Source organism: Citrobacter sp. wls714 (assembly GCF_005281025.1).
GTDB lineage: Bacteria > Pseudomonadota > Gammaproteobacteria > Enterobacterales > Enterobacteriaceae > Citrobacter > Citrobacter werkmanii.
On the sequence record NZ_SZWZ01000075.1, the window covers coordinates 1 to 57,671 of the forward strand.

The 57,671-nt window shown below is 51.2% G+C and carries 49 protein-coding genes (1 of these 49 running past the window's edge); 29 read left to right on the plus strand and 20 right to left on the minus strand.

From position 1 onward, the window contains the following. On the plus strand, nt 1-107 hold a 107-nt coding region (locus FDX11_RS25520; RefSeq protein WP_249360746.1), incomplete at its 5' end, for a hypothetical protein. A gap of 119 nt (nt 108-226) precedes the next feature. Here FDX11_RS25520 and FDX11_RS15845 read toward each other — a convergent pair. From FDX11_RS15845 to FDX11_RS15865, 4 genes are read right to left on the minus strand one after another with little or no spacing between them, the layout of a single operon-like run. Then, entirely contained in the window at nt 227-2,716 is a 2,490-nt protein-coding gene (locus tag FDX11_RS15845) for a CFI-box-CTERM domain-containing protein (RefSeq protein WP_137398209.1), read from the minus strand. After that, nucleotides 2,709-3,926: a dynamin family protein gene (locus FDX11_RS15850; protein ID WP_137398210.1), complete on the minus strand. Its 1,218-nt coding sequence runs from the start codon at nt 3,924-3,926 to the stop codon at nt 2,709-2,711. The genes FDX11_RS15845 and FDX11_RS15850 overlap by 8 nt, the downstream gene beginning before the upstream one ends. A 1-nt stretch (nt 3,927) precedes the next feature. Further along, on the minus strand, nt 3,928-6,102 hold the full coding sequence (locus FDX11_RS15855) for a dynamin family protein (protein WP_061383028.1): 2,175 nt from the start codon (nt 6,100-6,102) through the stop codon (nt 3,928-3,930). Nucleotides 6,103-6,123: 21 nt separating this feature from the next. After that, nucleotides 6,124-7,815, minus strand: coding sequence for a dynamin family protein (locus FDX11_RS15865; protein WP_249360744.1), 1,692 nt, complete (start codon nt 7,813-7,815; stop codon nt 6,124-6,126). Between the two features lie 615 nt (nt 7,816-8,430). Between FDX11_RS15865 and FDX11_RS15870 the strand changes: the two genes are divergently transcribed. Next, nucleotides 8,431-9,006 carry a DJ-1/PfpI family protein gene (locus FDX11_RS15870; protein WP_042310300.1) on the plus strand — a complete coding sequence of 192 codons (576 nt, stop codon included), beginning with the start codon at nt 8,431-8,433 and terminating at the stop codon, nt 9,004-9,006. Nucleotides 9,007-9,049: 43 nt separating this feature from the next. Here the strand turns inward: FDX11_RS15870 and FDX11_RS15875 are convergent, their stop codons facing one another. Both FDX11_RS15875 and FDX11_RS15880 read right to left on the minus strand, forming a co-directional pair. Beyond that, nucleotides 9,050-9,796 (minus strand): cyclopropane-fatty-acyl-phospholipid synthase family protein, encoded by a 747-nt coding sequence (locus FDX11_RS15875; RefSeq protein WP_042310298.1) that lies wholly within the window; start codon nt 9,794-9,796, stop codon nt 9,050-9,052. A 10-nt stretch (nt 9,797-9,806) separates the two neighbouring features. Then, nucleotides 9,807-10,064 carry a YjhX family toxin gene (locus FDX11_RS15880; protein WP_042310296.1) on the minus strand — a complete coding sequence of 86 codons (258 nt, stop codon included), beginning with the start codon at nt 10,062-10,064 and terminating at the stop codon, nt 9,807-9,809. A gap of 1,267 nt (nt 10,065-11,331) precedes the next feature. Between FDX11_RS15880 and pepT the strand changes: the two genes are divergently transcribed. From pepT to foxA, 8 genes are all read left to right on the plus strand, one after another. Continuing rightward, nucleotides 11,332-12,588, plus strand: a complete 1,257-nt coding sequence (gene pepT / locus FDX11_RS15885; protein WP_042310294.1) for a peptidase T — start codon at nt 11,332-11,334, stop codon at nt 12,586-12,588. Further along, nucleotides 12,585-13,946, plus strand: a complete 1,362-nt coding sequence (gene dcuC, locus FDX11_RS15890) for a C4-dicarboxylate transporter DcuC (RefSeq protein WP_137398211.1) — start codon at nt 12,585-12,587, stop codon at nt 13,944-13,946. The genes pepT and dcuC overlap by 4 nt, the downstream gene beginning before the upstream one ends. 300 nt (nt 13,947-14,246) lie before the next feature. Then, the gene (locus FDX11_RS25650) at nt 14,247-14,504 is read left to right on the plus strand and encodes a DUF2913 family protein (RefSeq protein ID WP_256372633.1); all 258 of its coding nucleotides are present in this window, start codon (nt 14,247-14,249) and stop codon (nt 14,502-14,504) included. Between the two features lie 41 nt (nt 14,505-14,545). After that, the gene (locus FDX11_RS25655; protein WP_256372634.1) at nt 14,546-14,875 is read left to right on the plus strand and encodes a DUF2913 family protein; all 330 of its coding nucleotides are present in this window, start codon (nt 14,546-14,548) and stop codon (nt 14,873-14,875) included. A 15-nt stretch (nt 14,876-14,890) separates the two neighbouring features. Continuing rightward, complete coding sequence (locus tag FDX11_RS15900; protein ID WP_061383023.1) at nt 14,891-15,139, plus strand: hypothetical protein; 249 nt, start codon at nt 14,891-14,893, stop codon at nt 15,137-15,139. A 316-nt stretch (nt 15,140-15,455) separates the two neighbouring features. Further along, nucleotides 15,456-17,039, plus strand: a complete 1,584-nt coding sequence (locus tag FDX11_RS15905) for a methyl-accepting chemotaxis protein (protein WP_137349054.1) — start codon at nt 15,456-15,458, stop codon at nt 17,037-17,039. 172 nt (nt 17,040-17,211) lie between these two features. Further along, nucleotides 17,212-18,192: an AraC family transcriptional regulator gene (locus tag FDX11_RS15910; RefSeq protein WP_042310285.1), complete on the plus strand. Its 981-nt coding sequence runs from the start codon at nt 17,212-17,214 to the stop codon at nt 18,190-18,192. Nucleotides 18,193-18,313: 121 nt separating this feature from the next. Further along, complete coding sequence (gene foxA, locus FDX11_RS15915) at nt 18,314-20,422, plus strand: ferrioxamine B receptor FoxA (protein ID WP_137398212.1); 2,109 nt, start codon at nt 18,314-18,316, stop codon at nt 20,420-20,422. 94 nt (nt 20,423-20,516) lie between these two features. Here the strand turns inward: foxA and FDX11_RS15920 are convergent, their stop codons facing one another. The 4 genes from FDX11_RS15920 to FDX11_RS15935 all read right to left on the minus strand — a co-directional run bounded on the left by FDX11_RS15920 (nt 20,517) and on the right by FDX11_RS15935 (nt 24,614). Beyond that, nucleotides 20,517-21,026, minus strand: a complete 510-nt coding sequence (locus FDX11_RS15920) for a hypothetical protein (RefSeq protein ID WP_061383018.1) — start codon at nt 21,024-21,026, stop codon at nt 20,517-20,519. Between the two features lie 171 nt (nt 21,027-21,197). Continuing rightward, complete coding sequence (locus FDX11_RS15925) at nt 21,198-22,292, minus strand: 4Fe-4S binding protein (protein ID WP_079225319.1); 1,095 nt, start codon at nt 22,290-22,292, stop codon at nt 21,198-21,200. 220 nt (nt 22,293-22,512) lie between these two features. Beyond that, nucleotides 22,513-23,901, minus strand: coding sequence for a diguanylate cyclase (locus tag FDX11_RS15930; RefSeq protein WP_137398213.1), 1,389 nt, complete (start codon nt 23,899-23,901; stop codon nt 22,513-22,515). 80 nt (nt 23,902-23,981) lie between these two features. After that, entirely contained in the window at nt 23,982-24,614 is a 633-nt protein-coding gene (locus tag FDX11_RS15935; RefSeq protein ID WP_042310278.1) for a LysE family transporter, read from the minus strand. A gap of 338 nt (nt 24,615-24,952) precedes the next feature. Here FDX11_RS15935 and yahO point away from each other — a divergent pair, with 338 nt between their 5' ends. Beyond that, the gene (gene yahO / locus FDX11_RS15940; protein ID WP_042310520.1) at nt 24,953-25,228 is read left to right on the plus strand and encodes a DUF1471 family periplasmic protein YahO; all 276 of its coding nucleotides are present in this window, start codon (nt 24,953-24,955) and stop codon (nt 25,226-25,228) included. A gap of 55 nt (nt 25,229-25,283) precedes the next feature. Here the strand turns inward: yahO and prpR are convergent, their stop codons facing one another. Continuing rightward, the gene (prpR, locus tag FDX11_RS15945; protein WP_137398214.1) at nt 25,284-26,858 is read right to left on the minus strand and encodes a propionate catabolism operon regulatory protein PrpR; all 1,575 of its coding nucleotides are present in this window, start codon (nt 26,856-26,858) and stop codon (nt 25,284-25,286) included. A gap of 251 nt (nt 26,859-27,109) precedes the next feature. Between prpR and prpB the strand changes: the two genes are divergently transcribed. The 4 genes from prpB to prpE all read left to right on the plus strand — a co-directional run bounded on the left by prpB (nt 27,110) and on the right by prpE (nt 32,657). Beyond that, nucleotides 27,110-27,991, plus strand: a complete 882-nt coding sequence (gene prpB / locus FDX11_RS15950) for a methylisocitrate lyase (protein WP_038637980.1) — start codon at nt 27,110-27,112, stop codon at nt 27,989-27,991. A gap of 80 nt (nt 27,992-28,071) precedes the next feature. Further along, nucleotides 28,072-29,241: a 2-methylcitrate synthase gene (prpC, locus tag FDX11_RS15955; RefSeq protein ID WP_042310274.1), complete on the plus strand. Its 1,170-nt coding sequence runs from the start codon at nt 28,072-28,074 to the stop codon at nt 29,239-29,241. 37 nt (nt 29,242-29,278) lie between these two features. Beyond that, nucleotides 29,279-30,730 (plus strand): bifunctional 2-methylcitrate dehydratase/aconitate hydratase, encoded by a 1,452-nt coding sequence (locus FDX11_RS15960; RefSeq protein ID WP_042310272.1) that lies wholly within the window; start codon nt 29,279-29,281, stop codon nt 30,728-30,730. 40 nt (nt 30,731-30,770) lie between these two features. Next, nucleotides 30,771-32,657 carry a propionate--CoA ligase gene (prpE, locus tag FDX11_RS15965; protein ID WP_079225313.1) on the plus strand — a complete coding sequence of 629 codons (1,887 nt, stop codon included), beginning with the start codon at nt 30,771-30,773 and terminating at the stop codon, nt 32,655-32,657. Between the two features lie 46 nt (nt 32,658-32,703). Here prpE and FDX11_RS15970 read toward each other — a convergent pair whose 3' ends face one another. The 3 genes from FDX11_RS15970 to FDX11_RS15980 all read right to left on the minus strand — a co-directional run bounded on the left by FDX11_RS15970 (nt 32,704) and on the right by FDX11_RS15980 (nt 37,500). Further along, nucleotides 32,704-32,976 carry a YceK/YidQ family lipoprotein gene (locus FDX11_RS15970; RefSeq protein WP_137366104.1) on the minus strand — a complete coding sequence of 91 codons (273 nt, stop codon included), beginning with the start codon at nt 32,974-32,976 and terminating at the stop codon, nt 32,704-32,706. Nucleotides 32,977-33,209: 233 nt separating this feature from the next. After that, complete coding sequence (locus FDX11_RS15975) at nt 33,210-36,287, minus strand: beta-galactosidase (protein ID WP_137398215.1); 3,078 nt, start codon at nt 36,285-36,287, stop codon at nt 33,210-33,212. 121 nt (nt 36,288-36,408) lie between these two features. Further along, entirely contained in the window at nt 36,409-37,500 is a 1,092-nt protein-coding gene (locus FDX11_RS15980; protein WP_137398278.1) for a LacI family DNA-binding transcriptional regulator, read from the minus strand. 152 nt (nt 37,501-37,652) lie between these two features. Between FDX11_RS15980 and FDX11_RS15985 the strand changes: the two genes are divergently transcribed. Further along, nucleotides 37,653-38,261 (plus strand): class I SAM-dependent methyltransferase, encoded by a 609-nt coding sequence (locus tag FDX11_RS15985; protein WP_137398216.1) that lies wholly within the window; start codon nt 37,653-37,655, stop codon nt 38,259-38,261. On the opposite strand, the gene FDX11_RS15990 is transcribed toward FDX11_RS15985, so the two are convergent. Both FDX11_RS15990 and FDX11_RS15995 read right to left on the minus strand, forming a co-directional pair. Then, on the minus strand, nt 38,258-39,208 hold the full coding sequence (locus FDX11_RS15990; protein WP_137398217.1) for a GlxA family transcriptional regulator: 951 nt from the start codon (nt 39,206-39,208) through the stop codon (nt 38,258-38,260). The two genes, FDX11_RS15985 and FDX11_RS15990, sit on opposite strands and share 4 nt — an antisense overlap. An 18-nt stretch (nt 39,209-39,226) precedes the next feature. After that, nucleotides 39,227-40,003, minus strand: a complete 777-nt coding sequence (locus FDX11_RS15995; protein WP_042310261.1) for an MBL fold metallo-hydrolase — start codon at nt 40,001-40,003, stop codon at nt 39,227-39,229. A gap of 495 nt (nt 40,004-40,498) precedes the next feature. Here FDX11_RS15995 and FDX11_RS16000 point away from each other — a divergent pair, with 495 nt between their 5' ends. The 3 genes from FDX11_RS16000 to FDX11_RS16010 all read left to right on the plus strand — a co-directional run bounded on the left by FDX11_RS16000 (nt 40,499) and on the right by FDX11_RS16010 (nt 42,406). Further along, a complete protein-coding gene (locus FDX11_RS16000; RefSeq protein ID WP_042310259.1) occupies nt 40,499-40,744 on the plus strand; it encodes a YmjA family protein in 246 nt (81 codons plus the stop codon). Nucleotides 40,745-40,830: 86 nt separating this feature from the next. Then, nucleotides 40,831-41,307, plus strand: a complete 477-nt coding sequence (locus FDX11_RS16005; RefSeq protein WP_042310257.1) for a cold-shock protein — start codon at nt 40,831-40,833, stop codon at nt 41,305-41,307. A gap of 382 nt (nt 41,308-41,689) precedes the next feature. Then, nucleotides 41,690-42,406, plus strand: a complete 717-nt coding sequence (locus FDX11_RS16010; protein WP_042310255.1) for a YebC/PmpR family DNA-binding transcriptional regulator — start codon at nt 41,690-41,692, stop codon at nt 42,404-42,406. A 111-nt stretch (nt 42,407-42,517) separates the two neighbouring features. On the opposite strand, the gene FDX11_RS16015 is transcribed toward FDX11_RS16010, so the two are convergent. Next, a complete protein-coding gene (locus FDX11_RS16015) occupies nt 42,518-43,375 on the minus strand; it encodes an alpha/beta fold hydrolase (RefSeq protein WP_137398218.1) in 858 nt (285 codons plus the stop codon). A gap of 526 nt (nt 43,376-43,901) precedes the next feature. Between FDX11_RS16015 and FDX11_RS16020 the strand changes: the two genes are divergently transcribed. Continuing rightward, nucleotides 43,902-44,624, plus strand: coding sequence for a hypothetical protein (locus FDX11_RS16020; RefSeq protein WP_137398219.1), 723 nt, complete (start codon nt 43,902-43,904; stop codon nt 44,622-44,624). A gap of 114 nt (nt 44,625-44,738) precedes the next feature. Then, on the plus strand, nt 44,739-45,755 hold the full coding sequence (locus FDX11_RS16025; RefSeq protein ID WP_137398220.1) for a hypothetical protein: 1,017 nt from the start codon (nt 44,739-44,741) through the stop codon (nt 45,753-45,755). A gap of 166 nt (nt 45,756-45,921) precedes the next feature. Here FDX11_RS16025 and FDX11_RS16030 read toward each other — a convergent pair whose 3' ends face one another. Continuing rightward, complete coding sequence (locus FDX11_RS16030) at nt 45,922-46,734, minus strand: DNA-binding transcriptional regulator (protein WP_212734569.1); 813 nt, start codon at nt 46,732-46,734, stop codon at nt 45,922-45,924. A 190-nt stretch (nt 46,735-46,924) separates the two neighbouring features. Here FDX11_RS16030 and FDX11_RS16035 point away from each other — a divergent pair, with 190 nt between their 5' ends. The 8 genes from FDX11_RS16035 (at nt 46,925) to mmuM (ending at nt 55,571) form a co-directional block, all read left to right on the plus strand. After that, nucleotides 46,925-48,589, plus strand: a complete 1,665-nt coding sequence (locus tag FDX11_RS16035; RefSeq protein ID WP_137349043.1) for a bifunctional 3-(3-hydroxy-phenyl)propionate/3-hydroxycinnamic acid hydroxylase — start codon at nt 46,925-46,927, stop codon at nt 48,587-48,589. A gap of 1 nt (nt 48,590) precedes the next feature. Next, the gene (mhpB, locus tag FDX11_RS16040; RefSeq protein ID WP_137398222.1) at nt 48,591-49,535 is read left to right on the plus strand and encodes a 2,3-dihydroxyphenylpropionate/2,3-dihydroxicinnamic acid 1,2-dioxygenase; all 945 of its coding nucleotides are present in this window, start codon (nt 48,591-48,593) and stop codon (nt 49,533-49,535) included. Between the two features lie 28 nt (nt 49,536-49,563). Beyond that, nucleotides 49,564-50,430, plus strand: coding sequence for a 2-hydroxy-6-oxonona-2,4-dienedioate hydrolase (mhpC, locus tag FDX11_RS16045; protein ID WP_079225288.1), 867 nt, complete (start codon nt 49,564-49,566; stop codon nt 50,428-50,430). A 9-nt stretch (nt 50,431-50,439) separates the two neighbouring features. Next, nucleotides 50,440-51,249, plus strand: a complete 810-nt coding sequence (mhpD, locus tag FDX11_RS16050) for a 2-keto-4-pentenoate hydratase (protein WP_137360360.1) — start codon at nt 50,440-50,442, stop codon at nt 51,247-51,249. Next, entirely contained in the window at nt 51,246-52,196 is a 951-nt protein-coding gene (gene mhpF, locus FDX11_RS16055) for an acetaldehyde dehydrogenase (protein ID WP_042310236.1), read from the plus strand. The genes mhpD and mhpF overlap by 4 nt, the downstream gene beginning before the upstream one ends. Beyond that, a complete protein-coding gene (gene mhpE / locus FDX11_RS16060) occupies nt 52,193-53,206 on the plus strand; it encodes a 4-hydroxy-2-oxovalerate aldolase (RefSeq protein ID WP_137398223.1) in 1,014 nt (337 codons plus the stop codon). Before mhpF ends, mhpE begins: the two co-directional genes overlap by 4 nt. Nucleotides 53,207-53,274: 68 nt before the next feature. After that, nucleotides 53,275-54,486 (plus strand): 3-(3-hydroxy-phenyl)propionate transporter MhpT, encoded by a 1,212-nt coding sequence (gene mhpT / locus FDX11_RS16065; RefSeq protein ID WP_137398224.1) that lies wholly within the window; start codon nt 53,275-53,277, stop codon nt 54,484-54,486. Between the two features lie 152 nt (nt 54,487-54,638). Further along, nucleotides 54,639-55,571: a homocysteine S-methyltransferase gene (gene mmuM, locus FDX11_RS16070; protein ID WP_137366113.1), complete on the plus strand. Its 933-nt coding sequence runs from the start codon at nt 54,639-54,641 to the stop codon at nt 55,569-55,571. A gap of 108 nt (nt 55,572-55,679) precedes the next feature. Here mmuM and fbpC read toward each other — a convergent pair whose 3' ends face one another. Both fbpC and FDX11_RS16080 read right to left on the minus strand, forming a co-directional pair. Further along, a complete protein-coding gene (fbpC, locus tag FDX11_RS16075; protein ID WP_042310230.1) occupies nt 55,680-56,726 on the minus strand; it encodes a ferric ABC transporter ATP-binding protein in 1,047 nt (348 codons plus the stop codon). 11 nt (nt 56,727-56,737) lie between these two features. Beyond that, on the minus strand, nt 56,738-57,671 hold the 3' end of the coding sequence (locus FDX11_RS16080; protein ID WP_137398225.1) for an iron ABC transporter permease. 1,145 nt of this gene lie beyond the right edge of the window; 934 of the gene's 2,079 nt are visible here — the last part of the coding sequence; the start codon falls outside the window, past its right edge; the stop codon is at nt 56,738-56,740.

Consider the following 57,671-nt stretch of genomic DNA (forward strand, 5'->3'; position numbering starts at 1 on the left):
TGTTGTATCTAATCGTGGGGGCAGGTCATCTCGCCTGGCTGACCGGACGTTTTCGTAAGCCGCCGCCGCAGTTTGACGCGGCGAAAACTGAGCGGGCCTGGGAGTAATGGTAATGTCGTTTTAAGTAGTACCAACGGGGGCGCATCATCAGAATGCGCCCCCGTTCTGAACGTTGACAGCTGTTAACGAGGCTCTAAACACAGGGTTTACATAGTCTTAACCTTAACTAAAGGTAGGTTTTCATTAATGTTGTAACGAGTTTTATATAAAGTTCTTTTGCTTCCTGGTGACGCCCAGCCTGCAAGAGGTCATAGCCCGGTTTGATATAGTCATCCCACATTGATTGGTAGATCGCTTGAGGATTGGCTCTTGCGTCAATTTTTTCAAGGAGCCTGGGGGCAATTTGATAATACTCACCAACCAATTTTTCGCCCTCAGACTGCGTAAGCAGTACGTGGTCACGAAAATGGCGGAAGGATTGCAAAACTTCGCAATCGTCCTCATAACCCATTACGCGACAGGTTGCGGTGGTAAGAAAACAGCTGCTGTCACTGGAGGAGCTGGAATAAGAAGTATGTTCCGTACGCTGGTAAGTCGTGTTGTAGGTATTTTCTCTGCGGGCTTTCGCTTTTGCGGTCTCTTCCAGGCGCATTAGCATTTTTGTTGCACTTTTATCACCAGCACTGACGCTTTTTTGATAATAGGCTCTCGCCAAATCGAGATTTACCGGCTTACCGTCGCCATAGTGGTTCATCCTGCCTAATAAAGTCCAGGCTCTGGCCTGATGGCATTTTTCAAGGATCGCATATGCTTCGGTAAATGATTTTTGTAAGTGCAGCAAACTGCCGTAAATATAGCGATCATCGTCATCCAGAAATACCTCATTATTATCTTGAGTCCCGCGTGTAGTGTGCCAGAGATAATGATAAATACTGAGCGCATTTTTTCTCGCAGGGGTCATTTCCTGTGACGGCGCATATTTGTTGTACTCCATCCTGGCGATCATTTTAAGCGCATCCAGATGCCCTAAGGCTGCAGCAATACGTAAATGAAGATGAGCGTTATCATGGCGATTATCTTTTATAAATTGGCATCCGAAGCGATAATTAGCGCCGGGATGTAGGGCATTAGCCAGATAACGCAGGGTAGTTTCAGCTTCGGCGGGGGATTTTTTATCTATGCAGCGTAATAAAAGGTCGCCGGCAAGGGGCTCGCCCAGCATATAAGCGCGACGAAGGTTTTTTTCGCCTTCGCTGGCGCGGGTTGTGAGTTTCCAGCAGCCAAGCGTATAAAATTCTTCACCTGTCCGGCATGTAATATTTGCGGCATAGCGCTGACCTGCTTCAGCATCGCTTACCTTCAGCGCGGAGCGAAAATGCAGACAGGCACGATAAATAAATTCGTTTTTGCAGCCACTCAGCACACTCAGCTCTGCCAGATGTGCGCTATTCAATGGCATGTTGTTGAGTTCATTAATAAAGAGCTCAAGGATGTTCACATAAGGATAACCAGCGAGACGCATATCGCTGGCAAGACGCGTGGCCTTGCTTATTTGCTTCGCGTAACACAAAGAAATAAAACGCTGCTGTGCATATTTCCACTTTCGATCTCGCAGAGTGGAATGAGCATCTTTTCCGGGCAGGGCTGGGGCTTGTTGTTGTTCTACAAGCGTTTCAACTTCTCTGCACTGGCTTAACAGTTGATCCAGATTCTGGCGATAGCGTTGAGCCGCTTCTTCAAGCGCATCACATTGTGTTTTCATTTGTAGCATCATCGTTTCGATAACATCACTGACCTGCGGGTCGGTGTCGTTTTGCACCAGATCAGCATTCGCGTTAACGATAATTTGTTTACTGCGTTTTATCTCGCCTTCCAGCCAAAGCAGTGGTTCGTCGAAAATAGCTTCAAGCTCGCGATAAATGCCGCTGTTAACCGTAGGACGTAGAGAGGTTCGTTCAGGCGGTAGCGTTTCCTGAATGGCTAATTTTGGAAACATGCTTTTTAGTTCAGCGGATTGCCCATCACCAATCGATACCAGATGAATTTGCGCCGTACTTCCGGTTTGTTCAAGTATATTCAGCGTACGTTTTATCAGATATTGCGATCTGGCCGGTAAGACAATAGTGTCAGCAACGTCCAAAAATCCATTGAAATAGAGCGAGTCTGGCGAAGCCCGGTACGGAATGTCGACCAGCGTAACTGCGGGTCCTGCGCCGGGTACTGCGAGTGCAAATGCGGAAATAAAATGATGTAATTCCCCTTTATGCTGTCGTGTTTTTTCGAAGGCATCAAGGATGGCTGATTCGTTCATTGGGCAACGCTTTTGATAAAGCGTGATACCGCCGTGACAGGCATGCGCGTATGTGCGGCTCATCAATGTCGGAATTGTATCATTCGCCCGGTGGAAACGTCGGGATTGAGTAAAAGCAGGCAGCAATGTGTCGCGTTCATGTCCTCTGAAGCCGATGTAACAGATTACATGATGATTAATTAGCTGGGGAAAGCGCAGCAAGACCTGGAGACGATCAAGGGCTTGTTGTTGCGCTAACTGAAGTGCGGCTTTTTCCGGGTAGTTACTGGGTAATAAATGCTGTTCGATAAGTGTATCGCAGGCGGTTTTTAACAGCTTCCATGGGGTGGACCAGGTATCATGTTGCGGATCATCCTGTAGCAAGCTGACAAGCTCATCAAGAAAATGTGGCATCGCTTTATTCATATTTTAATAATTTTTCAATCTGAAGGTTAAAGGCTTTATTCTGACGAGCGAGATCGGCGATCTGCGAGTGGTTCAGGCTGTAGGCTTCGACCAACGATCGGATATATTGTGGCGATTCACTTTTCACAATACCGCGCTTGATTGGTGCGTTGATCTGGTTTAGTGCATCGCGTTTATGTCGATTCATCCGCTGCCATTCGGCCTGCAGACTCAGTAATTCTTGCCTCATATCCTGACGTGCCTGTTGGTCATTACTGGCTTGGATAATAAAATCATGCAGCAGGGTTGCGCCTAAATACTCAGTGTTAAGCGTTGATGAAAAGGCCGTCACGCCGCAATACGCAATTCCGGCATTATCCAGTTGGTCTTTAAATGTACTGATGATGCTGTGTAGATCGTCTGTGGTTTTCCCATCTGCTTTGTTTAATACTACCAGGCAAGGATGGCTTAAATGCAGGGAATGAAGAAAAGTAATGTCACTCTGACCTAATGAACCATTATCGGCTGTCGCCAGCCAAATAACATAGTCACAATTGCTCAGGTGCTCCCTGGCAATTTTTTCATCAAACAACCGATCTCCCCGGTTTTCTTCATCATCATTGTTATATCCTGGGGTATCAAGCAGCGCGATATTCGGCCACGGGAAATCTGGCTGCCCAATGACTATTTTTTTGAGAATATCGGAGAAACCCAGCCCGTAGCTATCAAAAAAAACATGGGCAATGCTTTCCAACTCTTCCGCTTCGAGGGGAACTCGCGTTTCATTCGCTGTATAAGCCGTGATGGATGGGCATTCCTGTCTAACCAAATAGGTTGCTACCGCCGTCGTTGGGCGCTGGCCTGTTGGAAGGTGGCGTCGACCGGTCAGCGTGTTGATAAATTGCGATTTGCCTGCGCTAAAACGTCCTCCCACGCCGACCAGACACTTGTTTTTAAGCTGCGGAAGTTGCGCTTGTTCGACGAATTTCACGCTTAAGGTACGAAATGCATTGACCAGGTTACGTTCACGTTCATCAGTCAGCGCATCTCGGCTGATAATTTCTGGCAGATACTCTTGTAGGCTGCGTCGTAAATGCGCGAAATGCTTCTGATTTTGCGTGTTGTTAGCATACAGGCGTAGTAGTAGCGCCAATGCGCTATCTTTCTCCAGTATGCTATCGCCTGCAATGTCTGGAGGTATTTCATCTGTGAATAAATCATCAAAATCCACCTCACACCTCCAGATGTGATAATTCGGCACGTAATTCTCGTAGTCGTGTTATCGTTTCGTCATAGTGAGCAATATTACTTTGCTTATCATTGTATTGGGCTGAGAGCTTATCGAGATTACTTTGGATAGACTTGCTGATATCGCCAACAAACATGTCATTTTGCTGATGAAGAGTTCTGATAAAACTAGCCTGTTGTTCATCAAGCGTATGTCTGATTTTCTTGCTTATGCTGTCTAATGCCTTTTCCAGGGCCACTTTTAGCTCGGCAATATCTTCATTCTTAACGCTGGCACCGAATTTATTCACAATACTGTCGATCTCGGCTTGTGGCTCGTAATGGGGAGGAGTGATACGCAGCTTATCAAGGCTTATTTGTAATGGCCCAAGAATAGTTTCTTTACTGAAGGTGACATCTGCCTCGTGGAAGGCTTCAAGTACATGTTTTTTCAACTGCGCCTTTAAGGTATCCAGCGGCGTAAAATGTTCATAGGCGGTAATGATTTCCGCTCCGACGTTGTTAGTATATCGCCGTAACGTATTGATAATATCTGAAATTTCTGCCTGATACTCAGTTACAGACACAATTCGGGTATGGGTTTTCTTCCAGAAGAACATACCGCTGGTTGTGGAGCGATCTTCATCATGGCTCCTACTACTGACATTCAGTTCACGATAATTATCAATAAGTCCAATAATACGTAATTTAAGACGTTCAAACTCCCGGTGCATCTGCAACTCGGCTGTACTGAAATGGACATGAATATCAGCGTCAATTTTCTTAACACTCTGATTTAGCGCATTCATCCCTGACTGTAGGGTTTCCAGATCAACTGACGAAAGCGTCTCTTTATCGCTCAGGGCAGAGGTTTCGAGATTTTTAAGACAGTTGCGAAGTTCGCTTTTTTTACCACGGATCAAATCAATCTGATGTGAGTATTTGATCTGATCTTTTTTCTCCCGACACTGCTCCAGTTCCTGGCGAACTCTTTTTAATCCCGCGACGGAGCGAAAATCCTTCGCTTCATGTGGGGCGTTAGTAAAGCTTGCCAGGTTATCTCGGGTGAGTTGCTCTTCCTCGCTTAAAGGTAACTGTTGTTCCATTTTCCATGCGATACCTTCCAGCAAAGCCGAAACCAGGACCGGTTCCTGAGAGTCAAACCGACCTTTCATGGTGCTGACGACGTTTTGTCGTGTCGCCATAAAGGCATCCTTAAAAAAGGTTTTCTGGCCGCGATGATCCTGAATCGCCAAATCCATTTTACTGGCGATAATGGTGTGATGAAGAATGCCATCATTGACTAACTTATGTTTAATAAGATCCATATCCTGCTTGGATAGAAATTCTCCCGCATAAGAGAGAATCATGACGCAATCACATTGGCAGAGGAAATTAATCGTTTCCCGACTACGGGATACCACAGGATCGTTCAAGCCTGGGGTATCGATAATTTCGATATCGCGGAGTACGTCATGATTAAGGTTTAACTCAACATGGCGAACGAGTGGGGTTAAACGCCCATGAGATCCGATGTATTCACTGAGTTTTGCCTGGATTTCGCTCAGGTTGTCAAAAGGGATAATCTGCTCTCCCTTTTCCAGTTCGCTGTAAACATCCAGCCCTTCTTTTTCAGCGGTTTTTTTGAGTTCGCGACAAGCGGCTAATTCGGGGGGAAGCTCGTGGATAATACTTTTGCGAACTCTTTCTTCGTTGAAGTGAATGGAGCTGTTTCGCAGATTATTGGCGTGATGAGCACGCGCTTCTGCCAACTTTTTGGCAATCATACTCTCAGCAGTTTCGGCGTCGCTTTCAATATCTTGCCAGTCCTCTGGGGAGTAGAAAACCAGCTTTGCGCATTGTTCCTGGGCATAGCGTAGACGGGTAAGTGAAGCCGTCATCGGTGTCGCTGCTTTCGGTAAAATATTCTGTCCATTGAACAGAAGAGCATTAAGAAATGTAGATTTCCCTGCTTTTACCGAACCCACAATACCGATACGCAATAGTTTACTGGCTTCGTCTTCAGCAGCGAGGCTGCGGCGCATGTTCGCGAGTATTTGGTTTAGCTGAAAAAGCCCCTCTTCACGCAGAAAGCCTTTGTGAAGTGACAACTGGGTGTAGACGTTTTCCAGCGTTTGCATAAACGCGTGAATATTTTCGCGTGGGGTGAGTTGGTTCATGATTCATCTTCCCTGAAGATATTATGAATGTACAGTTGGTGAGTTTTGCAGTTGTTCTATTTCCCGCATGATATTTCGTACGCCATCAATTTGAGCGGACCAGCTATCTTGCCGGGCAAGCCACTCAGCTTCGTGCTGGCGCTTTTCTTCACGGCAACACTCAAGCGCCCTGCGGCTCTCTTCTATCCGGGTACGCCACTCTTCCTCAAGACTGGCGATCAGTTCCAGCTCAATTTCTGGCAATATATCGGCGAGCGCTTCACGTGCCCGGTGCCGGATTTCAGGGAAGACTTTCTCCAATAAGTTTTGCTTAACAAGTTCTCGCTTACGTTCTTCCGGATCGGAAAAAAACTTAATAATATCCGGTAAGAAAATGATCAATAACTCGACAATAGGGTTGATAACGGAAGTGGTTACTGCAAGGGCTGTGGAGATAAGTTTATACCAGCGACTTCCCTTACTGACGGTTGCCAGGGTTTCCAGAACCAGTACTGCCGTCTGCGAACCATTTTGCAGAATACTGCCAATATCAATGTTGTCACCACCGGTCTCATTTTGCATATTCATGATGATGTCTGAGAGATTGACTCGCAGAGCTTGGTTCAGGGAAGTGCGATAGACATCGCTTATAATCGCTGCCGTACGGGTCTGGAAAATATCCTCTCCTTGGGCAAGGCAGTCATATAATACGTCAAGATTTCTCACCAATGCGTTATGTACATCTCCGCTGACTTTATCCATCGTTTCCTGACGAAGAGTCCCGGAAAGACGGCGTTTCTGGCGAGCCAGAGAGTCGTTCAACTCCTGATAAGCTCGCTCGTACTGATAAATTTGTGCGTCCAGGGCGCTGGGATCCAGCGTGCTGCTTTTGCGCAGCATAACGATATGATCTTTTAGACGAGATGCTGACGACAGAATCTGTCCAGCGAAATGGGTTATTTTAAGATCCTGAACATTTAACTGGAGTAAAGCGTTCTGCAGACGTTCGGCTGTATCTTGATCGTTACGACTTGCTCGCATGACGATCTGCGGCGGACATCCCATGTCGCTAAGTCTGCCTGCTATTTCTTCTTCTACGTTTTCCAACGATTCTGGCGTTGACTTATCGCACTTGGTCAAGATAAGGATTACAGGAACAGGCTGGAGAGCAATTTCATGGAGAACAGCCGCAAGGCTGGCGTGCAGCGTTCCGCTTTCTGCAGAAACGACCACAACGAATGCGGCGCCACGCTCTGCATAGCGATAAAAGGCATCAACGTGACGTTTTATTCCGGAATCGACTCCCGGCATATCTACCGGAATAAGCCCTTGCAAATCACGAAGACGATAGGAAGGAAAGGTTAAGCAGGCAAACTGATCCTCCTGAGTTGCGTCATTATTTACCTCCTGCGCATTTTGCGGTGCATAGTGTACTTCTCTGACAGTGCCATCAGCCAAAGTAATAATCAAAGACTGCTGTTCGCCATACCGCAGTTCAGTTGCTAATGCAGTGGTCGGTGCCTGGTCAACGGGTAATATATTCTGCCCCAGCCAGAGATTGAGGAGAGATGATTTTCCCGCGCTAAAGATTCCAATTAGCGGCACATAGGCGGAAAAATTCTTGAGTTGATGTAATTGTGAGCATAAATCATTGGGAATTTGAGGTGCGGTAGATTCAAATTCTTTACTTATGCCGATAAGGCGCGTTAACGGTCCTGTCAATGCATCAGACATGTTCAACCTTTCCATTTATCAATAAGCTATAAGCATATTAAAACGAGAATCACCCACTGTCTTCTAATTATAATTATTTCTTTATAATGTCTGTGGCGGCGGGATACTGCAGAAAAATGGATACGAAATTTATAGAAAATTCTGCTAACCAGGTAGCAAAAATATATTTTATCTGGAAAATTTTATGTGTTGCCTTGAAAGCCAGAAATTATCAGTGTAAACGCGGACTGGTGGTATGGATGATATTTTAATGATTGATACTGTTTTACAGACAGGGAAGGCGAGTGGCGTACGTCTTTGCCGCCCCCTATGAAGCCTGACGAACGTACATTTTTTCATCACAGAAATAGCTTTCGCATACTTTACCTGACATAAGCGAAATAACATAAATAACCCACTTAATATTATTGAGGTTAATGTTAAAATTACTTTGCTATATATTTACTAGCTGAATTATGTCATGCCATTTATGCTAAGGTCGTCATCTGACGGACTTGCAGTAGATTGTGATCTGACCGAATGTTCTGCTGTATTTATTAATGTCGGGATACGCGTGGGCTATAGTAAAGATGGCCGCTATTTCTCATCATTAATCACTGTGAGTGGGGGACGTGAATGAAGAAGATACTGATGTTGGTTGGCGATTATGTCGAAGATTATGAAACGATGGTTCCTTTCCAGGCGTTGCAAATGCTGGGCCATCGTGTTGATGCAGTCTGTCCGGATAAGAGCCAGGGTGACTACGTTCAAACCGCGATTCATGATTTTGATGGGGCGCAAACCTATAGCGAAAAACCGGGACACCGTTTTACGTTGAATGCGAATTTTGCCGAAGCGCGGGCCGTCGATTATGACGCGTTGGTGATCCCCGGCGGGCGTGCTCCGGAATATCTCCGGCTGAACCCGGATGTCATTCAACTGGTACAGGATTTTAACTCGGCGGGTAAACCTATCGCCGCCGTCTGTCATGGTCCTCAATTATTGGCGGCAGCAGGAATATTAGAAAATCGTACCTGTAGCGCCTATCCGGCCTGCGCGCCTGAAGTGCGTTTGAGCGGCGGACATTATGCGGATATCGGCATTGATCAAGCCCACGTCGACGGTAATCTGGTGACTGCGCCAGCCTGGCCCGCGCATCCGCAGTGGCTGGCTAAATTTGTTGAAGTATTAATGCAGTCAGCGGCAAAGTGATGAGAAAGTCGGTATAACCTTCCGGTTATACCGACCGCACAGCTTACCTCTTCATGAGTGCGAACACGCCCCAACCAATGTATTCTCGGGTGAAGGTGACGTGGCGTCCGGGTGAACTTCTCAGTTGTTCCCTGACTTCCGGTGCAAACTCATCGTTTTGATTAGCTTCCAGCCAGCGGCGCATCGTCAACCATTTTGCCGCCTCGTACCTGTCCCAACCTTCCTGGTCAGCCAGAACCATTTCAACCACGTCATAGCCGAGCGGGTCAAAAGAAGAAATGAGTTCCGCCAGGGAAAGAAAATCGGCGACAGCGGTCGCGCCGCAGGACTGGGCGATTTCCTCCGTTGCGGGCATCTGGCGCCAGTACGGTTCACCGATGAGTATGATTCCACCAGGCTTAAGACTCTGCTCCAGTTGTCTGACCGTTCCGGTGACGCCGCCTGCAATCCAGGTTGCGCCCACGCAGGCGGCAATATCGCATTTTTCTTCAGCGACATAGCCCGTTGCATCGGCGTGGACAAAACTCACCTGCTGACTGACGCCCAGTTCTGCTGCACGCAGCGTTGCTTGTTCGCTAAACAGCTGGCTCATATCGATACCGATGCCGAAAATACCATGATCGCGCGCCCAGGTGCACAACATCTCTCCTGAGCCGCTACCGAGATCCAGAATGCGGGTGCCCGGTTCCATGCGCAGCACCTGGCCTAACGTGGCATATTTCTGCGCGGTGAACGGGTTATGGATGCGATGAGCGCTTTCGCTGATAGTAAAAATTTTGGGGATATCCATCTCTCTCTCCTTAGCGATTATCCAGTTGGGCGCGAACGTTGTTCAGCCCGGTAGTATTGATGCGATAGGGCTGACCATTGACAGATTTGATCAGCTTTTTGGTTCTGAGTTTTTTGAACACGGCGAGGGTGCAGTCGCAGAGCAGTAGTCCTTCGCGGCTGTAGCATTCGACGGAGGTGACACGGCCTGAGGCGTCGCGGACGTGAACGATACGGCCACCTTTGGCGAGAACGTGTAAGGTACGTTGTTCCTGACGGGATAAATTCATACTGGAAAACCTGTTTAATCATCATGTGCAAAACGTGCAAACACACTGCGGTGTCCGCATTCGATTTCGGCGCATTGATAACCAGTCCGGCCTGAAAAGGTCGGTAAGCTGATTATCTGATGATTACATTCTCCAGCATCAAAGCCTCGGGTTGAGTTGAAAGGTATTTACCTGATGAATCATACCAGCCAGAATCTCCAGAGAAAACTCCTTGTACATAAAATGTGATCTATAACGAGTTATTGCGTTTAGTGACTTTATTAACTGCAAATTTTCGTTATGTGAGACATTTATTAAAGTATTAAATTAATTTGATATTCTGTCTGTGCATAGAGTGATATCTATGGTAACTCAGCATATTGAGCGCATTCAGTACCATGTAATTGATTAGTATGGGTTAATATTCGCGAGGTTTTATTTGCCTTTTTGATAAGGTATTTTTTATTATTTTAATAATTTTCTACCGAGTTTGCGATTAATCAATTTTAAGAATTTTCTTAATGTTGCGAGTTGTGTATACTCGGTTCCGCAAGAAGCTCTTCCGTTATCACTAAAACTATAAATCTGTCCTTAACACCCGTATTACCTCTGCCCTGAATCTCTTCTCAGGGCAGAGGTTTTTTTTGCCGGTGCAGGATTTTATTAATCACCAATATATACAAATATTATAGTGGGTAATGTTTAAAATTAATGGTTAGGGAAGTATTATCCATCGATAATAAGGTAATGTCGAATAGTATCATAATGAATCTATTTACCAAGGGACTATATAGTATTTCTTATAATTCACGATTTTTCAGTATGATAGAAATTTTTGCTATTGATATAATTGTGAGTTTGCTCACGGATTTTAGTGCGCTAAGTGGCTATTTCTAGAGAAGTGCAAACGGTTGCATGTTGCAGTTACAGTATTCGTTCATTAAAAAAATATAGCGATGGTATATCTTAGGCCGGTATGGATGAGTGGAGTCTAAATGATTTCTATTATCTCTTAGGCTTACGAGTACCGTTTATGATTTCTGTTAGCTAAACACCATGGGAAATAGCAGTAAACACGGACAGGGAGTATGATTTTACCCATCAGTAAGGCGTTTTATCACAGGCATAATTTATATTCATTTATATAAATCAACGTCGTAATGTTCATAAAACCAGCGTTCCGGGATGAACGCTGGTTTTATCCAGTTCCCTGTTTTATATCACTCGCGCTGTACGCGAGCCTCCTCTCACAGTATTTCGTCAATAAAATATTAAAGGACCTCCTGGAATGGATATTGTTGAACGTTTTATCAACTACACCAAAATTAATACCACGACTTCAAGAGAAAACGGCGCCAATGGGATAATGCCTTCTTCTGCTGGTCAAATGGTACTGGCAAAACTGCTTGCAGCAGAACTTGAAGCATTAGGAATGGAAAACATTGAGGTCAGGGATACCGCTATCGTAACGGCAACACTTCCCGGGAATACTGATGACACGGTTCCTGTCGTTTCATTCTTTGGACATCTGGATACCAGCGCGGAACAGACTGCGGACACAAATGCACAACGTCTTCACTATAGCGGTGGGGATTTGTGTCTGAACAAAGAGCTGAATATTTTTCTGCGCGAAAGCGAATTCCCGGAACTGAAAAATTATATCGGTGATGATCTGCTCGTCACTGACGGAACCAGTCTGTTAGGGGCTGATGATAAAGCAGCCATCGCCGCAATTATGAACGCATTACAGTATCTGGTGGCACATCCGGAAATCAAACATGGGCCGGTGAAGGTGGGTTTTGTGCCTGATGAAGAGCAAGGATTACGTGGCGCAAAAGCGTTTGATGTTGCGAGCTTCGGTGCTGATTTTGGTTACACCCTGGATTGTTGCGGTATCGGGGAGTTTGTTTATGAGAACTGGAATGCGGGCGATGCGGAAATCATCTTTACCGGCCAGTCTGCGCACCCCATGTCAGCCAAAGGTAAGCTGAAGAACTCGCTGCTGATGGCGCATAAGTTTATTGCGATGCTGCCTGGCGGAGAAGCGCCTGAATATACGGAAGGGCGCGAAGGTTATTACTGGGTTAAGCAGTTGCAGGGTAACAGCGCCCGCACGGTGCTTAAGCTGGATATCCGCGACTTTAGTGAAGAAGGCTATAAGGCACGTATGGCATTTATCCGTCAGCTTGCCGTCAGTACCTGCGCTCTATGGGGCGAAAATAGCGTGGTCTGTCATTTAGCCGATCGCTATGCGAACGTGTTCAATAGTTTGCAGGGTGATGCTCACTATCCGATTGATATTGCATTACGCGCCTATCAGAAATGTGGGATTACCCCGGCTCCTGTCGCCATGCGCGGCGGATATGATGGTGCGGTTTTATCGCAGAAAGGATTGCCATGCCCGAATATTTTTACCGGTGCTCATAATTTTCACTCAATCTATGAATATCTGCCGGTGCGTTCACTGCGGGCCGCCAGCGATGTCGTGGTTGCGGTCATTGAGGAAACCTTTGCTGAGTTCACGCAGCGGAGAGCTCAGTCATGATTCAGGTGTTAATTGCCCTGCTGGTTATCGTGGTAGTCGCGCGTCTGATCCTGAAAGGTTATCGTGCCGAGCCCGTGCTATTTATTGCGGGTTTGGTGCTGATGATTTGCACCGCACTCACCGGGTGGGGTTCCGTACTACCGAAAGGCGTTGCTGGCACGGGGATTTCCTTTCTCGATCCGTTCGAGGTTATGCGCGATCTTTTCAGCACGCGAGCTGCCGATCTTGGCCTGATGATCATGGCGCTGATGGGATTTGCGCACTACATGGATCATATCGGTGCAAATGAGGCGGTGGTGCGTGTCGACACAAAACCCCTGCGTGCGCTGCGTTCGCCCTATATTCTGCTTTTTTTCTCATACCTGCTCGCCAGTCTCCTGCAGTTAGCTATTCCTTCCGCCACTGGACTCGCCGTACTGCTGATGGGAACAATGTTCCCCATTATGCTGGGATTAGGGCTTTCCGCTGCCTCTGCTGCCGGGGTAATTGCCACCTCGCTTGGTGTGGCGTACACCCCAACGGCAATCGATGCTATCAGGGGATCGAAAGCGGTCAATATGGATGTGGTGGAATACGTTGTCTACCACCAGGGACCGGCAGCTCTGGCTACCGTTTTGGTCGTGGGAGTCTGCCATTTTTTCTGGCAGCGCTATTGCGACCGTAAAGCGGGGACCTTACCACGGGAAATCGGTAGCACTGAAGTGACTGACTCAGGGAAAGCGCCTGCTTTTTATGCGCTGCTTCCCATGCTTCCGATACTGATGGCAGTGGGATCCTCCGAAATGTTCGTCAGTGGTATTAACCTGAATATCATTACCATTGTGCTTATTTCAATGGCTATCTGTATGTTGATTGAATGGCTACGGGTGCGAGATTTAAAGGCGGTGTGCGAAGGGTTTAGCCATTTTCTGAAAGGAATGGGTACTGCCTTTACCGGTGTAGTAGGACTGCTGGTAGCGGCGGGTGTTTTTGCTCATGGTATTAAAGTCATTGGTGCGATTGATCAATTAATCCTGATGGCCGAACATGTGGGATTACCGCCATTCGCCATGGCGGTGGTGTTTGCGCTGGTGACGCTTGCGGCGGCTATCATTATGGGATCGGGTAACGCGCCATTTCTGGCATTCGTTGAGCTTATCCCGCAAATCGCTGCCAGTATGGGGGCGAACGCTGTTGCCATGATTCTGCCGATGCAGCAGGCATCGCATATGGGACGGGCCATTTCACCGGTATCTGGCGTGGTGATCGCCGTTTCCAGCGGGGCAAAAATAACCCCATTCGATGTGGTTAAACGCACCGCCGTACCGTTGATTGTCGGCTTTGTTACCCATACGCTAATCATCGGTATTTTCTACTAACAATTGCAGGCACAGACAAACCTCTGGTTCATTGAATCTGGAGGTTTTCTGGTTTGATACGTTGGTGTATTGATTACGGGGGATAATTATTAGTTTTCATCTTTATCGAGCTATTCTTATTATTTGTGGTCAATCTTGTTAACTATAAATGGTTAATAAAAATAATGTGTTCCATGGCTCTTTTTTTACATTGAGATAAATTAATCTGGATCATATTATGCTGATTTTAGTTGTAGTAGGTTTTTAAATTGAGCAGTAACAAATTAAATACAATAATGATTTTTTCTGGGTGGGTTTTAAGTGGTAAAAAATTTAGGAAAAGTGAGTAAATCGAGGCATCATTATCAGGATGAGCTGGAAGCGTTTACCTGGAGCGCATTAGTGGCAATTGGTATCGCAATACAGGATCACAAGATCCACTCTAAAATGTCAGAGCATATTTTTATTATGCATTGGTTGGCTATCGCAAAAAAAAGAAAACTCTTCTCACGAAGTGTTGCCAATGAGCTTCAATGGTTAATTGATGAAGGCAAGAAAAAAACATTAATGCACAACTAAAATTTAAAATTGAATACTTGTACGCCACCTCAAGTGGTGATGTGACAATGCAAAATGATTATTTTAAATTCACCCACACGATTGAAATATTGAGAAATAATGGATGGCAGAACTTTCTACTCACACCAGAGAAGTGGCGTAACCTGCATGATAAGATTAAAGTGAGAAAGGGTAACTTTATTTTTATGGATGATACCCGACTCCAGGAGTGCTTTGGTGCTCAGGGCGAGATAGTCAAGCCTTTCTGTATCCGGGTGTATGGTGATGTTGAGTTCGCAAAATTAACCTTCATCAAACACCACCTGCCGGTAGAGTTTGTGAAGGATATTTCAAATGAATTTCATCACTTCCAGTTTCTTACTGATAAGTAATGATTAGCACAAGTTATGAACAGAGAATTGTTAAAGCAAAAGTTAGAGATCGCGACCGAATGGATTAGGTTGTCTGATGCCGCTGACAATTTATCTATAACTTTTCGGGGCATTCTCGAGATTGGCGAAAGTTCTTCTGCGCCAGATGACAGCACGCCGCTACTTCGGTTAGAAAATGAAATGGCGACAATTGCTGTTGATTCAATGTCATGGGTAAGGGTGCCGGCAGATCTTCAGGAAAAAGTTACCGTCTATATTCTCTGACGTTTGGCTGCTGCTTTGTTCGTTTTATGCCGGTCAGATACGGCTATCGTGCCCATTCTCAGTGGCGCATGATGTTTAATATAACTGTTTTTTTTCATCCATAAATAATATTAATGTTGGTTTTTTTATAGTGTGATTGTTCCCGGTAATAAAACGGCGATTTGCCGCCATGTATACGACGGTGTACGTAATTTATTATGCTATGTTGAGCCGGGAAACTTTCTCATAATTAACCATTTTTAGGTTAAGGTATTACGTGGTGTGTCGATAACAATTTAGTCAGAGATGATTGTCTAATTGTTATGGAGATGTTCAAATGTTAAAGAATATGAAGGTTAAAACCAGTCTGTTATTATTGCTTTTGGTATTTACCTTTATGCAGTTCCTTTCTAATGGGTTTGAGTTAGTCGATCTCAAAGGAAATCAAAAAAGTACCCTTCTACTGCATAATATAGTAAAGGAACAGGATTCGCTGCATAACGTCGTTGGGGCTGTTTATAAAGTAAGAAGCGTTCTTGATAATATTCAACTGCAAGATATGGCTGCTACCCAACAAACATTGCGACAGGTGCAGGATGAGATCGCTTATGCCAGAAAGCAGTTCGCTATTTTTTGGGATATACCTGGACTGACAGCGGATGATCCCCAGATTGGTAAAATCGTCAGAACTGCTTTTGAGCAACAAATGAATGCTGAACAAAAGTATGTTGATAAATTAAATGAGGCTATTTCTAACGGTAGTCTTGTCGGTACACAAGCAAATGCCAACACTGAGTTGCTGGCTTTGCGAAAAAAGTTTGATAAGGAGATTGAGAACTACTACAAATCAACCATGTTGGTCGGTAAAAATATCGTAGAGCAGACACACGTTCAGTTTAATGCCTCAATACTTAAAATATCCTTACTGCTGGCCGTTACAGTTCTTATCTTTATTCTCTGTAATATCTGGATAAACCGAACAATCATTCGGCCATTAAATATCGTGTCTGAGCATTTTTCACGGATTGGTAAAGGCGATCTGAGTCATCCCGTTAAGGTGCCGGGTAACAATGAAATTGGCTTACTGTGTTTAAATTTACAACACATGCAAAACGGCCTGCGGGAGACTGTCAGTACAATTCGCGATGGCGTTGAGTCTATTAATATCGGAATGCAGGAAATTGCTTCGGGTAATTCAGACTTATCAACCCGAACGGAGCAACAGGCTGCGGCAGTGGTTGAAACGGCGGCCAGTATGGAACAGATTTCCGTAACAACCAAAAATAACACCGATAAATCACATCAGGCTTCTGCCATGACGAGTGAAAGCACGGAAATGGCATTGCGTGGCGAGCGCTTAATGAGCGACATGGTTGAGAAAATTCACCTGATCAGCCGCAACGCGCAAAGCGTGAATGAAATCTCTCATGTGATTGATAGTATTGCTTTCCAGACCAACATTCTCGCTTTAAACGCCGCGGTAGAAGCGGCGCGCGCTGGCGAATCCGGGCGTGGATTTGCCGTTGTAGCGAGTGAAGTCAGAACCCTTGCCCAACGTAGCGCCTCCTCAGCGAAAGAAATTAGCGAACTGGTTGCCAAAGCGGCAATCAGCGTCAAGGAAGGGGTGGAGATAGCTGAAAGCAGTGGGGCTATGATGGCGGACATTGCTAAGGCAATACGCAATATCAATATACTCATGGAAGATATATCCGGCGCATCGGGGGAACAGAGTAGCGGCATCGAGCAGATCCGCGTTGCTGTCACGCAAATGGAGCAAGTCACTCAACAAAACGCGTCTCTGGTTGAGGAAATCGCCGCCACGACAGGCAGTGTGGAAGAGCAGTCGGCAATGCTTTCCCAGGCCGTGGCTGTGTTTCAGGTTGATGAAAAGCCGCAGGAGGGTACGCAGGACAAGCAGTAGAACATGCCATCTCATCAGCTGTAAATTCAGTCTGATGAGATGGCTGGCTGTCAGGAAAAGCGCCTTAATCATATTGATAATAATTCTCATTATTATTGTTGTGTTGCGCAGGGAATGGTAATGTTGCTCCTGGCCATAAACTGTTAATCCCATTTTCTGTGCAGAAGACAGCATGAACAACACCACTCTGAATGCGTCCAGACGCGTAGCCCGTACTTTTTCCGTCAGCGAGTTTATGGATTTTGGTGAACGTTACGGGATTGACTATCGCTTTCCCCAACTGGCACAAAAGCCGGACTTGCCGTCTGCTAGCCCTGTGCTGCAAGGTGAAATTGAGGAGATGACGCTCCCCTGCGGGATGTGCGTGACGCACTCTGATGTACAGGTATTGCAACCCTACGAAACCACCTCCCGCCACAGCAGTCCCCTGTATATGTTGGTGGTACTGGAAGGCTGCGTGGTCCTCTCGCTTAACGGTCAGGAACACGTGGTGCGTTCCGGAATGGCGTTTAGCTCACGCCTGAGCGAGCACCAGACGATGCGCGCCCGCCATCATGCCGACTGCAAACTGCGAACCTTATCTCTCGGTCTGTATCCCGACGGCGCGTGGCGCACGGGGCTGCTCGAATCGTTGATGCGTGAGTGGGAAAGATGCCAGACGCCGACGCTTATCTGGCAGGTGCCGGGATTTTTACTCAGTGGCCTGGAGTATGCGCAGCAGATCACGCTCAGCAATGTATCTCGCCAGTTGATGCTGGAAGGGCTGATATTGCAACTGTTCGGCCATGGCCTCAGCGTGTGCCAGGTCGAGAGCGGCAAACGCCTCGCCGCCAGCGGTGAACAGCAGCGGCTGGAAGTCGTTCGTCGCCTGTTGGAACAGAATCCTGAGAATGACCACACGCTCAATGAACTGGCGCAACGCGCGGCAATGAGTCCCAGTAGTCTGCGTAGCAAGTTTCGCGCAGCCTATGGCTGTTCGGTCTTTGATTACTTGCGCGATTGCCGCCTGGAACGCGCTCGCGGTTATTTACTGGAAGGATACAGCGTACAGCAGGCAGCCTGGATGTCGGGATACCAGCACGCCACCAACTTCTCTACCGCCTTTCGTCGTCGTTACGGTTTTTCGCCAGGCGATATGCTCAAGCTTTGCTAATCCATTTTTGCGTTTTGCGCACGTTGCTGGCAGACAATTTGGCACTGCGCATAGGTAATCTGGCATCCGGCATAGCTATCTCCGTCAGCAAAAAGGTAATAATTCTCACTTACAATTAGAAATGCCTTTGGAGATACTCATGTTCGCGAAGACTCGGTTAGCGCTGCTGGTAGGATGGGTGACCGGCAGCGTGGCTTTTCCTCTGCTGGCGCAGGAAACAACAAAAAACGATACGGTCGTTGTCACCTCGCAAATGCAGAGCGGGGCTACTAAGCTTGCCACGCCGGATATTGAAACCCCGCAATCGGTATCCATCATTACCCGCGAACAGTTTGAAGAGCAGGGTGCAACCAGCGTGCGTCAGGCCGTTAGCTATACGCCGGGGGTATACAGCAACCAGATTGGCGCCTCCAACCGCTTTGACTACATTGTGCTGCGCGGCTTCTCCGATGGCAGCCTGGACAACGTCTATCTCGATGGTCTGAAGATGATGGGCGACACCAACTCACATAGCTCGCTGGTGGTCGATCCGTGGTTCCTTGAAGATATCGAAGTGGTGCGCGGCCCGGCTTCCGTGCTGTACGGGCGTTCTTCTCCGGGGGGGATCGTCGCGTTGACGTCGCGCAAGCCGTCATTTGACGCGGGTGGAGAAGTGAAGCTGTTTGCCGGCAACAATAACCAGCGCGGGGCGGCGTTTGACGTCACCGGGGCACTGGATGATAACGATCGTGTGGCGGCGCGTCTGAGCGGGATGACGCGTTACGCGGACTCACAGTTTGGCCCATTGAAAGAAGAGCGTTACGCGCTGATGCCCAGTCTGACCTGGCGGATCACCGACCAGACGCGTCTGGATCTGATGGCCTATCTGCATCGCGACCCGGAAGGCGGTAGCCACTCCGGTCTGCCTTATGACGGCACCGTGGTTCCGCATTACGGGCAAAAGATCTCCAACACCTTTTACGAAGGTGAGGATGATTACGACAAATACGATCGCCGTGAAAACATGGTGGGCTACAATATTGAGCACATGTTTGATAGCGGCTGGTCGGTGCGGCAAAAGCTGCGCTATCTGCATACCGACGTTGAACTGAACCAGGTGTATGCGGCGGGCTGGTTGAACGAAACCGAGCTTAATCGCGGCTATTCCGGCTCTGATGAAAAAATGTCGGCGATTACGCTGGATAACCAGCTCGACGGCAGCTTTGATACCTGGCAGGTCAACCATCGTCTGCTGGTGGGCATTGATTATCAGGATCGCAGCAACAATACCACCGGCTACTACGGCGCATTCCCGCCAATCGACGCTTTTAACCCGGTGTATGGCGCGAAGCCGGATTATATCGACATGTACGCGCGTGAGAAGCACAAGCTGCGCCAGACGGGCTACTATTTGCAGGATCAGATGTCATGGGATCGTTGGCGTATTACGCTCGGCGGTCGCTACGATCAAGTCAGCGTGTCTAATATTGATAAGATCAACGATATCCGCAGCGATCTGGATAAAAACAACTTTAGTACTCGCGCCGCATTGCTCTACTTGTTCGATAATGGCTTTGCGCCGTACGTGAGTTATTCCACCGCCTTTACGCCAACCAGCTTTGCCGATGAGAACGGCAATCTGCTGGATCCGATGAAAGGCAAGCAGTGGGAAGCGGGGCTGAAATATGAGCCGGAAGGACTTAACAGTCAGTTCAGCGTGTCGGTGTTCCGCATTAATCAAACCAATATCGCCACCAAAGAAGAGCCGACCGATCCGTACCGCTCGATTGGGGAAATTGAATCTGAAGGGGTGGAGCTGGAGGCGATTAGTCAACTTACGGACAGCTTTCGTCTGCAGGCGGCATATACCTACACCGACATCCGCTACAAGAAAAGCAGTCCGGAGGAGCAGGGCAAGCGTGCCGTGTATGCACCACGGAATCAGGCCAGCACCTGGCTGAGCTACGATGTGAAAAGCGGCCTGCTGGATGGTCTGACGCTCGGCTCGGGCGTGCGATATGTCAATGGGATCACCAGCGATCGTCTGAATACGCATACCCTGCCATCCTATACGTTGGTGGATATGGCAATTGGCTACGATTTAACGAATATCGGTATTAAAGGACTGAGTGCCCAGTTGAACGTCAACAACCTGACCGATAAACGCTACGTTGCGGCCTGTAATTCGCTCTCATACTGCTACTTCGGCGCTGAGCGCAGCATTGTCGGCAGCGTATCCTGGAAATTCTGATGCTTTAGCCGGATGCGGCCTTGACGCCTTATCCGGCCTACAACAGAGTGCAAATTGTATGCCTGATAAGCGCATCAGGCATAGTGGATTGCGGCTATTGCGTAAAACCGTTTTGCATACAAATCTGCGCGCTGGTTCTCAGAGTGAAGGCGACTTTGTCTGGGTACTGGCTGTAATAGTTATGCTCTTCTTCCAGCCCTTTCGCCTGCGCCAGACGTACCGTTTCCAGCGAGCAGGTACGGTAGATCAGATCTTTATTCATATTGATCTGCTTCTCGCGCTGTTTGTCCGCAGACAGCGCCAGCCATTTCTCTGACAGCGAGTAATCGTAGACCACCCGATTTCCTTTCGCCTGCACGTTCTCAATGGTAATGAATTCGTCGATTTTCAGTCTCGGTTGCCCACGCATTTTTTTCTTATCTTCTGCGGCGGCATATTGGGCCAGGGTATTAATATCCATGCTGGCTATCTTCTGTTTATAAGTCTCGACATAGGCGGCGGGTTGCTGATAATGCTGAGCGTAAGCGTTTCTTAATTCCCCGTCGCTCATCGTACAACCCGCCAGAAACAGAGGTAATAGCAGTGCCAGTTTTATTTTAGTCATAATGCTGTCCCGTTTATTATTGGATGCAGTCGCCCATAACATAATAAAAAATGAATGATCACAGGTGATAGTTAAGGTTGTATAAACCGGGGCGCGAAGGCACAAGTTCAATAGTCTTAAAATGGCGGAACAGGCGGGAAACCCTGCCAGAATTGGCAGGGTTATTAAAAATTAATGGCCGATCATTTTAGCCTTCGGAATCAGCTGGAAATACATGTGATCGGGCACCGGCGTATCCCAGACATTGGCATAAACCGCATAGCCAATGGTGGCAAAAAGGATACCCAGCACCAGGATAGTCATGACAACGCCTGACAATGCCGTTTGCCGCCATAACGATTTGCCGTTTCCTTGTTCCCCCGCAGGGGTGTGCAGTGAAAAGCTCAGCGTAGAGGCCACCGGGCAGGATTCAACGCAGGTCATACAGCCAGTACATTCCACGGTACGCACCTGAATCAGTCGATCAACCGGGATAGTAGACGGGCAGTTTTTCGCACATTTCCCGCAGTCAATGCAACTGTCCGGATTACGCCGGATTTTAAACGGCGAGAGCAGTGAAAACAGGCCAAGCAGTGCGCCATAAGGGCACAGATAACGGCACCAGGCATTGCGAATAAACAGGCTCAGAACGCTGATAACTACCACGAAAATAAGCGTGGCGGAGCCGATATGACGAAAAAAATCGAGCATCTTCACGTCAATGATCATGCCGTAGGCCGACATCAGAAAGTACTGGATTCCCTGGGCGGGCATCGACAGAGCGATATACAGGAAGAAACCCAACAGCAGATACTTCAGACTGAGCAGTGGGATGTCCAGCCAGCGCGGCAGCGTGAAATTGCGACCCAATACTTTTTTTCCCAGAGTACCAAGCAGTTCGGAAAGCGTGCCAACCGGGCATAGCCACGAACAGAAGGCTTTTTTTAACAACAAGCTAATCAGGATAAACGCAACTAACAGCAGCATGGAGGCGGCATGGATGGGCGGGAGAAAACCGGTCTCCAGCGTGTAGCGGATATTCATCAAACCCGCGATCGGCAGCCACCCCTCAATACCGCCGGGTCTTGGAATATAAACGCTGGTACCGGCAGTTTCAAAATAGCGGACCCAATAATAAAACGTCACGCCAATATAGATATTGCTGGCCAGCAGGAGAAACTGGGTGGCTTTTCGCCAGGTGCTGGCGTTACGCCAGTCATTCCACGGTAGTTTGCCTCCGGTCGTGCCTGGGCGGCGCTGCCAGCGTGTTCTCTTTTTCCCGTTCATGGTTTTACACTATCCCTCATATTTCCCCTCCTGCATTCAGAAGGCGTCATCACCGGGATATGCTAGCGCTATTCAGATTTGGTGTATTTGATTTGCATCTTATTAAGCGGCTGTTATTTTTATGGCACGTATATGCCTGAATAAAAATAACAGCCCGATACTTATCGCAGGTCAGATAAATACCCTTAACGGGGTATTTATTTCTCCGTGGGAAAAAAGGTTATTCCTGAAATATTTCTACGCGGTCACGGCCATTACTTTTCGCCAGGTACAGTGCCCGATCGGCTTTATCAACCAACTGCTTGTAGTCAGGATGGTAGTCATATTCGGCGATGCCAATACTGACGGTGACAGAAAACACTTCTGTTGCTGAGGCCGCCATACGCATCTCGGCAATTTTCATGCGTAGCGTTTCGAGGATAATACTGGCCTGAGACTGATCTGACTCGACAAGCAGAATCATAAATTCTTCACCGCCGTAGCGGAAAACGTAATCGCTGCTGCGAATATGATCATAAATAACCGCCGCGACGTTTTTGAGCGTCATATCACCGGTGTTATGCCCATAGTTGTCGTTAATTTGCTTAAAGTAGTCGATATCCAGCATCGCCAGGGTAAAGGGCTTCCGGGTATGTAACGCCAGCGAGATCTCACGGCGCATAATGGTCGGGATAAAGCGTCGGTTAAGCAATTGAGTCAATGAGTCTTTACCATTTTCCTGCTTCACCAGCGCGTCGAACATTGAGGCGAGCAGGAAATGGATTTTTGCCGAGAGCTGGCGTATATCCTGCAACAAGCTCATCCGTTCAGGTTCTGTCGCCTGATGCTGATGCGACAGCGTGGTTGTCAGGCGGTTGTCGATTTCCGCAATCAGCGACTCCATTTCTTTCAGCAGATTGCTGTTGCCCAGAATGTATTTTCCCTTGTGTGCGAACCACATACCAAAATCAGAATTCGCCAAAAGGACCAGCTCACCGAAAGGCATTCCGGTGGCGATGTTATAGATAAACTGATTTTCCCTGTCGGTAAATGAGCGTATTTGCCGCTCGCGTTCGACGTTAACGTCATCGTAAATGGTCTGCAGGCGATACTGTTCCTGGGTATGCAGTGAGTTTTGATAGCTGGGGGAATAGGAGACGGTCATGGCCTCCAGGGCGGTATCCATTGCCAGACTGCTGAAACAGATGGCATCGCTCAGCAGGGCGGGCGAGTATTCCGCTTTCTTTTTCAGGACCCGATACAATTCATCTTTCAGCTTGCGTGCGCCGCGATTAACCAGATCGATAGGCAGCCCGATGCGGGCATGCACCACGCCAATTTTGCGCTGTTTTGCCAGCAGTTGTGAGAGATCTTCGTTCGCGCTACCAAGTACGCTGCGTAGCCAGTCAAACATACTGCCGCTGAGGCGGGTGCTGACCTGTTCTGTATTGAGGAACAATGCGCTCTCCGCATGGGAGAGCATATAGTCATAAAAAACGCTCACTAAATGGCGGATCTCTTCGTCGCTTAATGATGTCAGGATCGTATGAACTTCAGGGGATGTTTGACGTAACAACGCCTGCCATTCTGTAAGGAGTAATGTGTCGTTTACCGGAGCAACCTGTTCCATCTCACTGCCACTCAAAATGCGATTTAAAAATTCAGGCGGTATTACGGACAATTACGTCACAATGGTCAAGTTAAACTCGCTTAACGATGGCTGACACCTTCATAAATCAGCCTGAGCGCGAAGACGCCGATAATGGCGCCTATCACCCGGCTGGCAACCCTCTGGATTCGACCATACGCACGGCGCACAGCGGGCAAAGAAAACGCCTGACTGAGAAAAATCCGCCAGATAACGGAAGACAAGACAATACCTGCCCAGGCCATTAGCCTCGCCCATGTAGGCGTTTCTGCGCTGAGGGTGACGGAGAAGATACTAATAAAAAACAGAACGGTTTGCGGATTAGACAAATCTGTTAATAACCCGCGGCGGAAAAATACATACCAGGGGGCGGAAATCGGCTGCTGTAACGTTGGCATTTGCGGTGTAGCCTGATGGCGAACACTGTTCCAGGCAAACCACAGCAAATAGGCGCCGCCGACAATTTTAATCAGTGAAAATATCTCTTCACATTGGGTAATGAGCGTCGCCATGCCAAAGAGCCCGAGGCCGGAGTAGAACGCATCGCCTAAGGCCACACCCAGACCGGTCATCACCCCTGCGCGTCGTCCTGACGCCAGACTGGTTTGCACCACCACGAACAGGTTCGCGCCAGGATTAAAAAAGGTTAAAACAAACAGGCTGATGGTGAGTACGACGGCGTGTAAAGGTTCCATAGACAACGATTCCATTAGTGAGAGCGGGCCAGGGGCATGCTTAGACTGCTAACACTATAATTTTAGCGCGCTCGTCATTCTGCGTATTTACTCACACTGTATTGTGAAATGAGCTCAAATTTGCAAATAGCGTCTACGCCTGGTTTCTGCAACCCAGCTGCGCCGGATAATGCTGCGGCGTGGGATCTTCTGTTATACACGATGCGCAAAATATCTTTATATTTCCGCCTGCTCTGGATCTTTTTAGCGGCCTGAACTACTTATTAATCATCCTTGACTCGCATGGCGAATGTTCAGGGGGCGATGATGGCATATATAACAAAACCTGGAGCTTTTATATGAAAACTGGAATTAAAGTACTTATTGGTGCGTTAGCTTTTGTTGTGTCCAACGCGTATGCCGCGGAATTTATGACAAAACTTGAGTTTGAAAAGGTTGAGTCGCAGTACACAAAAATCGGTGATATTTCAACGAGTAACGAAGTTTCTGTTGCAGACGCTAAAGAAGAACTGCTGAAGAAAGCCGAAGAGAAAGGTGCCGATGTGGTGGTATTAACCTCCGGCCAAACGGACAATAAAATCCACGGTACAGCCAATATTTACAAGAAAAAATAATGCGCAGTACTGAAAGATAACATACCCGCCAGTCATTGCACTGGCGGGGTTTTTTTTATGTAGTTCTGCTGATACCGAGATATTGCGCCGCCGCGGTTTTATCGCCATTGAATTGCGCCAGCACCTGCTGCGGCGTCAGTGATGAAGTGACCTGCGGCGGGGCAGCAACCGCGGCCAGTTCAGGTAACAGCTGCTGTAGAAATTGTTCGTTCAGCTCCGGCTGTGGTTCGACGCTTAAAAACAGCGCCAGACGCTCCATCATATTGCGCAACTCGCGGATATTTCCCGGCCAGCCATAGTTCAGCAACGTATGCTGGCTCAGGGCTAATCCCTTACGCACCGCGTCAGAAAACGGCGCGTCCAGTTCCGCCAGCGACTGTTTTAAAAAGCCTTCCGCCAGCGGCAGAATATCGGGGAGCCGTTCGCGCAGCGGCGGCAGCTTGAGGCGTAAAATACTCAGACGATAAAACAGATCGGTACGAAACTCACCCTGTTTCATCTCTTGTTCCAGGTTGCAGTGCGTGGCGCTAATCACCCGTACATCGACAGGAATCGGCTGATGTCCCCCGACCCGGGTGACCTCTTTTTCTTCCAGCACGCGCAATAACCGGGTTTGTAACGGTAGCGGCATTTCGCCTATCTCATCAAGAAACAGCGTCCCGCCGTGGGCAATTTCGAACAGGCCCGCGCGTCCTCCCCGGCGGGAGCCGGTAAACGCGCCATCTTCATAGCCGAACAGCTCCGCTTCCAGCAATGATTCGGTGATTGCTCCGCAGTTGACGGCAACAAACGGTGGCGAAGGTTTTCCGCGCCGATTCTCCTGACGCGTAAAATACTCACGATGAATAGCCTGCGCCGCCAGCTCTTTACCTGTGCCGGTTTCACCCTGAATCAGCACCGGCGCACGCGAACGGGCGTAGAGCATAATGGTGTGCCGCACCTGTTCCATTTGCGCAGAGTGACCGCGCATATCTCCCAGCGCATAGCGGGTGCGCAGCATATCGCCAGAGGCGTATTGCCCGTTTCTGCGTAGCGTCAGACGGGTCATATCCAGCGCGTCGACAAAAGCCTGACGCACGGTGGCCGCCGAATAGATAAAAATGCCGGTCATGCCCGCTTCTTCCGCCAAATCGGTAATCAACCCCGCGCCGACCACCGCCTGGGTACCGTTGGCCTTCAGCTCATTGATTTGTCCACGGGCATCTTCTTCGGTGATATAGCTGCGCTGTTCAAGCTGCAAATTGAAGGTCTTTTGAAAGGCGATTAGCGCGGGGATGGTTTCCTGATAGGTAATGACGCCAATCGACGAGGTCAGTTTTCCCGCTTTTGCCAGCGCCTGTAGTACGTCAAACCCGCTGGGTTTAATCAGGATCACTGGAATCGATAAACGGCTTTTCAGATACGCGCCGTTGGAGCCTGCCGCAATGATGGCATCGCAACGCTCGGTGGCCAGCTTCTTACGGATATAGGCCACCGCTTTTTCGAAACCCAGCTGAATAGGGGTAATGGTCGCCAGGTGGTCGAACTCCAGACTGATGTCGCGAAACAGTTCGAACAGGCGCGTGACCGAAACCGTCCAGATAACCGGTTTGTCATCGTTCACTCGCGGCGGAAGATGCGTATCAGCCATAAGCAACCCAAAAAGTAAGGAACCGAGTATAAGGGTTTAGTTGTGTTTCATAAATGTTGCAATGAAACATTCAAGTCAGTTTCATGAAACGATAGCTGACACGCTTTTGTGCAATAAAAACACAGGTTCTAAATGTAATTATCTGTTTTAAAAAGTAAAAATTGAATTTGCACAAAAGTTTCGGTCTTTGGCATACCCCTTGCTTTAGGTAAATCAACGAATGGTAACAAGTTGATAACAAGAGGACGGATATGTCTCTACACTCTCCAGGGCTGGCGTTTCGCGCCGCGCTCAGCAAAGAAAACCCATTACAAATCGTCGGCACCATCAACGCCAATCACGCTCTGCTGGCTCAGCGTGCCGGGTATCAGGCGATTTATCTCTCTGGCGGCGGCGTTGCGGCGGGGTCGTTGGGTCTGCCGGATCTCGGTATTTCTACCCTTGATGATGTACTGACCGATATTCGTCGTATCACTGATGTTTGCCCGCTGCCATTGCTGGTGGATGCGGATATTGGTTTTGGATCGTCGGCGTTCAACGTGGCGCGTACCGTGAAGTCGATGATTAAAGCCGGTGCCGCCGCGCTGCATATTGAAGATCAGATCGGTGCCAAGCGTTGCGGGCATCGTCCGAACAAGGCGATCGTCTCAAAAGAAGAGATGGTCGACAGGATCCGCGCCGCCGTGGATGCGCGTACCGATCCCAACTTTGTGATTATGGCGCGCACCGATGCGTTGGCGGTGGAGGGGTTAGAAGCGGCCATCGATCGTGCCCAGGCATACGTTGAAGCGGGGGCCGACATGCTGTTCCCGGAAGCCATTACCGAGCTGGCGATGTACCGCCAGTTTGCCGATGCGGTGCAGGTTCCGATCCTCGCTAACATTACCGAATTTGGCGCCACGCCGCTGTTCACTACCGATGAACTGCGTAGCGCGAACGTCGCCATGGCCCTGTATCCGCTGTCTGCCTTCCGCGCCATGAACCGTGCGGCTGAACGGGTCTACAACGTGCTGCGCCAGGAAGGCACGCAAAAGAGCGTGATCGACATTATGCAGACGCGCAACGAACTGTACGAAAGCATCAACTACTACCAGTTCGAAGAGAAACTCGACGCGCTGTACACAAAAAAGTAACCGTCGTAGGCCGGATAAGGCGAAGCCGCCATCCGGCAATAAATTTGTACCCTACATATTATAAAAATGACGAGGACAACATGAGCGACACAACAATCCTGCAAAACAACACGCATGTCATTAAACCTAAAAAATCGGTTGCGCTGTCAGGCATCGCCGCCGGAAATACCGCGTTATGCACCGTGGGTAAAAGCGGTAACGACCTGCATTATCGCGGCTACGATATTCTCGACCTGGCGCAACAGTGCGAATTTGAAGAAGTTGCGCACCTGCTGATCCACGGGAAATTACCTACCCGCGACGAACTCACCGCCTATAAAAGCAAACTCAAAGCGCTGCGCGGCTTACCCGCAAATGTGCGTACCGTGCTGGAAGCGCTGCCTGCCGCATCCCACCCGATGGATGTGATGCGCACCGGCGTCTCCGCGCTGGGGTGTACATTGCCGGAAAAAGAGGGGCACACCGTTTCCGGCGCGCGCGATATTGCAGACAAGCTGCTGGCGTCCCTCAGCTCGATCCTCTTGTACTGGTATCACTACAGCCATAACGGCGAGCGCATTCAGCCGGAAACGGACGATGATTCCATTGGCGGTCACTTCCTGCATCTGCTGCATGGCGAAAAACCGTCGCAAAGCTGGGAAAAGGCGATGCATATTTCGCTGGTGCTGTATGCCGAGCACGAATTTAACGCATCCACTTTCACCAGTCGTGTGATTGCGGGAACCGGCTCCGATATGTATTCCGCGATTATCGGCGCGATTGGCGCGCTGCGTGGGCCGAAACACGGCGGGGCGAATGAAGTGTCGCTGGAGATCCAGCAGCGTTATGAAACGCCGGATGAAGCCGAAGCGGATATCCGCAAACGCGTGGAAAACAAAGAAGTGGTGATTGGCTTTGGTCACCCGGTTTACACCATTGCCGACCCGCGTCATCAGGTGATTAAACGCGTGGCGAAGCAGCTTTCTCAGGAAGGCGGTTCGCTGAAAATGTACAACATCGCCGACCGTCTGGAAGAGGTGATGTGGGAAACGAAAAAGATGTTCCCCAACCTCGACTGGTTCTCGGCGGTCTCCTACAACATGATGGGCGTCCCGACCGAAATGTTCACTCCGCTGTTTGTTATCGCCCGCGTTACCGGCTGGGCGGCGCACATCATCGAACAGCGCCAGGACAACAAAATTATCCGTCCTTCCGCCAACTACACCGGCCCGGAAGATCGCGTATTTGTGCCGATCGAAAAGCGTTGCTAATTAAAACCTCTAAATATAAAAACAGGAGTTGTACCCTATGTCCGCACATATTTCGAACGTTCGCCCAGACTTTGACCGTGAAATCGTTGATATCGTTGATTACGTTATGAATTACGAGATCACCTCAAAGGTGGCGTACGACACCGCGCATTATTGCCTGCTCGACACCCTTGGCTGTGGTCTGGAAGCGCTGGAATATCCGGCCTGTAAAAAACTGTTAGGACCGGTGGTGCCGGGGACCGTAGTGCCGAACGGCGTTCGCGTACCGGGCACCCAGTTCCAGCTTGACCCGGTGCAGGCGGCGTTTAACATCGGCGCGATGATCCGCTGGCTGGACTTCAACGACACCTGGCTGGCCGCGGAATGGGGCCATCCTTCCGATAACCTCGGCGGTATTTTGGCGACGGCTGACTGGCTGTCACGCAACGCGGTGGCGGCGGGGAAAGCGCCGTTGACCATGAAAAAAGTGCTGACCGGGATGATCAAAGCCCATGAAATTCAGGGCTGTATCGCGCTGGAAAACTCCTTTAACCGCGTTGGTTTGGATCACGTTCTGTTGGTAAAAGTCGCCTCCACGGCGGTGGTCGCGGAGATGCTTGGGCTGAGCCGGGATGAAATCCTCAACGCCGTTTCGCTGGCGTGGGTCGACGGCCAGTCGCTGCGTACCTATCGTCATGCGCCAAATACCGGCACGCGTAAATCCTGGGCGGCAGGCGATGCGACCTCCCGCGCAGTACGTCTGGCGTTGATGGCAAAAACGGGCGAGATGGGATATCCGTCTGCGCTGACGGCGAAAACCTGGGGCTTTTATGACGTCTCCTTCAAAGGGGAATCGTTCCGCTTCCAGCGTCCGTACGGCTCTTACGTGATGGAAAACGTGCTGTTTAAAATCTCCTTCCCGGCCGAGTTCCACTCGCAGACCGCGGTAGAAGCGGCAATGACGCTGTATGAACAACTGCAGGCCGCGGGTAAAACGGCGGCTGATATCGAAAAAGTGACCATTCGCACCCACGAAGCCTGTATCCGCATCATCGATAAAAAAGGCCCGTTGGATAACCCGGCGGATCGCGATCACTGCATCCAGTATATGGTCGCCATTCCGCTGCTGTTTGGGCGTTTAACCGCGGCAGATTACGAAGACGGCGTGGCGCAGGACAAACGTATTGATGCCCTGCGCGAGAAGATCACCTGCTTCGAAGATCCGGCCTTTACTGCCGATTATCACGACCCGGAAAAACGTGCCATTGCTAACGCCATCACTCTCGAGTTCACCGATGGTTCACGTTTTGAAGAAGTGGTGGTGGAGTACCCAATCGGTCATGCGCGCCGTCGTCACGACGGTATGCCGAAGCTGGTCGAGAAGTTCAAAATCAACCTGGCGCGTCAGTTCCCGACCCGTCAGCAGCAGCGCATTCTGGATGTCTCCCTGGACAGAGCCCGCCTGGAGCAGATGCCGGTCAATGAGTATATGGACCTTTATGTAATCTAAACCTGCGTGCGGCAAGGCGTAAGTTCAACAGGAGAGCATTATGTCTTATAGCGAGTTTTATCAACGTTCGATTACGCAACCGGAGTCATTCTGGGCCGAGCAGGCCCAGCGTATTGACTGGCAGCAGCCGTATACGCAGGTGCTGGATCACAGCAACCCGCCGTTTGCCCGCTGGTTTTGCGGCGGCAAGACCAATTTGTGTCATAACGCCATCGACCGCTGGGTGGAGAAACAGCCTGAGGCGCTGGCGCTGATTGCGGTGTCATCGGAAACCGAAGAAGAGCGTACCTTTACCTTTCGTCAGCTGTACGACGAAGTGAATGTGGCGGCGGCAATGTTGCTGTCTCTGGGCGTACAGCGCGGCGACAGGGTATTGGTTTATATGCCGATGATCGCCGAGGCGCACATTACGCTGCTGGCCTGCGCGCGCATTGGGGCGATCCATTCGGTGGTGTTCGGTGGCTTTGCCTCGCACAGCGTGGCGGCACGCATCGACGACGCCCAACCGGTGATTATCGTTTCGGCGGATGCCGGCGCGCGCGGGGGCAAGATCCTGCCGTATAAAAAGCTGCTCGATGATGCAATCAGTCAGGCGCAGCACCAGCCGCGTCATGTGGTATTGGTCGATCGTGGTTTGGCGAAAATGGCGCGGGTAGAGGGGCGCGACCTCGACTTTGCCGCGCTGCGCCAACAGCATCTTGGCGCGCGGGTGCCGGTGACGTGGCTGGAATCGAATGAAACCTCCTGCATTCTCTATACCTCCGGGACAACCGGTAAACCGAAGGGCGTCCAGCGCGACGTTGGCGGCTATGCGGTCGCGCTGGCAACCACGATGGACACCATTTTCGGCGGTAAAGCGGGCGGCGTGTTCTTCTGCGCGTCGGACATCGGCTGGGTGGTTGGGCATTCGTATATCGTGTATGCCCCATTGCTGGCGGGGATGGCGACGGTGGTGTACGAAGGGCTGCCAACGTACCCGGACTGCGGCGTGTGGTGGAAGATTGTTGAGAAGTATCAGGTTAGCCGGATGTTCTCCGCGCCAACGGCGATACGCGTACTGAAGAAATTCCCGACCGCGCAGATCCGCAATCACGATCTCTCCTCGCTGGAGGTGCTGTATCTGGCCGGGGAACCGCTGGACGAACCGACCGCCAGTTGGGTAACGGAAACGCTGGGCGTCCCGGTTATCGACAACTACTGGCAGACCGAATCCGGCTGGCCAATTATGGCGATCGCGCGTGGGCTGGACGACAGGCCTTCGCGGTTGGGCAGCCCTGGCGTGCCGATGTACGGCTATAACGTGCAGTTGCTCAATGAGGTGACCGGTGAACCCTGTGCAGCGAATGAGAAGGGGATGCTGGTCATTGAAGGGCCGCTGCCGCCAGGGTGTATTCAGACCATCTGGGGCGATGACGCGCGGTTCGTAAATACCTACTGGTCGCTGTTTTCTCGTCAGGTATACGCCACTTTTGACTGGGGCATTCGCGATGCCGACGGCTACTACTTCATCCTCGGCCGTACGGATGACGTTATTAACGTTGCCGGACACCGACTGGGTACGCGTGAGATAGAGGAGAGTATTTCCAGCTATCCAAACGTCGCAGAAGTGGCGGTGGTCGGCGTGAAAGATGCTTTGAAAGGGCAGGTGGCGGTTGCATTTGTTATTCCGAAACAGAGCGACAGCCTTGAAGATCGCGACATCGCGCATTCGGAAGAGAAGGCGATTATGGCGCTGGTGGACAGTCAGATTGGTAACTTTGGCCGTCCGGCACACGTCTGGTTTGTGTCACAGTTGCCGAAAACGCGCTCCGGTAAAATGCTCAGGCGGACGATTCAGGCAATCTGTGAAGGCCGCGATCCCGGCGATCTGACGACCATTGACGATCCGGCGTCGCTGCAGCAAATTCGCCAGGCGATCGAGGAGTAGCCGTTATTAATTGGCCCGGTGGCGCGATGCTTACCGGGCCTGAATTTTAATCGACTTTCTTATACGGTCCATGATAGTAATCAAACGGCGCATAGACCGTATCCGCCACAAAAGACAGCGGCACATCGATAAATAACAGCGCTAAATCGAAATAGTTATAATCGTAAGCGCCTGGATTTTTTAGTTTATCAATGTCGTGGTGCGTACCCACATAATAGGTATTCGAATCCTCGCCTTCCGTGCGTGCATTAATGCTGCCACATCCTGAAAGTAATGCGCTGACCAACAACGTCATTACCGCAACCGTCTTTCTGCTCATTCCTGTGACCTGGGTTTTACCGTCTCGTTTACCATAGCAGGTTAAAAGCGGCTTTTTGTCCGCAGAACTTAAACCCCCAGGTCAGGACTCATAGAGTGAGGATTGCACGTTATAGGCCGGATAAACCACGTGAGTGGTGCATCCGGCAAAGAGGCTTTTACAGCGCGACGCTTTCGCGACGACGCAGCAGGAAAAATAATGGGCAGGTCATAACCTGCCCATTATTATTATGTTTAACCCCAGATAACCTGGTAGTGATAACGTCCGGCACTCAGCAAAAACTCCGGAGACACGGAAGGACTCCATGAATCATCGCCGCCGACACCCATATGGAAGCCATCAATATTGAGCCAGGTACCCGCCTCCGGTTGCAGCAGGTGACGGTGGCTGGTTTCCATCAGTTGCTGTTGGCTAAAGCGGTTGATGCTGAACAGGAAGTCGCCACGCCATTGATGCGTGCCGTAGTGCAGTTCGCGCGTGCCGCAGCGCAGACCGTTTTCGCTCGGGAAAACATACGGGGTGTACATCTCATCGAGTGACAGATCCCAACGGTCAAAACAGGCGGCGCTCAGGCGATCCGGGTAGTTCTCATGTGGACCGAGACCTAACCAATTCACTCGCTCGGCGACCTGCGACAGCTGGCAGCTCAGGCCAATACGCGCCGGATGCGGCGTGCCGCTGGCGACGTCGACATCCACCGTTATCTGCATCTCGCCATAACCGTCGATACGATACGATTTACGGCTGATAAACAGTGTTTCACCCTGATACTGCCAGGCATGCGCGGTGGTGATCAGCACACTGTTTGCCAGCGTTTCGGCTTCGCATAACAACAGCAGCGGCTCTACGCGGTAATGGCCTGCGGCCTTCCAACGTTCAACCCAGGCATTTGGGTCAATGCGGTATGACTCGCTGACGCCGATATCGTTGTCCAGCGGCGCGCGGGTGAACTGGTCGGTCAGTGGGGATAACAACTGGGCGGTATCATCAAGCCAGTATTGTGTCAGCAGGCCAGACCGACGGTCGAATTGCCAACGCTTGTTGTCGTTCTCAACAGTAAAGCTGTTTTCGCTAACGTTGAGCTGTGGCGCGTTGCGGACAGTTGGCTGCCGCACCAGGCTGAGTTTCTCTTCCAGCTTCCACTGCTGCCAGGCGCTGATATGTCCGGCGTCTGACCAGGCGGTGGCGCGAGGCTGTTCCACGCGCACCGTCAGCCACAGTTGGCCTGCGGTTTCCGGCATCGGGCGATTTGGCAGGGTAATCACCTGGCGGCCCTGCGGGGCAATATCCAGAACGATTTGTCCGGCGGCCAGCAGGTTGCCGTCCTGGGCAATCGACCAGTGCAGAACTTCGTTATCGCTGCGGCGGAACAGATATTCGCTGGTCACTTCAATCTGGCGTTCAGCGCCCGGCAGTAACGTAAACTGGAAAAACTGCTGTTCATGTTTGGCCTCGTATAACGCCGGATGCGGGGTGCGATCGGCGAACACCAGTCCGTTCATGCAGAACTGACGATCGTTAGGCGTGTCGCCAAAGTCGCCACCGTAGGCTGACCATGCCTTACCGTTCTCATCATATTTAATCAGCGACTGATCCACCCAGTCCCAGACAAACCCGCCCTGCAGGCGCGGATACTGACGAAATGCCTGCCAGTATTTGGCGAAGCCCCCGAAACTATTGCCCATCGCATGGGCATATTCACAGAGAATGAGTGGACGCTGCTCGCCGGGCATCGACAGCCACTTTTTAATCGACCATTTAGGTACCGCCGGGAAGGGCTGATCCTGATCGACGCGGGCGTACATCGGGCAAATAATGTCGGTCGCCGCGGTATTCGCGCCGCCGCCTTCGTACTGTACCGGGCGTGACGGGTCTTCCGATTTCACCCAGCGATACAGCGCGTCGTGATTGACGCCATGACCGGATTCATTGCCCAGCGACCAGATGATAATGCTCGGATGGTTGCGATCGCGCAGCACCATGCGCGTCACGCGCTGGCTCATGGCAGGCAACCATGTGGGATCGTCGCTCAGGCGATTCATTGGCACCATGCCGTGGGTTTCGATATTGGCTTCGTCGACCACGTACAGGCCGTAGCGATCGCACAAGGTGTACCACAACGGATGGTTCGGGTAATGGGAGCAACGCACGGCGTTAAAGTTGTTTTGCTTCATCAGCAGAATATCCTGCACCATCGTCGCCTCATCCATCACCTGACCGTTGACCGGATGGTGCTCATGACGGTTGGTGCCGCGAATCAACAGCGGTTTACCGTTTAACAGTAGCAGGCCGTTTTTGATATCAATCTGACGAAAGCCGACGTCACAGGCTTCTGCTTCAATCAGCACTCCATCCGCGGTATGTAACTGCACAACGGCACGGTACAGATTGGGCGTTTCGGCACTCCATAGCGCTGGCTTTTCGACGTTCAGCCGCAGGGTAACCCGGTCATGATAAGCGCCGCGCTCATCAATAATCTCGCTGCCGAGTGGGGAGGTCGTTTCGTCATTGAGCGTTTCACCTCCCCACAATTGCAGGGTAACGCGTAAATTTTCGCTCGTGTTGCCCGCCACTCTGACTTCCGCTTCCAACACGGCGCGGCTGAAGTCATCGTTAAAACGGGTGTTAATGCGCAGGTCGCTGATTTGCGTAGTGGGCTTATGCAGCAAAGATATGTCGCGAAAGATACCGCTCATGCGCCACATATCCTGGTCTTCCAGATAGCTGCCGTCGCTCCATCGTAGCACCATCACGGCCAGGCGGTTTTCGCCGCGCAGCAGATAATCGCTCAGATCGAATTCAGAGGGCAGACGGCTGTCCTGACCGTAGCCGACCCAGCGACCGTTGCACCACAGATGAAACGCGGAATTGACGCCGTCAAAAATAATGCGCGTCTGACCTTCATCTAACCACGCGTCTTCGATATTAAATGTGAGCGAGTAACATCCCGTTGGGTTCTGTGCCGGAACGTACGGCGGATTAACCGGAATCGGGTAGGTGACGTTGGTATAAATTGGCGCGTCGTAACCGTCCATCTGCCAGTTAGAGGGGACGTTGATAGTGTCAGCCTGTGGCAGATCGTTTGTCAGCCAGCTTTCCGGCACAGCCTCCGGCGCGGGAAACCACGCGAATTGCCACTGGCCATTCAGCGAACGTAACTGGGCTGAGCGCTGATTAGTTCGCGCATCATCTGCTGAGCGCCAGCTACAGAAAGGTGGGTGCGCCTCCAGGCGGTTGAGCTGCGTGACACCGGGATTTTCCCAGTCGCGACGTTTCAGAACAGCGGAGAGTGAATCAGTGTTCAGGTTCATAACGGTATCCTGTTCGAATTTGTTATTCGCTCACAATTTCAATCAAAATACGGATAAGCGTTCCCAACTGTAAAGGATGGGGCGTGTAATGAGTGAACTGACTCACACAATTGTTATACGTTCACATTTTAGGTGTGAGCTGAGAGACTTGCCTCGCCAACTGGATGAGTGAATCCGCGAGCGCCTGGGGAGAGGTGGTTTGCGTATCGGGAGGCAGAACCGTTTTGCGCTTAACCAGAGTTACGGGCAGCAGTTGGTTGCCCACGGTTGATTCGCCATGGGGAAGTTGCAGCAGCCTGTCGACGCTGGTTTCACCTAATAACGGAAAATCCTGCCTGATGGTAGTCAGCGGTGGAATGTAGCAGGCGCTGTCTTCGGTGTCATCGTAGCCGATCACCGAGATATCCATCGCCACCCGCAGGCCGAACTCGCTGATTGCCCGCATCGCGCCCAGCGCCATTTGATCGTTAGCAACCAGCATAGCGGTGGGGAGATTACCGCTATTGAGCAGTTGCAGTGTTTGTTGAAAACCGGACATGGCGCTCCAGTCGCCTTCCAGCTCCGCGACGGGTTGCAACTGGTAGTACGCCAGATATTTATGCCATCCCGCATGGCGAAGCCTTGCCGAAACCGAAGTGCGCGGCCCGCTCAGCAGGGCGATACGCTGATGTCTGTGCTGTACCAGATGTTCAACGCCGAGGCGTGCGCCGTCGTCATGGGAGAAAATCACGCTGTTAATTGGCGTCTGGTCAGAGACATCGAGAAACAGCACTGGCACCGTACCGCAGGCGGCAGCCACGGCAATGGCGTCTTCTTCGTCCAGCGGATAGTTGATGATCAGCCCGGTTACGCGCTGAGAAAGCAGGTTATGGACCGCGGTTTTACATGCCTCAACGCCGCTGCGCTCGACCATGGCGATCACCACGCTGGCACCGGACTGATCGGCGCGGGATTTTATGGCTGCAACGATTTGTGAAGGGGCGTGCAGGGCAAGGTTCGCCGTCACGACGCCAATCAGCGACGTCTGTTTACCTGCCAGCTGCTGTGCGACGCGGTTAGGGATGTAGTTGAGTTCCGCCATCGCGGCCTCAACTTTCTGTCGGGTTTTTGCAGAAACGTGGCTGGCCTGATTTACGACGCGCGAGACGGTCTGGTAAGAGACTCCTGCATGGTCTGCCACATCGTATAGCGTTACCGGTTTCACGTTTATCACCCCTGTCATGATGTTTTCTACGCGCTATGATGCCACAGCGGGACGGTTTTGGGGGATTTGCGCATTGGTTCTGCGAGGCGCATTCCAGGGTTGTGTCTCTGGCGCCGGAGGATTTATCGTCGTGATTATTAACAGAATAAAAAAGTGAGGACATGGTGAGCGACGTTGCGGCAAATAACATTCTGTCTATCTACAGGCGTCATGCGGATGCCTTTGCCAGCCAGCGCTCTCGTGCACTGTTTGAAAAAAGCTGGCTGGACAAGTTCATCTCGGTTATGGGCGGGCAGGGCAGCATTGTGGATATTGGCTGCGGGAACGGTCAGCCGATTGCCGGGTATTTTATCCAGCAAGGTTTTCAGCTCACAGGGATTGATGGTTCCGCAGCGATGTTGGCGCGTGCCCGGCAATCCTTTCCCGCGCAGCGCTGGCTGGAGCAGGATATGCGTGAACTGGCACTCGACGAAACCTTTGCCGGCCTGATTGCGTGGGACAGTTTTTTCCATTTAACCCAGCAAGACCAACGAAAGATGTTCCCAATTTTTGACCGGCTTAGCCATCCCGGCAGCGCGCTGATGTTTACCAGCGGTACCGGGAATGACATTGCTATGGGGCAATTTGAAGGCGAGCCGCTATTTCACGCCAGCCTTGCACCTGATGAGTATCGCGCATTGCTCTCAGCGCACGGCTTTACGGTGATTGAAATGGTGATGAAAGATCCGGAATGCGCAGGGCACACGGTGTGGCTGGCGAAAAAAAGCTAAACGCCGCGAAAGGTTTTGCGCCATTCGGCGGGGCTGACGCCGAAATGAGATTTAAAATGCTGACGCCAGGTGACAGGCGACTGAAAACCGACCTGTTCGGCGATGCGTTCAACGGGCAACTGACTGGACTCCAGTAGCGCCTGGCTGCGGCGAAGACGCTCGACAATCAACCACTCTGCCACGCTCGACCCGGTGGCTTTCATAAAGTGACGGGTTAACGTGCGACGGCTCATCATCACCCGCTGCGCCAGCGCATCGAGACTATGCTGTTCGTGGATATGCAGGCGTAAATAATCAAGCAGCGCATTGATGCGCTGATCCTGGGTGTTTTTCGCCACCGGCTGTTCGATAAATTGGGCCTGACCACCTTCGCGATGCGGCGGCACAATCATCCGCCGCGCAATCTGATTCGCTACCGTGCTGCCAAAACGTTGGCGGATCACGTACAAACAGCAATCCAGCGCGGCGGCAGTGCCTGCGGAGGTAATAATACCGTCGTCATCCACATACAGAGCGTTGATATCCAGACGCGCCGCCGGGAAGCGGGCCTGGAAATCCTGCTCGAACTCCCAGTGCGTGGCCGCCCGTTTGCCATCCAGCAGACCGGCATAGCCGAGGACAAATGCGCCCAGACACAGCCCGACCATTTGCGCGCCGTTTTGCCGCGCACGGTTGAGCGCATCAAGCAACCCCTGCGGCGGGCGATGTGCGGTCGTGCCCCAGTAAGGGATCACCACGATGTCGGCTGCCTCCACCGCTTCATAGCCATAAGCTGCGTTAATCGAGAAACCGTCCTTCGAGGAAACAATACCGGGCTGTTCGGCGCACAATTGCACATCGAAGCGCTTTTTCGCCGCCACTTTGTCACTGAAAATGATGCACGGCACCGAGAAGTGAAACGGGCTGAAATCTTCCACGGCGACAATAGCGACGGTAAGTGGCTGCATACGATTCCTCTGCGGATATTAAAACGTCAGGGTTTCACCATCTTCCGGCACGTTGACGCATTGCGCAATCTGGTTGTCGCTGGCGTATGCTTTCAGCGCGGCGCGGGTCAACAAACAGTGGTTTATCGCCTCCATATGCGTGGCCACAATTTGTGCATTGGGAAGCGTGAAGTGGGTTTTTAGTACATCTTCTGCGCCCATAATAATTGGGCCAAAACCGATGACGTGGGCAAAACCTGCGTTCAAAATCACCACATCCGGCTGGAAAGTCAGCATGTTGGCTTCCACTTCGTCACGCCAGATAGTGTCCCCAACCAGATACAGCGTTTTTTCCGCCGGATGCTGAAAGATAACCCCGCAGGCATCGCCTAAACGTTCCGCCATTTGCGGGATGGCGTAAGCGCGATCTGAGCCATGCTGGCCGCCGGTTTTACGCAGGGTGATGTCGCCCAGCGTGGTATTGTGTGTCAGTACATTAAGTTGGGTGAAACCCTGATCTCGCAGCACCTGCGCATCCTGCTCATTTTGCACGTAAATCGGTTTGTCTTTCGGCACGACCCGTGCTGCAACCTCATCCCAGTGATCTTCATGCAGATGCGTCACGATCAGCGCATCGACGTTAAGCAGATTATCAATATTAACAGGCAGATCGACGGTCGGATTGCGGATCTCCGCACGTGCCGTTCCGGCAAAGCCCGGATAAGCACCTTTTGCCGCCAGCATTGGATCGATTAGAAAGGTTTTGCCACCAAAGGTGATGCACTGCGTGGCGTTGCGGATTTGCGTGATGTTCATGGTGATTGCTCCACGTGTTGGGTCAGTGGTGTCATCGTAGAGTGTTGTGCATAAGTTGAATGTGGGCAAATGGGCGAGTAGCGATGGGATCGGGCCAATTACAGAGGCCGATAATGTAATTAGATTTAAGGTAATTGAATATTTACTTTATAGCTCTCGGGTTAATTCGTTGCTATTGTACCGACCTGAATAAAATACAAATATATACCCGTCATACTTCAAGTTGCATGCTCGTTGGCTTTCCTCGCTCACCCCAGTCACTTACTTGAGTAAGCTCCTGGGGATTCTCTGCGTCGCCGCCTTCCTGCAACTCGAATTATTTAGGGTATATAAATAAAGATTAATTAAATGCGAAGCGGCTTCAAAAAGTATATTGGTTAAATGCAATATATTGCAGCCAATAAAACAGATCGCGAACTATGAAATAAGAATGCTATCATTCACATCAGACGCGGCAGACAACTGCTGGCACAGGCATTCACCCCGGAGCACCTCATGAACAACGACATTCCGCTAAAATATTATGATATCGCCGACGAGTACGCGACCGAAGCCGCAAAGCCGGTAAGCGATGCCGAACGCGACGCGCTGGCGCACTACTTTCAGCAACTGATCACCCGTTTAATGAACAATGAAGAAATTAGCGAAGAAGCGCAGCAGGAGATGGCAACCGTGGCCGGTGTCGACGCGCAGCGTATCGACGATATCGCAGAGTTCCTCAATCGCTGGGGTAACGAGTAGCCAAAGACGTGGTCTGTGTTTTACACTGCGCGCAAATTCAGTAGATATACTCTGCGAGTATTAGATTTAATCAGGTGGAAACAGCAATGAACGGAACAATCACAACGTGGTTTAAAGATAAAGGCTTTGGATTTATCAAAGATGAAAATGGCGAAAACCGCTATTTTCATGTGATTAAGGTTGCTAATCCTGAGCTGATCAAGAAAGACGCGGCGGTAACCTTTGAACCGACCACCAACAACAAAGGTCTGTCTGCCTATGCGGTGAAGGTCATACCAGACAGTAAATACATCTATATCGCTGGCGAACGTCTGAAGCTCACGGCGATCAAGTCGTACCTGGTATACAGCGAAGAAGTCCCTGTCGAGACCCGTATTGATAAAGAAAATGCGGTGCTGTCTGTCGGCGTGCTGATGAACAGTATCCGGCCGAAATCAGAGGTGAAGCCAGGTGAAATGCGTAAGCTGAAAAAACTGGCTATCACCACTTTCCAGGGCACGACGCTGATTTTCTCCGAAGATGAAATCGACATCGAGGCGACAGTGAAACTGCTTAAGGTCTGAAGCTCTTCAGACTGATAAGTGCCGCAACTCTGCTATCCATTGCCCCATGCGGATGTTGTTGCTCTGAGCGCTGAGGATGTTAGAAACCGCTCGCTCAGAGCAGAAAACGTTATTCAATAGCTGAAGCCGTTGCTGGCTCCGCGTCCTAATTATTGCTGAGGTCCAATTAGTTAGGATAAAAACAAAAGAAGCAGGACGGAGTCTGGTAATAATCTATTCATAATGTTAATTATTGATTAAATAAAAGTAGCATCTCATGAAGTTGGGATATTTTTATTTCTCATAGACGAGAATTTACACATCATGATATAATATGGTGGAGAAAACTCGCGGTTTATTAATCTGCGCGTAATGTAAATAAATTTTCGGGGAGTGCATTCCAGTGGGACGTAAATGGGCCAATATTGTTGGTAAAAAAACGGCTAAAGACGGTGCAACGTCTAAAGTATATTCAAAATTCGGTGTGGAAATCTATGCTGCTGCTAAACAAGGTGATCCAGACCCAGAATTAAACACTGCTTTAAAATTCGTTATTGAACGTGCGAAACAAGCCCAGGTTCCCAAGCACGTTATTGATAAAGCGATTGATAAAGCCAAAGGTGGCAGCGACGAAACGTTCATGCAAGGGCGTTATGAAGGCTTTGGTCCAAGTGGTTCCATGATTATCGCTGAAACCCTGACTTCAAACGTTAACCGCACAATTGCTAATATTCGTTCAATCTTCAATAAAAAAGGTGGGAATATCGGGGCGGCAGGTTCTGTCAGCTACATGTTTGACAATACTGGTGTGATCGTATTTAAAGGCACTGATCCTGACCACATTTTTGAAACTTTGCTTGAAGCTGAAGTCGATGTTCGTGATGTCACCGAAGATGAAGGCAATATCATTATTTATACTGAGTCTACCGACCTTCATAAAGGCATTGCAGCGTTAAAAGCAGCGGGAATTACAGAGTTCTCAACAACAGAATTAGAAATGATTGCTCAATCAGAAATTGAACTGTCGGCAGAAGATTTAGAAATCTTTGCAGGGCTTGTTGATGCCCTTGAAGATGACGATGATGTTCAAAAAGTATATCATAACGTTGCAAATCTCTAATTCTAAATTAAAGAAATCTGTCATTGTGGCAGATTTTTTTAACGAATAGATTTGTTATAAAAAGTATATCTGGCCAGACAGTACGGCAGAAAAAAGTAAATATCTGCTGGCTCAATTTTGGCTCTGTCTCGCCAGCCACTGACCGACGATAGGCCATAATTTCTCCGCATTTCGCGTCCGAAAAAAGCCCATGTGTCCCACGGAAGAAAGACCAAAATCTGCGTGCCTAATTTCGCGATGTTCGATTTTTGCGTTTTGCACTGGCTCCATCAGGGATGCAATGGCTTCAGGGTTAGCCCACGGATCGTCATCAAAACCCATCACCAGTAAAGGTAAGGTTATCTTACTTGCCCGTTGACGTGCATCCCAGTCTGGATCGTCGTAGAAATAACCCGGCATTGCGCTCCAGCGTCCCCACTGAAGCATCACGGGAGCAGGCAAATCTTCGCCCAGTCCAAGGCGCCTGGCAGGCATATACCCGAAGATACGGCAAAGAACCGGGGCTAGAACACGCAGCAGGCACCAGACCCGCACCTTCTCTGCCGTTTGTTTTATTGTGCTCGTCACCCCGGCATGGGAGGCCACAATGACGGCCGCGTGCAGGGCGGAGGTGGCCGCGGAAAGCAGAACAGCATGTCCGCCGACACTGTGTCCTACCGCCAGCAGGTTAAGTCCGGGGAAATGCGTTTTAGCCCAGGCAGTAATGCAGCCTACATCCTGCTCGATCCAGTCTGACATCGAGATGCTGTAGCTACGGAGCTTCCCGGATTTTGAGCGGCCCATTCCACGGTAATCGTAAGTGATGACACTGAATCCCTGATTAAAAAGGTACTCTGCGAATCCCTTATAAAACGCCTGTACCACCGCCGTGGCTGGGTGGAGAATAACGATTGCTTTGGCATCGCTTCTTTCCCAGATCGTGGCAGACAGAAATCCGCCTTCATTGACGGGTATTAATATTGAATTCATTCGTAGAGCCTTATCTTTGTGGTCATACCAGTGAGTTCTGAATTCAATGTAGCTTTAACTACCAAATTTAGCGATTTTTTTTGTTCTGTATCCCGGCCTCGTTAAAGGAGACCGTGAATAGTGTAAGGCTATTTTAGCTTTCCTCTCAGCGCTTCATAGACCTCAAGCGCTTTCTGCACATTCGTCTCATTCAACGATATCTCCGAGATGTCGATAAACCAGGTTCCTGAGCTATTGGTGATCTATCTAAAATCTAATAATCAGGATAATCCTGTTAATTTTACAGAATATGTAGTTATATTATGTAAATGCGTTTCGTTAATCGCCAAATGATTCCAAATAACTCCAAATATTAACCATATTTAGTAGCCATCCATAGCCACTTGAAAACAACAAACTGTTGTAAAAAAATAATAGTAAAGTAACATATGACTAATCAAAGAGGATGATCATGTCTGTTACTCTGCAGTGGAAAAATACAAGCATTCATCCATCAAAACTATAATGCCGGGATGAATAAATAAAAATGGGTAGAAATAATAAACGAAAGGCTCCGCAATCTAATCCGTCAAAAAAAAAGCCAAAGGATAAGAATGTGCCTAAACCTTTTCTCAAAAAAATTAGTAGTTTTATTTTATGGCTCTCCGCTACTGGTGGACTTACATTTGCTGTTACCTATGTTTTCGATTTTTTGACTGGAGATGTAGAGGTCAGGTACGTTAAATCTTCTGGAAGAAGTTATGAATTTAACTTGACGAATAAAAGTTCTACCGACCAGATTATTGAGACTTTCAGAATAGTTCCTGATTTTGAACAAAAGGTAATATATAAAATAACAAAAGATATCACCGGTGTTTTTACTAAGGATGGTGTGTCAATTCCTGGTGGAAATATATCTTCTATGCCTGCGTATGAGTATAAAGAGATGAATGGCTATGTATTGGCAGCGAAGTCTGATGTGAATTTCTTTGTTCCACCTTTGGTTGCGAGGAATTATGTAGAGCCGGAGTATGTTGTAGTATTTGCTGAATATAGAACGAAGTCAAATAATAAATACATAGCAAAACTTGAATCTGCGTTAATAAAACTAAAGCTTAGAGATGGTGTTAAACGTCAAAAATATTTAATTGTTAATAATTTCTGGACTCCAATAAGCAATAGCAATTTTATCGATGCAGTAAAAATCGCTTGCCGAGATGATGACGTCTTTGCAAAAACGGAAGAATGTAAAAAATATATTAATAATTGATTTTTTGTGAGAAGGGTTTGGTGTTTATCATTCTGAACTTCTGTTCTCTGTATATTATATGTATGTATTAAAGTGACATCAAAAAAATAGGAAGTTTTTAAGCCTGGAGGTAAGATGCAAAATTTAATATTTATTGTAGATGAAGATCTTCAAGATGAACCCTCGACCGAAGAAATAATCACGACGCTAATTTCTGATGGCGAAGAAATACCTCTCGAAAATACAGTAAAAAAAGGAAAGCCATTTACCTCTTCTAAAGGAAACTGCGAGACAGAAAATAGTGATCGTAAAATGATAAATCCTTTAGTGGCCAATATTGCGCTTGAAATGGCTGCGAGATTGTTACCATTACCTGTCGCAGTTCTTGTGAACGCAGCACCTGCCGCTTATTCTTTATATCAATTATTTTCAAAGAAAGATGAAGAAGATGTTTCTGTTGCCAGCTTGAAGCAATCTGCAAGTTCTTTTGATAAATATTTAAAGCGTATAAGTATGACTATCGATATGACCTCAAAGGAAAATTACCGTTTTCAACCTGGTCATCCTCAGATAAATCAAGCTTACATCAGACACCCTCTGTCAGAGGATAATGACTCTAAAAAGGATCTTTATATCCTCAGTGATAGCTTAGATGATATCCTGCTTCAGGAACGAGAGGCTGAGATGATAAGAGTATTTGTAAGTCTGGGGGCGACGAAAATAGAATTTCGCAAAGAAAATAAATCGAATTTATTAAGTGATGCTAAAGTAGAAATTGATACTGCATTACCTGTTAGTTCAGCTGAGACTAGCATGAAATTAAATTCCGCGACCACGGATATCGGTAGCGCTAAACGAGTTATTACTTTAGCTGGTTGTGAATGGAAAAAAGGTAGGGAACTTGATAGATCAGCATTTAGTTGGTTACCGTATGAACCATCATGGGAAAGCATTGTATTTGCAAGGGAAAAGGGTGGTTGCCTTAGTGCAGAACTGGAATTAAAAAAGAAGAGCGTATTCTCATCGACTAAAGAGGGACGCTTAGGATTTGGCATGAATGCGTTCACAGGTTCAGTAGGCGCAAGCGTGGATCTCAATCGAGAGCAAGATGAGAACTATACTGTTTATGTTGAGTTTAATCAGCCAGTGTAATATGCCATTTTAATTTCAATCTTGTTGGCAATTGTCGATTGCTTAATCGATGATTGCCATTTATGTGCGACAATATAGTGTAAACTAACCTAAATGACATGAAGTCGCTATTTGCCCCTGCCATCCTCAAGCCTGACGCTCCGATACCTAACAAATGTGATCTACTTCACCTCCCGGCAACCAAAATTTCCTGTGACTCAACGCCGTCCTCTATCTGTTTCGCCACTTTTTGTAAGGCCGGAAGATGCTTTTCCGCTGCCTGTTCAATGGTCATGGCGCTGGCTAGATACACCAGGTTCAGACAACCGATAACCCGCTGTTCGCTGCGGATGGGAACGGCGATGGAGGCGATTTTTTCTTCCTGATCCCACCCGCGATAGTTCTGTCCAAAGCCGTCTTTACGTGCGCGGGCCAGAATAGCGTCGAGTTTCAGCGGTTCGCGGGCTAACTGGAACTCTTCTCCCGGTCTTGAGGCCAGCATTTCAATCAGTTCCTGACGTTCATTCTCCGGGCAAAATGCCAGCCAGGTCAGGCCGGAGGCGGTTTTCAGCAGCGGTAATCGACGTCCGACCATCGCCCGGTGAAATGACAGACGGCTGAAGCGGTGGGTGGTTTCACGTACTACCATCGCGTCAACGTCCAGTGTGGACACGTCGGTCGGCCAGATGACTTCGCGCAGCAAATCCCCCAACAGCGGGGCGGCGAGCGCAGAAATCCACTGCTCGTCACGAAATCCCTCGCTGAGCTGACGGACTTTAATGGTTAAGCGAAAGCTGTCATCGGACAGGCTGCGTCGGACGTATCCCTCATCCTGCAACGTTTCCAGCAGACGTCTGACCGTGGTGCGGTGCAGGCCGCTTAGCTCGGCAAGCAGGGCAACGCTGGCCCCACCGTCAAGCCGATTTAACATATTTAATAACATTAACCCGCGCGTTAATCCGCGCACGGTTTTGTATTCAGTACCGTTGTCACTTTTCATATTCATTGACAAATCTACATATAAAACAACGTTGTGCACTTGGTGCACATCCAGGCATGTTTTGATTGTAGCGCAAAAACTCACTTCTATACTGACCGCACAATAAAAATTATTCACATATTTTTAACAAAACAAATTGCGCCTCACCAGGGCCTGCAATTGCGTTTTGTCCGAGTAGTGAGGTTCTGAAATGACAACTATAAATCCTGATATCCAACCCGCAGTGCAGCACACCGTGCAGGTAGCGATTGCTGGAGCCGGCCCGGTAGGGCTGATGATGGCGAATTATCTTGGTCAGATGGGTATTGAGGTGCTGGTGGTAGAGAAGCTCGACACGCTGATCGACTATCCCCGCGCCATCGGTATTGACGATGAAGCGCTGCGCACCATGCAGTCCGTTGGTCTGGTCGAGAACGTTTTGCCACACACCACGCCGTGGCACGCGATGCGCTTTCTTACCCCGAAAGGCCGCTGCTTTGCCGATATCCAGCCGATGACCGACGAATTTGGCTGGTCGCGCCGCAATGCGTTCATTCAGCCGCAGGTAGATGCGGTGATGCTGGAAGGGCTGTCGCGTTTCCCCAACGTGCGTTGCCTGTTTTCTCGCGAACTGGAAGCCTTCAGCCAGCAAAATGGCGAAGTGACGCTGAACCTGAAAGCGCCGGACGGTCAGCGGGAAACGGTGAAGGCCCAGTGGCTGGTGGCCTGCGACGGTGGCGCCAGCAACGTCAGGCGCTCGCTGAATGTGCCATTTGAAGGTAAAACCGCACCGAATCAGTGGATTGTAGTGGATATCGCCAACGATCCGCTGAGTACGCCGCATGTGTACCTGTGTTGCGATCCGGTGCGCCCGTATGTTTCTGCCGCGCTGCCGCATGCGGTGCGCCGCTTTGAATTTATGGTGATGCCGGGAGAAACCGAAGCCCAGCTTAGCGAGCCGCAGAATATGCGCCAACTCTTGAGCAAAGTGCTGCCGAACCCGGATAACGTCGAGCTGATCCGCCAGCGCGTGTACACCCATAACGCCCGGCTGGCCGAACGCTTTCGTATTGACCGTGTGTTGCTGGCGGGCGACGCGGCGCACATTATGCCGGTCTGGCAGGGGCAGGGGTACAACAGCGGTATGCGCGATGCCTTCAATCTGGCGTGGAAACTGGCGCTGGTGATTAATGGCAAAGCCGGTGATGCGTTGCTGGATACCTACCAGCAGGAGCGCCGCGATCACGCCAAAGCGATGATCGATTTGTCGGTTACCGCTGGCAACGTGCTGGCGCCGCCAAAACGCTGGCACGGCGCGGTACGCGACGGAGTTTCCTGGCTGCTGAACTACATCCCACCGGTAAAACGTTACTTCCTTGAAATGCGCTTTAAGCCGATGCCGCAGTACCACATCGGGGCGTTGGTGCGTGAAGGTGACGCGAAAACCTCGCCAGTCGGCAAGATGTTTATCCAGCCGAAGGTCACGCTGGAAACCGGCGAAGTGACGTTGCTCGACAATGTCATCGGCCCGAATTTCGCGGTGATTGGCTGGGGCTGTAATCCGCTGTGGGGCATGAGTGAAGTGCAGATCCAACAGTGGCAGGCGCTGGGGACGCGGTTTATCCAGGTGGTGCCGGATACGCAGATACATACCGATCAGGATAACCATGACGGCGTTATCCGCATTGGCGATACGCAAAACCGTCTGCGCGCGTGGTTTGCCCAACACAATGCCGCACTGGTGGTGATGCGCCCGGACCGCTTTGTGGCCGCCATCGCTATTCCGCAAACCCTGGGCAACACCCTGAATAAACTGGCGTCGGTGATGACGCTCACCCGCGTAAATACCGATCTTCCTGTTGAAAAGGTAGCCTGATATGCACGCTTATCTTCACTGTCTTTCCCACTCGCCGCTGGTGGGCTATGTCGACCCGGCGCAGGCCGTGCTTGATGAAGTTAACGGCGTGATCGCCAGCGCCCGCGCACGTATTGCGGCGTTCGACCCTGAGCTGGTGGTGCTGTTTGCCCCCGATCACTACAACGGTTTTTTCTACGATGTGATGCCGCCGTTCTGTTTAGGCGTAGGAGCCACCGCAATCGGCGATTTCGGCAGCGCTGCTGGGGAACTGCCGGTGCCGACCGATCTCGCTGAAGCCTGCGCCCATGCGGTGATGAAAAGCGGTATCGATCTTGCCGTGTCCTACAACATGCAGGTCGATCACGGCTTTGCGCAGCCGCTGGAGTTTTTGCTCGGTGGCCTGGATAAGGTCCCGGTGTTACCGGTGTTTATTAACGGCGTCGCCACGCCGCTGCCGGGCTTTCAGCGTACCCGCATGCTCGGTGAAGCCATTGGTCGTTTCGCCAGTTCGCTGAATAAACGCGTGCTGTTTTTAGGTTCTGGTGGACTGTCGCATCAGCCACCGGTGCCGGAGCTGGCGAAGGCCGATGCCCATATGCGCGACCGTCTGCTTGGCAGCGGCAAACAGTTACCCGAGAACGAGCGTGAATTGCGCGAGCAGCGAGTGATCAGCGCCGCCGAAAAATTTGTGCAAGACCAGCACACACTGCATCCGCTTAACCCCGTCTGGGATAACCGCTTTATGACCCTGCTTGAGCAGGGACGTTTGCAGGAACTGGACACGGTCAGCAATGAAGAGCTATCCGCGATGGCGGGCAAATCAACGCACGAAGTGAAAACCTGGGTTGCCGCCTTCGCTGCCATTTCTGTCTTTGGCAACTGGCGCAGCGAAGGTCGTTACTATCGCCCGATCCCGGAGTGGATCGCCGGATTCGGCTCCCTGAGCGCCACCACACAGAACTGAAACAGAACTGAATATGCAGGAGAAAATCATGACTTACCAACCGCAAACCGAAGCCGCCACCAGCCGTTTTCTGGAGGTGCAGGAGGCAGGCGAAACCCTACGCGTACATTTCAATGACTGTGGGCAGGGCGAAGAGACCGTGGTGCTACTGCACGGCTCAGGTCCTGGCGCGACGGGCTGGGCGAACTTCAGCCGCAACATCGATCCGCTGGTTGAGGCCGGATACCGGGTGATCCTGCTGGATTGCCCTGGCTGGGGGAAAAGCGATGGGATCGTTAACCGTGGTTCGCGATCCGATCTCAACGCCCGCATTCTGAAAAGCGTAGTCGATCAGTTGGATATTCAGAAAATCCACCTGCTGGGTAACTCAATGGGCGGACACAGTGCAGTGGCGTTTACTCTCACCTGGCCGGAGCGCGTGGGCAAGCTGGTACTGATGGGCGGTGGAACGGGCGGCATGAGCCTGTTTACCCCGATGCCGACCGAAGGCATCAAGCGTCTGAATCAGCTGTATCGTGAGCCGACCATCGAAAACCTGAAGCTGATGATGGAGATCTTTGTCTTCGACACCAGTGACCTGACTGAAGCGCTGTTTGAGGCGCGTCTGAATAACATGCTGTCGCGCCGCGATCACCTGGAAAACTTTGTCCAGAGCCTGGAAGCCAATCCGAAACAGTTCCCGGATTTCAGTCCGCGGCTGGGTGAAATCAAGGCGCAGACCCTGATTGTCTGGGGCCGCAACGACCGGTTCGTGCCGATGGACGCCGGTCTGCGCCTGCTCTCCGGGATTGCCGGTTCTGAACTGCACATCTACCGCGACTGCGGGCACTGGGCGCAATGGGAACATGCGGATGCATTTAACCAACTGGTGCTGAACTTCCTCGCACGCCCTTAAGGAACTGACATGACGAATCTTAATCTTGAGCAGTTAGCTGCTGATTTACGCCAGGCAGAGGAAAAAGGGGAAGCTATCGCCCCGCTGCGCGAATTGATCGGCGTGGACAATGCCGACGCGGCCTATGCCATTCAGCGTATCAACGTGCAGGACAGCGTGGCGCGCGGGCGGCGCGTGGTTGGGCGAAAAGTGGGGCTGACGCACCCGAAAGTGCAACAACAGCTGGGCGTCGATCAGCCAGACTTCGGCACGCTGTTTGCCGACATGTGCTACGGCGATAACGACACCATTCCGTTTTCGCGTGTACTGCAACCGCGTATTGAAGCGGAAATTGCGCTGGTGCTGAACCGCGATCTGCCCAATGCCGACACCACTTTTGATGAGCTGTATAACGCCATCGAGTGGGTGCTGCCCGCGCTGGAAGTGGTTGGCAGCCGTATCCGCGACTGGTCAATAAAGTTTGTCGATACCGTGGCGGATAACGCCTCCTGCGGCGTGTATGTGGTCGGCGGCCCGGCGCAGCGTCCGGCAGGGTTAGATCTGAAAAACTGCGCGATGAAAATGACGCGCAATCACGAAGAGGTCTCCAGCGGGCGCGGCAGCGAATGTCTGGGGCATCCGATCAACGCCGCCGTCTGGCTGGCGCGCAAAATGGCCAGCCTCGGCGAGCCGCTGCGTGCGGGGGACATCATTCTCACCGGGGCGTTAGGCCCGATGGTAGCAGTGAACGCGGGCGATCGTTTTGAAGCCCATATCGACGGTATTGGTTCAGTTGCCGCCACTTTTTCAGCGGCGGTTACAAAAGGAAGTCAGTCATGAGTAAGCGTAAAGTCGCCATTATCGGCTCCGGTAATATCGGCACCGATTTGATGATTAAAATTCTGCGCCACGGCGTGCATCTGGAGATGGCGGTGATGGTGGGGATTGACCCGCAATCCGATGGTCTGGCGCGCGCCAGACGTATGGGCGTTGCCACCACCCATGAAGGGGTGACCGGGCTTATCGCCATGCCGGAATTTGCCGATATCGACATCGTGTTTGACGCCACCAGCGCGGGCGCACATGTGAAGAACGACGCCCTGCTTCGCGCCGTTAAACCGGGGATCCGCCTGATCGACCTGACGCCCGCGGCGATCGGTCCATACTGCGTGCCGGTGGTGAATCTGGCAGCCAACGTTGACCAGCAGAACGTCAATATGGTGACCTGCGGCGGGCAGGCGACCATCCCGATGGTGGCGGCAGTCTCTCGCGTGGCAAAAGTCCATTACGCCGAAATTATTGCCTCGATCGCCAGTAAATCTGCGGGGCCGGGCACTCGCGCCAATATTGATGAGTTCACCGAAACCACCTCAAAGGCGATTGAAGTGGTCGGCGGCGCCGAAAAAGGTAAAGCCATCATTGTGCTCAACCCGGCCGAACCGCCGCTGATGATGCGTGACACAGTGTATGTGCTAAGCGAAGCGGCCTCCGAGATTGAAGTTGAAGCGTCTATCAACGAGATGGCGGCGGCGGTACAGGCCTATGTGCCGGGTTATCGCCTGAAACAGCGCGTACAGTTTGAAGTCATTCCACAGGATAAACCGGTGAATCTGCCGGGTATCGGCCAGTTCTCCGGGCTGAAAACCGCAGTGTATCTGGAAGTCGAAGGTGCGGCGCACTACCTGCCAGCTTATGCGGGCAACCTCGACATTATGACCTCCAGCGCGCTGGCGACCGCTGAGAAGATGGCGCAGTCACTCACCCGTCAGGCAGGAGAAGCAGCATGAACGGTAAAAAACTCTATATCTCTGACGTGACCCTGCGTGACGGTATGCACGCCATTCGTCACCAGTATTCGCTGGAAAACGTGCGCCAGATTGCGAAAGCGCTGGATGATGCGCGGGTCGATTCTATTGAAGTGGCGCATGGTGATGGTTTACAAGGTTCCAGCTTTAACTACGGCTTTGGCGCGCACAGCGATCTCGAGTGGATTGAAGCGGCGGCGGACGTGGTGCAGCACGCTAAGATCGCCACGCTGTTACTGCCGGGGATCGGTACTATTCACGACCTGAAAAATGCGTATCAGGCCGGGGCGCGGGTGGTACGCGTGGCGACCCACTGCACCGAAGCGGACGTGTCGGCCCAGCATATTCAATATGCACGCGAACTGGGTATGGATACCGTCGGCTTTCTGATGATGAGCCACATGACCACGCCGGAAAATCTGGCGCAGCAGGCGAAGCTGATGGAAAACTACGGCGCGACTTGTATCTACGTGGTCGATTCCGGCGGGGCGATGAACATGAGCGATATTCGCGCCCGCTTCCGCGCCCTGAAAGCGGTACTGAATCCGGAGACGGAAACCGGAATGCATGCGCACCACAACCTCAGTCTCGGTGTGGCGAACTCGATTGCTGCGGTGGAAGAGGGCTGCGACCGTATCGACGCCAGCCTGGCGGGGATGGGCGCAGGCGCGGGCAATGCGCCGCTGGAAGTGTTTATCGCTGCTGCGGATAAGCTCGGTTGGCAGCACGGCACCGATCTGTATGCGCTGATGGATGCTGCCGACGATCTGGTGCGTCCGCTGCAGGACCGCCCGGTGCGAGTGGATCGCGAAACGCTGGCGCTGGGCTATGCCGGGGTGTACTCCAGCTTCCTGCGTCATTGCGAAGTGGCGGCGGCGCGTTATGGCCTGAGCGCGGTCGATATTCTGGTTGAACTGGGCAAGCGCCGAATGGTGGGCGGCCAGGAAGATATGATCGTCGACGTGGCGCTGGATCTGCGTAACAGCAAATAAAAATGATTACGCGGCTGGCAATGTATCAGCCGCGATTCACCTGCATCGTGACCTCAGAGGTACATCTTATGACTACCCGTACCCCCGCATCCTGGCGCCTGACGTTGACCGTCGGGCTGTGTTTTTTAGTCGCCCTGATGGAAGGGCTGGATCTCCAGGCCGCCGGGATCGCTGCCGTCGGTATCGCTCATGCGTTTGCGCTGGATAAAATGCAGATGGGCTGGATCTTCAGCGCGGGCATTCTCGGCCTGCTGCCCGGCGCGTTGGTCGGCGGTATACTGGCCGATCGCTATGGCCGCAAGCGTATTCTCATTGCCTCCGTGGCGCTGTTCGGCCTGTTCTCGCTGGCGACGGCGATTTCCTGGGATTTCTCGTCGCTGGTCGTTGCCCGTCTGATGACCGGCGTGGGGCTGGGCGCGGCATTGCCGAATCTGATCGCGCTGACCTCCGAAGCGGCGGGTCCACGTTTTCGCGGCACGGCGGTGAGTCTGATGTATTGCGGCGTACCGATTGGCGCGGCGCTGGCGGCGGCGCTTGGGTTTAGCGGGCTCGCCTCCGCCTGGCAAACGGTGTTCTGGGTTGGTGGGGTGATCCCGCTGCTGCTGGTTCCGTTGTTGATGCGCTGGCTGCCGGAATCGCAGGTTTATACCCAACAAACGCAGGTGGCTGCCGCGCCGTTGCGCGCCCTGTTTGCGCCAGCGACGGCGAGCGCTACGCTGCTGCTTTGGCTGTGCTATTTCTTCACCCTGCTGGTGGTGTATATGCTGATCAACTGGCTACCGATGCTGCTGGTGGAGCAGGGATTTCAGCCCTCGCAGGCAGCAGGCGTGATGTTTGCTCTGCAAATCGGCGCGGCCAGCGGGACGTTAATTCTCGGGGCGTTGATGGACAAACTGCGTCCGGTGGTGATGTCGCTGCTGATCTACACCGGGATGTTGGCTTCGCTACTGGCGCTGGGGACGGTGTCGACATTCAGCGGCATGCTGATGGCGGGATTTGTCGCGGGGATGTTTGCCACCGGTGGGCAAAGCGTGCTGTATGCGCTGGCGCCGTTATTTTACAACACGCAGATCCGCGCCACCGGCGTGGGCACCGCCGTCGCCGTCGGACGTTTGGGCGCGATGAGCGGCCCGCTGCTGGCCGGGAAAATGTTAGCGCTGGGCACCGGAACGGTGGGCGTGATGGCGGCGTCTGCGCCGGGGATTTTGCTGGCGGGCCTGGCGGTATTTATTCTGATGAGCCGTAAATCGCAGATGCCGATCCCGGCTAACGGTGCTTAAGCGATCGTCCGGAGTGGAGTGCCCGACGCGGGCATCTGCGTCTGGAGCAGGGTAGACACATCGCCATAATTGCGGGTGAGCGCGGAGCCTTGCGGGTATGTCTGTGATAGTGTGAGGGCTTATTTCCGTCAAAACAGGAGCCAGAACAGAACATGTCGCAGAATAATCCGTTAAGCGCCATCCTCGACAAACAGGATTTCCTGTTACTGGATGGTGCGATGGCGACGGAGCTGGAAGCGCGCGGTTGTGATTTAGCTGACAGCCTGTGGTCAGCCAAAGTGCTGGTCGAAAACCCGCAGCTTATCCGCGAAGTACATCTTGATTATTACCGGGCGGGGGCGCAATGCGCGATCACCGCCAGCTATCAGGCCACGCCAGCAGGTTTTGCCGCGCGCGGCCTGGATGAAGCGCAGTCGAAAGCGCTGATTGGCAAAAGCGTGGAGTTGGCACGTAAAGCGCGTGAAGCCTGGCTGGCTGAGAACCCGCAGGCGGGTACGCTGCTGGTGGCAGGATCCGTCGGGCCTTATGGCGCGTATCTGGCGGATGGATCAGAGTATCGTGGCGATTACCAACGTAGCGTTGAGGAATTTCAGGCATTTCACCGTCCGCGCGTGGAAGCGTTGCTGGATGCCGGGGCCGATCTGCTGGCCTGTGAAACCCTGCCGAATTTTACCGAGATTGGTGCGCTGGCTGAGCTGTTGACCGCGTATCCGCGTGCCCGGGCGTGGTTCTCATTTACCCTGCGCGACAGCGAGCACCTGAGCGACGGTACCCCGCTGCACGACGTGGTGGCGTTGCTGGCGGGTTATCCGCAGGTGGTGGCGTTAGGCATTAACTGTATTGCGCTGGAAAAGACCACTGCCGCATTGCAGCATCTGCACGGCTTAACGGCGCTGCCGCTGGCGGTGTATCCAAACTCAGGCGAGCATTATGATGCGGCAAGCAAAACCTGGCATCATCACGGTGAACATTGTGCGCAGTTGGCGGATTATTTGCCGCAGTGGCAGGCCGCTGGCGCACGGTTGATCGGCGGGTGCTGTCGCACCACGCCGAAGGATATTGCTGAGCTGAACGCGCAGCGCTGAGAGTTTATCGGGCCTACATCGTTCACTGTAGGCCTGATAAGCTCAGCGCATCAGGCATTGCCGGATGGCGGTACAAGCGCCTTATCCGGCCTACAAAGCAACAAAACGTTATGCCGCATCCGCCAGCACAAACATGCCGTACGGGTGGATTTCAAGGTAATATTGCTCGCCGATGTCTGGCTGCAGGCGGGTGGCGTTGACCTGCAATAAAATCTCCTGCCCGTGCCACTCCACCGTGACCTCATACTGCGGCCCCATATAGGCGACGTGGCGGATCGCGCAGCGCTGGCTCTCCTCGCCGCGATCGCTGAGCGTGATCGCTTCGGGACGTACGCCGACCATCCCTTCCCCATGATCGTTAAAGTGCGGCGGGCGCGGCAAACGATAGCCGTAGATATCAACGTATCCTGCGCTGAAGGTGGCTGGGAACAAGTTGGCATCGCCCATAAAGCTCGCCATAAAACGTGAGGCCGGCTGACGATAAAGATCCTGTGGCGTACCGATCTGCATGATGTGTCCTTTATTCATCACCAGGACGGTATCGGAAACCGCAAAGGCTTCGCTCTGATCGTGGGTAACGTACAGCGAGGTGATATCAAACTGCTTTTGTAGCTCGCGGATCTTGTCGCGCATGCTGCGACGCAGGTTGGCATCCAGGTTGCTCAGCGGCTCATCAAACAGCAGCACCTTCGGTTTGAGGATTAACGCGCGGGCCAGCGCCACGCGCTGCTGCTGACCGCCGGAGATCTGATCGACATAGCGATCTTCGAAACCCTCCAGATCCACCATCGCCAGCGCTTCTTTCACCCGTGCCTTCACTTCGCTGCGCGACACGCCGAGCATCTTCAGGCCATAGCCGACGTTCTCCCCCAGCGACATGTGCGGAAACAGAGCATACGACTGAAACACCATGCAGATATCGCGCTGCTGAATGGAACGATGGGTGACGTCTTCGCCATCAATAAAAATCTGGCCTTCACTCGGTTTTTCCAGCCCGGCGACCAGGCGCAAAATGGTGGTTTTGCCACAGCCGGAGGGGCCGAGCAGCGTCACCATTTGCCCCTGCGGAATGGTGAGGTTGATGTTGTCGATAACTGTGTTGCTGCCAAATCGTTTAGTGACGTTGCGCAGTTCAACGAAATTTTTCTGAGTCATAGTGCGCTCCATTACGCCTGGTTTTTAGCTTTTGAACGGGAGGTACGTGATTCGCCGATCAGCCAGTCAAAGATGAAAATAATCGCCAGCATCACCACGATCAGAATCGAACCGTAGGCAATCGCCACCCCGTACTCACCGTCTTCCACGCGGTTGAGGATGTAGGCCGTCGCCACGCGGGTATCCGGCGTCACAAGGAACACAATGGCGCTGACGGTGGTAATGGCGCGCACAAAGCTATAGATCAGCGCCGAGAGGATCGCCGGGCGCAGCAGCGGTAGCAGGATATGCGTAATGGTCCGCAGGGAACCGGCACGCAGGCTAAGCGAGGCTTCATCCAGCGATTTATCGATTTGGCCTAAGCCCGCGATGCCCGCCCGGATACCGACCGGTACGTTACGCATCACCATGGAGATAATCACGATGGCGGCAGTGCCGGTGAGGTACACCGGGGCGCTGTTAAAGGCCAGAATGTACGACACGCCCGCTACGGTGCCGGGAACGGCAAAGCACAGCATGGTGGTGAACTCGATGGTTTTTTTACCTTTAAACTGCTGGCGTACCACAATCCACGCGATCAGCAGACCAAAGATCGCGGTGATCGGCGCGGCAATCCCGGCGTAGAGCAGAGTGTCGAGCAGTGAAGGCCACGCGCCGTCGCTCATCCCCTGACCGAACAGTTTGGTAAAGTTCGCCAGCGTCAGGGTGTAGTCCACGCCCCAGTTAACGGTGAAACTGCCGTAGAAAATGCTGCCGTAGAGCAGGGCGTTAAAGGCAATCCACACCGCCAGCAGCGCAACCACGCTCCACACCAGCGTCACTGGCAGCGGCTGGACGTCGCCCCGGTAGGATTTACCGGAGACCGTCACGTAGGAGCGCTTGCCGATCCACATGTACTGCACACAGAATACCAGCAGCGAGAACAGCAGCAGGAACGCGCCCAGC

Excerpts from the sequence above, each read along its gene's own strand:
- FDX11_RS15845 (WP_137398209.1), bottom strand. The coding sequence starts at position 2,716 with ATGAATAAAGCGATGCCACATTTTCTTGATGAGCTTGTCAGCTTGCTA.
- FDX11_RS15855 (WP_061383028.1), bottom strand. The coding sequence starts at position 6,102 with ATGAACCAACTCACCCCACGCGAAAATATTCACGCGTTTATGCAAACG.
- FDX11_RS15865 (WP_249360744.1), bottom strand. The coding sequence starts at position 7,815 with ATGTCTGATGCATTGACAGGACCGTTAACGCGCCTTATCGGCATAAGT.
- FDX11_RS15870 (WP_042310300.1), top strand. The coding sequence starts at position 8,431 with ATGAAGAAGATACTGATGTTGGTTGGCGATTATGTCGAAGATTATGAA.
- FDX11_RS15875 (WP_042310298.1), bottom strand. The coding sequence starts at position 9,796 with ATGGATATCCCCAAAATTTTTACTATCAGCGAAAGCGCTCATCGCATC.
- FDX11_RS15880 (WP_042310296.1), bottom strand. The coding sequence starts at position 10,064 with ATGAATTTATCCCGTCAGGAACAACGTACCTTACACGTTCTCGCCAAA.
- pepT (WP_042310294.1), top strand. The coding sequence starts at position 11,332 with ATGGATATTGTTGAACGTTTTATCAACTACACCAAAATTAATACCACG.
- dcuC (WP_137398211.1), top strand. The coding sequence starts at position 12,585 with ATGATTCAGGTGTTAATTGCCCTGCTGGTTATCGTGGTAGTCGCGCGT.
- FDX11_RS15900 (WP_061383023.1), top strand. The coding sequence starts at position 14,891 with ATGAACAGAGAATTGTTAAAGCAAAAGTTAGAGATCGCGACCGAATGG.
- FDX11_RS15905 (WP_137349054.1), top strand. The coding sequence starts at position 15,456 with ATGTTAAAGAATATGAAGGTTAAAACCAGTCTGTTATTATTGCTTTTG.
- FDX11_RS15910 (WP_042310285.1), top strand. The coding sequence starts at position 17,212 with ATGAACAACACCACTCTGAATGCGTCCAGACGCGTAGCCCGTACTTTT.
- foxA (WP_137398212.1), top strand. The coding sequence starts at position 18,314 with ATGCCTTTGGAGATACTCATGTTCGCGAAGACTCGGTTAGCGCTGCTG.
- FDX11_RS15920 (WP_061383018.1), bottom strand. The coding sequence starts at position 21,026 with ATGACTAAAATAAAACTGGCACTGCTATTACCTCTGTTTCTGGCGGGT.
- FDX11_RS15925 (WP_079225319.1), bottom strand. The coding sequence starts at position 22,292 with ATGAACGGGAAAAAGAGAACACGCTGGCAGCGCCGCCCAGGCACGACC.
- FDX11_RS15930 (WP_137398213.1), bottom strand. The coding sequence starts at position 23,901 with ATGGAACAGGTTGCTCCGGTAAACGACACATTACTCCTTACAGAATGG.
- FDX11_RS15935 (WP_042310278.1), bottom strand. The coding sequence starts at position 24,614 with ATGGAACCTTTACACGCCGTCGTACTCACCATCAGCCTGTTTGTTTTA.
- yahO (WP_042310520.1), top strand. The coding sequence starts at position 24,953 with ATGAAAACTGGAATTAAAGTACTTATTGGTGCGTTAGCTTTTGTTGTG.
- prpR (WP_137398214.1), bottom strand. The coding sequence starts at position 26,858 with ATGGCTGATACGCATCTTCCGCCGCGAGTGAACGATGACAAACCGGTT.
- prpB (WP_038637980.1), top strand. The coding sequence starts at position 27,110 with ATGTCTCTACACTCTCCAGGGCTGGCGTTTCGCGCCGCGCTCAGCAAA.
- prpC (WP_042310274.1), top strand. The coding sequence starts at position 28,072 with ATGAGCGACACAACAATCCTGCAAAACAACACGCATGTCATTAAACCT.
- FDX11_RS15960 (WP_042310272.1), top strand. The coding sequence starts at position 29,279 with ATGTCCGCACATATTTCGAACGTTCGCCCAGACTTTGACCGTGAAATC.
- prpE (WP_079225313.1), top strand. The coding sequence starts at position 30,771 with ATGTCTTATAGCGAGTTTTATCAACGTTCGATTACGCAACCGGAGTCA.
- FDX11_RS15970 (WP_137366104.1), bottom strand. The coding sequence starts at position 32,976 with ATGAGCAGAAAGACGGTTGCGGTAATGACGTTGTTGGTCAGCGCATTA.
- FDX11_RS15975 (WP_137398215.1), bottom strand. The coding sequence starts at position 36,287 with ATGAACCTGAACACTGATTCACTCTCCGCTGTTCTGAAACGTCGCGAC.
- FDX11_RS15985 (WP_137398216.1), top strand. The coding sequence starts at position 37,653 with ATGGTGAGCGACGTTGCGGCAAATAACATTCTGTCTATCTACAGGCGT.
- FDX11_RS15990 (WP_137398217.1), bottom strand. The coding sequence starts at position 39,208 with ATGCAGCCACTTACCGTCGCTATTGTCGCCGTGGAAGATTTCAGCCCG.
- FDX11_RS15995 (WP_042310261.1), bottom strand. The coding sequence starts at position 40,003 with ATGAACATCACGCAAATCCGCAACGCCACGCAGTGCATCACCTTTGGT.
- FDX11_RS16000 (WP_042310259.1), top strand. The coding sequence starts at position 40,499 with ATGAACAACGACATTCCGCTAAAATATTATGATATCGCCGACGAGTAC.
- FDX11_RS16005 (WP_042310257.1), top strand. The coding sequence starts at position 40,831 with ATGAACGGAACAATCACAACGTGGTTTAAAGATAAAGGCTTTGGATTT.
- FDX11_RS16015 (WP_137398218.1), bottom strand. The coding sequence starts at position 43,375 with ATGAATTCAATATTAATACCCGTCAATGAAGGCGGATTTCTGTCTGCC.
- FDX11_RS16020 (WP_137398219.1), top strand. The coding sequence starts at position 43,902 with ATGGGTAGAAATAATAAACGAAAGGCTCCGCAATCTAATCCGTCAAAA.
- FDX11_RS16025 (WP_137398220.1), top strand. The coding sequence starts at position 44,739 with ATGCAAAATTTAATATTTATTGTAGATGAAGATCTTCAAGATGAACCC.
- FDX11_RS16030 (WP_212734569.1), bottom strand. The coding sequence starts at position 46,734 with ATGAAAAGTGACAACGGTACTGAATACAAAACCGTGCGCGGATTAACG.
- FDX11_RS16035 (WP_137349043.1), top strand. The coding sequence starts at position 46,925 with ATGACAACTATAAATCCTGATATCCAACCCGCAGTGCAGCACACCGTG.
- mhpB (WP_137398222.1), top strand. The coding sequence starts at position 48,591 with ATGCACGCTTATCTTCACTGTCTTTCCCACTCGCCGCTGGTGGGCTAT.
- mhpC (WP_079225288.1), top strand. The coding sequence starts at position 49,564 with ATGACTTACCAACCGCAAACCGAAGCCGCCACCAGCCGTTTTCTGGAG.
- mhpD (WP_137360360.1), top strand. The coding sequence starts at position 50,440 with ATGACGAATCTTAATCTTGAGCAGTTAGCTGCTGATTTACGCCAGGCA.
- mhpF (WP_042310236.1), top strand. The coding sequence starts at position 51,246 with ATGAGTAAGCGTAAAGTCGCCATTATCGGCTCCGGTAATATCGGCACC.
- mhpE (WP_137398223.1), top strand. The coding sequence starts at position 52,193 with ATGAACGGTAAAAAACTCTATATCTCTGACGTGACCCTGCGTGACGGT.
- mhpT (WP_137398224.1), top strand. The coding sequence starts at position 53,275 with ATGACTACCCGTACCCCCGCATCCTGGCGCCTGACGTTGACCGTCGGG.
- mmuM (WP_137366113.1), top strand. The coding sequence starts at position 54,639 with ATGTCGCAGAATAATCCGTTAAGCGCCATCCTCGACAAACAGGATTTC.
- fbpC (WP_042310230.1), bottom strand. The coding sequence starts at position 56,726 with ATGACTCAGAAAAATTTCGTTGAACTGCGCAACGTCACTAAACGATTT.